The organism is Klebsiella sp. GB_Kp047 (genome assembly GCF_040065235.1).
Lineage (GTDB): Bacteria > Pseudomonadota > Gammaproteobacteria > Enterobacterales > Enterobacteriaceae > Klebsiella > Klebsiella quasipneumoniae.
The window spans coordinates 617,916-672,671 of sequence record NZ_JBEAJG010000041.1; the positions used below are offsets into that span (position 1 = coordinate 617,916).

The 54,756-nt window shown below is 52.1% G+C and carries 67 protein-coding genes and 3 pseudogenes (2 of these 70 running past the window's edge); 12 read left to right on the forward strand and 58 right to left on the reverse strand.

Annotated elements, in window-relative coordinates; all coding sequences use genetic code 11:
- A protein-coding gene (locus ABLV76_RS23540; protein ID WP_348878509.1) for a M20 aminoacylase family protein crosses the window boundary here: on the reverse strand, positions 1 to 105 show its 5' portion. Its footprint begins 1,065 nt before the window's first position; the window shows 105 of its 1,170 coding nt (coding positions 1–105); its start codon is at positions 103 to 105; the stop codon falls past the left edge of the window.
- Positions 106 to 276: 171 nt separating this feature from the next.
- On the opposite strand from ABLV76_RS23540, the gene ABLV76_RS23545 reads away from it, so the two are divergent.
- Positions 277 to 2,598 (forward strand): helix-turn-helix domain-containing protein, encoded by a 2,322-nt coding sequence (locus ABLV76_RS23545; RefSeq protein WP_348878510.1) that lies wholly within the window; start codon positions 277 to 279, stop codon positions 2,596 to 2,598.
- Here the strand turns inward: ABLV76_RS23545 and ABLV76_RS23550 are convergent.
- Entirely contained in the window at positions 2,565 to 3,407 is an 843-nt protein-coding gene (locus ABLV76_RS23550; RefSeq protein WP_025999299.1) for a helix-turn-helix transcriptional regulator, read from the reverse strand. The genes ABLV76_RS23545 and ABLV76_RS23550 overlap by 34 nt on opposite strands.
- 107 nt (positions 3,408 to 3,514) lie before the next feature.
- Here ABLV76_RS23550 and ABLV76_RS23555 point away from each other — a divergent pair, with 107 nt between their 5' ends.
- From ABLV76_RS23555 to ABLV76_RS23570, 4 genes are all read left to right on the forward strand, one after another.
- A complete protein-coding gene (locus ABLV76_RS23555; RefSeq protein ID WP_074404055.1) occupies positions 3,515 to 4,423 on the forward strand; it encodes an SDR family oxidoreductase in 909 nt (302 codons plus the stop codon).
- 334 nt (positions 4,424 to 4,757) lie between these two features.
- Positions 4,758 to 6,401, forward strand: a complete 1,644-nt coding sequence (sapA, locus tag ABLV76_RS23560; protein WP_032455881.1) for an ABC transporter substrate-binding protein SapA — start codon at positions 4,758 to 4,760, stop codon at positions 6,399 to 6,401.
- A complete protein-coding gene (gene sapB, locus ABLV76_RS23565) occupies positions 6,398 to 7,363 on the forward strand; it encodes a putrescine export ABC transporter permease SapB (RefSeq protein ID WP_017900865.1) in 966 nt (321 codons plus the stop codon). Before sapA ends, sapB begins: the two co-directional genes overlap by 4 nt.
- Positions 7,364 to 7,567: 204 nt before the next feature.
- Positions 7,568 to 8,245 carry an SOS response-associated peptidase gene (locus ABLV76_RS23570; protein ID WP_048254504.1) on the forward strand — a complete coding sequence of 226 codons (678 nt, stop codon included), beginning with the start codon at positions 7,568 to 7,570 and terminating at the stop codon, positions 8,243 to 8,245.
- Positions 8,246 to 8,326: 81 nt separating this feature from the next.
- On the opposite strand, the gene ABLV76_RS23575 is transcribed toward ABLV76_RS23570, so the two are convergent.
- The 32 genes and pseudogenes from ABLV76_RS23575 to ABLV76_RS23730 all read right to left on the reverse strand — a co-directional run bounded on the left by ABLV76_RS23575 (position 8,327) and on the right by ABLV76_RS23730 (position 36,212).
- A complete protein-coding gene (locus ABLV76_RS23575; protein ID WP_107357727.1) occupies positions 8,327 to 8,701 on the reverse strand; it encodes a hypothetical protein in 375 nt (124 codons plus the stop codon).
- 70 nt (positions 8,702 to 8,771) lie between these two features.
- Positions 8,772 to 9,350, reverse strand: coding sequence for a hypothetical protein (locus ABLV76_RS23580; RefSeq protein WP_059476445.1), 579 nt, complete (start codon positions 9,348 to 9,350; stop codon positions 8,772 to 8,774).
- 149 nt (positions 9,351 to 9,499) lie between these two features.
- Positions 9,500 to 10,765 (reverse strand): Y-family DNA polymerase, encoded by a 1,266-nt coding sequence (locus ABLV76_RS23585; protein ID WP_244356377.1) that lies wholly within the window; start codon positions 10,763 to 10,765, stop codon positions 9,500 to 9,502.
- A 1-nt stretch (position 10,766) separates the two neighbouring features.
- Positions 10,767 to 11,186: a translesion error-prone DNA polymerase V autoproteolytic subunit gene (locus ABLV76_RS23590; protein WP_004179627.1), complete on the reverse strand. Its 420-nt coding sequence runs from the start codon at positions 11,184 to 11,186 to the stop codon at positions 10,767 to 10,769.
- Positions 11,187 to 11,721: 535 nt separating this feature from the next.
- Positions 11,722 to 12,144, reverse strand: coding sequence for a hypothetical protein (locus ABLV76_RS23595; protein WP_001333465.1), 423 nt, complete (start codon positions 12,142 to 12,144; stop codon positions 11,722 to 11,724).
- 77 nt (positions 12,145 to 12,221) lie between these two features.
- Positions 12,222 to 12,470, reverse strand: a pseudogene (locus ABLV76_RS23600) (recombinase family protein); the annotation flags it as partial.
- Between the two features lie 179 nt (positions 12,471 to 12,649).
- Positions 12,650 to 13,366, reverse strand: coding sequence for a hypothetical protein (locus ABLV76_RS23605; protein WP_142305673.1), 717 nt, complete (start codon positions 13,364 to 13,366; stop codon positions 12,650 to 12,652).
- Positions 13,367 to 15,199: 1,833 nt separating this feature from the next.
- Positions 15,200 to 15,544: pseudogene (locus ABLV76_RS23610) on the reverse strand (hypothetical protein); the annotation flags it as partial.
- A gap of 77 nt (positions 15,545 to 15,621) precedes the next feature.
- Positions 15,622 to 18,690 (reverse strand): host specificity factor TipJ family phage tail protein, encoded by a 3,069-nt coding sequence (locus ABLV76_RS23615; RefSeq protein ID WP_186932432.1) that lies wholly within the window; start codon positions 18,688 to 18,690, stop codon positions 15,622 to 15,624.
- The gene (locus ABLV76_RS23620) at positions 18,687 to 19,067 is read right to left on the reverse strand and encodes a hypothetical protein (RefSeq protein ID WP_004104210.1); all 381 of its coding nucleotides are present in this window, start codon (positions 19,065 to 19,067) and stop codon (positions 18,687 to 18,689) included. The genes ABLV76_RS23615 and ABLV76_RS23620 overlap by 4 nt, the downstream gene beginning before the upstream one ends.
- A gap of 9 nt (positions 19,068 to 19,076) precedes the next feature.
- Complete coding sequence (locus ABLV76_RS23625; protein ID WP_060568111.1) at positions 19,077 to 19,559, reverse strand: DUF1833 family protein; 483 nt, start codon at positions 19,557 to 19,559, stop codon at positions 19,077 to 19,079.
- Positions 19,546 to 20,019, reverse strand: a complete 474-nt coding sequence (locus ABLV76_RS23630; RefSeq protein WP_042938302.1) for a hypothetical protein — start codon at positions 20,017 to 20,019, stop codon at positions 19,546 to 19,548. Before ABLV76_RS23630 ends, ABLV76_RS23625 begins: the two co-directional genes overlap by 14 nt.
- 314 nt (positions 20,020 to 20,333) lie before the next feature.
- Positions 20,334 to 20,669, reverse strand: coding sequence for a hypothetical protein (locus ABLV76_RS23635; protein ID WP_060568112.1), 336 nt, complete (start codon positions 20,667 to 20,669; stop codon positions 20,334 to 20,336).
- An 83-nt stretch (positions 20,670 to 20,752) separates the two neighbouring features.
- Complete coding sequence (locus tag ABLV76_RS23640) at positions 20,753 to 23,650, reverse strand: phage tail length tape measure family protein (protein ID WP_109964031.1); 2,898 nt, start codon at positions 23,648 to 23,650, stop codon at positions 20,753 to 20,755.
- A 73-nt stretch (positions 23,651 to 23,723) separates the two neighbouring features.
- On the reverse strand, positions 23,724 to 24,155 hold the full coding sequence (locus ABLV76_RS23645) for a zinc ribbon domain-containing protein (protein ID WP_348878511.1): 432 nt from the start codon (positions 24,153 to 24,155) through the stop codon (positions 23,724 to 23,726).
- Between the two features lie 45 nt (positions 24,156 to 24,200).
- Positions 24,201 to 24,884: a hypothetical protein gene (locus tag ABLV76_RS23650; RefSeq protein ID WP_004190632.1), complete on the reverse strand. Its 684-nt coding sequence runs from the start codon at positions 24,882 to 24,884 to the stop codon at positions 24,201 to 24,203.
- Between the two features lie 66 nt (positions 24,885 to 24,950).
- Complete coding sequence (locus ABLV76_RS23655) at positions 24,951 to 25,118, reverse strand: hypothetical protein (protein ID WP_086611071.1); 168 nt, start codon at positions 25,116 to 25,118, stop codon at positions 24,951 to 24,953.
- Positions 25,119 to 25,285: 167 nt separating this feature from the next.
- Positions 25,286 to 25,768 (reverse strand): hypothetical protein, encoded by a 483-nt coding sequence (locus ABLV76_RS23660; protein ID WP_008807841.1) that lies wholly within the window; start codon positions 25,766 to 25,768, stop codon positions 25,286 to 25,288.
- 52 nt (positions 25,769 to 25,820) lie between these two features.
- A complete protein-coding gene (locus ABLV76_RS23665) occupies positions 25,821 to 26,993 on the reverse strand; it encodes a phage tail tube protein (RefSeq protein ID WP_032436918.1) in 1,173 nt (390 codons plus the stop codon).
- A gap of 23 nt (positions 26,994 to 27,016) precedes the next feature.
- Complete coding sequence (locus tag ABLV76_RS23670) at positions 27,017 to 27,409, reverse strand: phage tail terminator-like protein (protein ID WP_004146196.1); 393 nt, start codon at positions 27,407 to 27,409, stop codon at positions 27,017 to 27,019.
- Positions 27,406 to 27,957 carry a hypothetical protein gene (locus ABLV76_RS23675; RefSeq protein WP_008807839.1) on the reverse strand — a complete coding sequence of 184 codons (552 nt, stop codon included), beginning with the start codon at positions 27,955 to 27,957 and terminating at the stop codon, positions 27,406 to 27,408. Before ABLV76_RS23675 ends, ABLV76_RS23670 begins: the two co-directional genes overlap by 4 nt.
- A gap of 1 nt (position 27,958) precedes the next feature.
- Complete coding sequence (locus ABLV76_RS23680; protein ID WP_201505789.1) at positions 27,959 to 28,342, reverse strand: glutamate 5-kinase; 384 nt, start codon at positions 28,340 to 28,342, stop codon at positions 27,959 to 27,961.
- Positions 28,314 to 28,610 (reverse strand): hypothetical protein, encoded by a 297-nt coding sequence (locus ABLV76_RS23685; protein ID WP_074189189.1) that lies wholly within the window; start codon positions 28,608 to 28,610, stop codon positions 28,314 to 28,316. Before ABLV76_RS23685 ends, ABLV76_RS23680 begins: the two co-directional genes overlap by 29 nt.
- Before the next feature lie 9 nt (positions 28,611 to 28,619).
- On the reverse strand, positions 28,620 to 28,874 hold the full coding sequence (locus ABLV76_RS23690) for a hypothetical protein (RefSeq protein ID WP_004190649.1): 255 nt from the start codon (positions 28,872 to 28,874) through the stop codon (positions 28,620 to 28,622).
- A gap of 1 nt (position 28,875) precedes the next feature.
- The gene (locus ABLV76_RS23695) at positions 28,876 to 29,271 is read right to left on the reverse strand and encodes a hypothetical protein (protein WP_064173560.1); all 396 of its coding nucleotides are present in this window, start codon (positions 29,269 to 29,271) and stop codon (positions 28,876 to 28,878) included.
- Positions 29,272 to 29,311: 40 nt separating this feature from the next.
- Positions 29,312 to 29,584 (reverse strand): Ig-like domain-containing protein, encoded by a 273-nt coding sequence (locus ABLV76_RS23700; protein ID WP_124724672.1) that lies wholly within the window; start codon positions 29,582 to 29,584, stop codon positions 29,312 to 29,314.
- Between the two features lie 8 nt (positions 29,585 to 29,592).
- Positions 29,593 to 30,546: a major capsid protein gene (locus tag ABLV76_RS23705; RefSeq protein ID WP_022631475.1), complete on the reverse strand. Its 954-nt coding sequence runs from the start codon at positions 30,544 to 30,546 to the stop codon at positions 29,593 to 29,595.
- A 10-nt stretch (positions 30,547 to 30,556) separates the two neighbouring features.
- Positions 30,557 to 31,342: a hypothetical protein gene (locus ABLV76_RS23710; protein WP_211787631.1), complete on the reverse strand. Its 786-nt coding sequence runs from the start codon at positions 31,340 to 31,342 to the stop codon at positions 30,557 to 30,559.
- An 84-nt stretch (positions 31,343 to 31,426) separates the two neighbouring features.
- The gene (locus ABLV76_RS23715) at positions 31,427 to 32,539 is read right to left on the reverse strand and encodes a phage minor head protein (protein ID WP_348878512.1); all 1,113 of its coding nucleotides are present in this window, start codon (positions 32,537 to 32,539) and stop codon (positions 31,427 to 31,429) included.
- Positions 32,523 to 33,923 carry a DUF4055 domain-containing protein gene (locus tag ABLV76_RS23720; protein WP_117056442.1) on the reverse strand — a complete coding sequence of 467 codons (1,401 nt, stop codon included), beginning with the start codon at positions 33,921 to 33,923 and terminating at the stop codon, positions 32,523 to 32,525. The genes ABLV76_RS23715 and ABLV76_RS23720 overlap by 17 nt, the downstream gene beginning before the upstream one ends.
- The gene (locus ABLV76_RS23725; protein WP_211787632.1) at positions 33,923 to 35,230 is read right to left on the reverse strand and encodes a terminase family protein; all 1,308 of its coding nucleotides are present in this window, start codon (positions 35,228 to 35,230) and stop codon (positions 33,923 to 33,925) included. The genes ABLV76_RS23720 and ABLV76_RS23725 overlap by 1 nt, the downstream gene beginning before the upstream one ends.
- Positions 35,208 to 36,212, reverse strand: a complete 1,005-nt coding sequence (locus ABLV76_RS23730) for a terminase small subunit (RefSeq protein WP_211787633.1) — start codon at positions 36,210 to 36,212, stop codon at positions 35,208 to 35,210. Before ABLV76_RS23730 ends, ABLV76_RS23725 begins: the two co-directional genes overlap by 23 nt.
- Before the next feature lie 129 nt (positions 36,213 to 36,341).
- On the opposite strand from ABLV76_RS23730, the gene ABLV76_RS23735 reads away from it, so the two are divergent.
- The gene (locus tag ABLV76_RS23735) at positions 36,342 to 36,617 is read left to right on the forward strand and encodes a hypothetical protein (protein ID WP_131275234.1); all 276 of its coding nucleotides are present in this window, start codon (positions 36,342 to 36,344) and stop codon (positions 36,615 to 36,617) included.
- Between the two features lie 34 nt (positions 36,618 to 36,651).
- On the opposite strand, the gene ABLV76_RS23740 is transcribed toward ABLV76_RS23735, so the two are convergent.
- Complete coding sequence (locus ABLV76_RS23740; RefSeq protein ID WP_063106143.1) at positions 36,652 to 36,933, reverse strand: hypothetical protein; 282 nt, start codon at positions 36,931 to 36,933, stop codon at positions 36,652 to 36,654.
- 85 nt (positions 36,934 to 37,018) lie between these two features.
- Between ABLV76_RS23740 and ABLV76_RS23745 the strand changes: the two genes are divergently transcribed.
- Complete coding sequence (locus tag ABLV76_RS23745; protein ID WP_023304957.1) at positions 37,019 to 37,201, forward strand: hypothetical protein; 183 nt, start codon at positions 37,019 to 37,021, stop codon at positions 37,199 to 37,201.
- Between the two features lie 21 nt (positions 37,202 to 37,222).
- Here the strand turns inward: ABLV76_RS23745 and ABLV76_RS23750 are convergent, their stop codons facing one another.
- The 23 genes from ABLV76_RS23750 to ABLV76_RS23860 form a co-directional block, all read right to left on the reverse strand.
- Positions 37,223 to 37,399, reverse strand: coding sequence for a hypothetical protein (locus tag ABLV76_RS23750; RefSeq protein ID WP_165488783.1), 177 nt, complete (start codon positions 37,397 to 37,399; stop codon positions 37,223 to 37,225).
- 7 nt (positions 37,400 to 37,406) lie between these two features.
- On the reverse strand, positions 37,407 to 38,033 hold the full coding sequence (locus ABLV76_RS23755) for a glycoside hydrolase family 19 protein (RefSeq protein ID WP_063106142.1): 627 nt from the start codon (positions 38,031 to 38,033) through the stop codon (positions 37,407 to 37,409).
- On the reverse strand, positions 38,033 to 38,314 hold the full coding sequence (locus tag ABLV76_RS23760; protein ID WP_012967892.1) for a phage holin family protein: 282 nt from the start codon (positions 38,312 to 38,314) through the stop codon (positions 38,033 to 38,035). Before ABLV76_RS23760 ends, ABLV76_RS23755 begins: the two co-directional genes overlap by 1 nt.
- Positions 38,301 to 38,696, reverse strand: coding sequence for a phage holin family protein (locus tag ABLV76_RS23765; RefSeq protein ID WP_142906623.1), 396 nt, complete (start codon positions 38,694 to 38,696; stop codon positions 38,301 to 38,303). The genes ABLV76_RS23760 and ABLV76_RS23765 overlap by 14 nt, the downstream gene beginning before the upstream one ends.
- Positions 38,697 to 39,382: 686 nt before the next feature.
- A complete protein-coding gene (locus tag ABLV76_RS23770) occupies positions 39,383 to 40,204 on the reverse strand; it encodes an antitermination protein (protein ID WP_023282413.1) in 822 nt (273 codons plus the stop codon).
- The gene (locus ABLV76_RS23775; protein ID WP_020804601.1) at positions 40,201 to 40,323 is read right to left on the reverse strand and encodes a hypothetical protein; all 123 of its coding nucleotides are present in this window, start codon (positions 40,321 to 40,323) and stop codon (positions 40,201 to 40,203) included. Before ABLV76_RS23775 ends, ABLV76_RS23770 begins: the two co-directional genes overlap by 4 nt.
- Positions 40,320 to 40,676: a RusA family crossover junction endodeoxyribonuclease gene (locus tag ABLV76_RS23780; RefSeq protein ID WP_023282412.1), complete on the reverse strand. Its 357-nt coding sequence runs from the start codon at positions 40,674 to 40,676 to the stop codon at positions 40,320 to 40,322. The genes ABLV76_RS23775 and ABLV76_RS23780 overlap by 4 nt, the downstream gene beginning before the upstream one ends.
- On the reverse strand, positions 40,673 to 40,969 hold the full coding sequence (locus tag ABLV76_RS23785) for a DUF1364 domain-containing protein (protein ID WP_020804598.1): 297 nt from the start codon (positions 40,967 to 40,969) through the stop codon (positions 40,673 to 40,675). Before ABLV76_RS23785 ends, ABLV76_RS23780 begins: the two co-directional genes overlap by 4 nt.
- A 2-nt stretch (positions 40,970 to 40,971) precedes the next feature.
- Positions 40,972 to 41,178 carry a hypothetical protein gene (locus ABLV76_RS23790; protein WP_032416515.1) on the reverse strand — a complete coding sequence of 69 codons (207 nt, stop codon included), beginning with the start codon at positions 41,176 to 41,178 and terminating at the stop codon, positions 40,972 to 40,974.
- Complete coding sequence (locus tag ABLV76_RS23795) at positions 41,178 to 41,777, reverse strand: DUF1367 family protein (protein ID WP_348878513.1); 600 nt, start codon at positions 41,775 to 41,777, stop codon at positions 41,178 to 41,180. Before ABLV76_RS23795 ends, ABLV76_RS23790 begins: the two co-directional genes overlap by 1 nt.
- Positions 41,778 to 42,956: 1,179 nt before the next feature.
- Entirely contained in the window at positions 42,957 to 43,334 is a 378-nt protein-coding gene (locus tag ABLV76_RS23800) for a hypothetical protein (RefSeq protein ID WP_123811360.1), read from the reverse strand.
- 294 nt (positions 43,335 to 43,628) lie between these two features.
- Positions 43,629 to 44,369, reverse strand: a complete 741-nt coding sequence (locus tag ABLV76_RS23805; protein ID WP_004216513.1) for an HIRAN domain-containing protein — start codon at positions 44,367 to 44,369, stop codon at positions 43,629 to 43,631.
- Entirely contained in the window at positions 44,366 to 45,280 is a 915-nt protein-coding gene (locus tag ABLV76_RS23810; protein ID WP_004216515.1) for a hypothetical protein, read from the reverse strand. Before ABLV76_RS23810 ends, ABLV76_RS23805 begins: the two co-directional genes overlap by 4 nt.
- Before the next feature lie 132 nt (positions 45,281 to 45,412).
- Positions 45,413 to 45,586, reverse strand: coding sequence for a hypothetical protein (locus ABLV76_RS23815; protein ID WP_004216516.1), 174 nt, complete (start codon positions 45,584 to 45,586; stop codon positions 45,413 to 45,415).
- Entirely contained in the window at positions 45,583 to 45,837 is a 255-nt protein-coding gene (locus tag ABLV76_RS23820) for a hypothetical protein (protein WP_004216517.1), read from the reverse strand. Before ABLV76_RS23820 ends, ABLV76_RS23815 begins: the two co-directional genes overlap by 4 nt.
- Positions 45,830 to 46,033, reverse strand: a complete 204-nt coding sequence (locus ABLV76_RS23825) for a hypothetical protein (RefSeq protein WP_020804603.1) — start codon at positions 46,031 to 46,033, stop codon at positions 45,830 to 45,832. The genes ABLV76_RS23820 and ABLV76_RS23825 overlap by 8 nt, the downstream gene beginning before the upstream one ends.
- Positions 46,030 to 46,815 (reverse strand): ParB/RepB/Spo0J family partition protein, encoded by a 786-nt coding sequence (locus ABLV76_RS23830; RefSeq protein WP_023325160.1) that lies wholly within the window; start codon positions 46,813 to 46,815, stop codon positions 46,030 to 46,032. The genes ABLV76_RS23825 and ABLV76_RS23830 overlap by 4 nt, the downstream gene beginning before the upstream one ends.
- Positions 46,808 to 47,143, reverse strand: coding sequence for a DUF977 family protein (locus ABLV76_RS23835; RefSeq protein ID WP_023325159.1), 336 nt, complete (start codon positions 47,141 to 47,143; stop codon positions 46,808 to 46,810). Before ABLV76_RS23835 ends, ABLV76_RS23830 begins: the two co-directional genes overlap by 8 nt.
- Complete coding sequence (locus tag ABLV76_RS23840; RefSeq protein ID WP_004215885.1) at positions 47,136 to 47,879, reverse strand: replication protein P; 744 nt, start codon at positions 47,877 to 47,879, stop codon at positions 47,136 to 47,138. Before ABLV76_RS23840 ends, ABLV76_RS23835 begins: the two co-directional genes overlap by 8 nt.
- Positions 47,876 to 48,796 carry a replication protein gene (locus ABLV76_RS23845; RefSeq protein WP_004215886.1) on the reverse strand — a complete coding sequence of 307 codons (921 nt, stop codon included), beginning with the start codon at positions 48,794 to 48,796 and terminating at the stop codon, positions 47,876 to 47,878. The genes ABLV76_RS23840 and ABLV76_RS23845 overlap by 4 nt, the downstream gene beginning before the upstream one ends.
- A 77-nt stretch (positions 48,797 to 48,873) precedes the next feature.
- On the reverse strand, positions 48,874 to 49,134 hold the full coding sequence (locus ABLV76_RS23850; protein ID WP_048230994.1) for a hypothetical protein: 261 nt from the start codon (positions 49,132 to 49,134) through the stop codon (positions 48,874 to 48,876).
- A gap of 10 nt (positions 49,135 to 49,144) precedes the next feature.
- A complete protein-coding gene (locus ABLV76_RS23855; RefSeq protein ID WP_023325158.1) occupies positions 49,145 to 49,681 on the reverse strand; it encodes a toxin YdaT domain-containing protein in 537 nt (178 codons plus the stop codon).
- Between the two features lie 2 nt (positions 49,682 to 49,683).
- On the reverse strand, positions 49,684 to 49,914 hold the full coding sequence (locus ABLV76_RS23860) for a helix-turn-helix domain-containing protein (RefSeq protein ID WP_023341332.1): 231 nt from the start codon (positions 49,912 to 49,914) through the stop codon (positions 49,684 to 49,686).
- Between the two features lie 111 nt (positions 49,915 to 50,025).
- Here ABLV76_RS23860 and ABLV76_RS23865 point away from each other — a divergent pair, with 111 nt between their 5' ends.
- The 5 genes and pseudogenes from ABLV76_RS23865 to ABLV76_RS23885 form a co-directional block, all read left to right on the forward strand.
- Positions 50,026 to 50,439, forward strand: coding sequence for a helix-turn-helix domain-containing protein (locus ABLV76_RS23865; protein ID WP_032433985.1), 414 nt, complete (start codon positions 50,026 to 50,028; stop codon positions 50,437 to 50,439).
- A 392-nt stretch (positions 50,440 to 50,831) separates the two neighbouring features.
- Entirely contained in the window at positions 50,832 to 51,023 is a 192-nt protein-coding gene (locus ABLV76_RS23870) for a YebW family protein (protein WP_004892542.1), read from the forward strand.
- A gap of 9 nt (positions 51,024 to 51,032) precedes the next feature.
- On the forward strand, positions 51,033 to 51,188 hold the full coding sequence (locus tag ABLV76_RS23875) for a YdaE family protein (RefSeq protein WP_023282477.1): 156 nt from the start codon (positions 51,033 to 51,035) through the stop codon (positions 51,186 to 51,188).
- Between the two features lie 137 nt (positions 51,189 to 51,325).
- A complete protein-coding gene (locus ABLV76_RS23880; protein ID WP_096913329.1) occupies positions 51,326 to 54,424 on the forward strand; it encodes a RecE family exodeoxyribonuclease in 3,099 nt (1,032 codons plus the stop codon).
- Positions 54,387 to 54,756: pseudogene (locus tag ABLV76_RS23885) on the forward strand (RecT family recombinase) (it continues 790 nt past the right edge of the window). The gene ABLV76_RS23880 and the pseudogene ABLV76_RS23885 overlap by 38 nt, the downstream one beginning before the upstream one ends.

A 54,756-nucleotide genomic window follows, 5' to 3' on the forward strand; every position in this document is an offset into this window, starting at 1 on the left:
CTGATGCTCTTCAAAGCCGATCTCCGGCTGCTGGTGGAACCGGCGACGTAAGGCAATAAATTGCGCCTCGTTGACCTGCAAGGCTTCAAGCAACTGATGTGTCATTTTTTTTATTCCTGTGTTGTGTTTGCACGACACTTTCGAGTTTATGCGGGTGAAACAGCTTTCAGGCGCGGTTTTTTGTTTTATATTGACGAGAAATCAATGAGTGTTTTTCATACATATCGGTTATGACAAAAAACAACCGGTTGCTTTTTGTCGACAGAGGAGAGCCATGTGGAGCAGCATTCAGGCGACTTTAGCGTCACCGTGCGCGATGTGCGTCAGCTGAGCCAGCCGGAAAGCGATCTGCTGACGCTGCTGTGGGTGCTGGAGGGGAGCGTAAATCTAACGGAGGCGGAAGGTGCGCCGCAGCAGCTTGCCGTCGACGGGCTGGCGATCGTTAACCGCAACCGTCGCTGGAGCCTGCGCAGCGCCGGGGGCAACGCGGTGATGATCCTGACCCTCGCCGCCAGCTGGCTGGCCCGCCTCGACACCACTTTTTTTGCCGTCGACTACCAGATATCGCCGCGCACCCGGGATGCCGATGACGGCCTGCGCCGCCTGATGCGCCAGCTGCTGGTGAGCGGTCTGGTCAATCATCCCGGCCATTACCGGCTGGAGGCCAACCGCTGGTTGAGCGAGATAGCGCTGCTGCTGGCCACGCGCTTCAGCCAGCCCATCGTCTCCACGCCGCGGCGCGATTCAGAAAAATGGAGCCGGAGGATAGCCAGCGTGGTGGCGCGGATCGACGCCAACTATCAGCGCCGTCTCTCTTTACAGGAGGTGGCGGCCGCAGAGTTTGTCTCCGAGGCCTGGCTGTCACGCCTGTTTCACAAGGAGGTTGGGGTCAGTTTTGTTCAGTACCTCACCGCGCTGCGCCTGCGCCACGCCGCCGACCAGCTGTTAACCACCCGCAAACCCGTTCAGCAAATTGCCCGCGAACAGGGGTTCGCCAGCACGCGAATGATGAGCGATCTGTTTAAGCGCCACCATGGCGTGACGCCGCGCCAGTATCGCGAGCAGTCCCCCCGGGAGCCTGGCCGACCGCGCCCGCCGCAGGGAGATCGCTGGCAGCCGGTGGCCGTGGACCGGCTCTACGCCCGCCTTAATGAGCCCGAACCACCCGACAGGGAGAGCCAGCCGCTGCTGATCAATCCGCCGCAAACCCGGGAGATCAACCTGCACCAGCGACCGGCGCGCGCCGCAGTGCTGCGCCATACCCGGATGGTGGTGACCGTGCGCGAGCTGGACGATCTGCTGCGGGAGGACGTGCGCCGCGAGCTGGAGCAGTTGCACCGCGTCCTGCCTGTGTATGCCATCGATATCAACGACGCCTTTCTCAGCAGCCGCCTGTTCGGCACCGGCTGGGACGATCCGCAGATGGCTGGCTACGCCTGCTGGTACAACCTGCAGCAGATCTTCAGCTGGCTGGCGGTGATGGGCTGGCAGGTGATCCTGCATACCGGGGTCACCACTCGCAGCGACCTGCTGCAGCGCTTCCTGCAACTCGCTGCCAACCATTTTCCGCCGGCGACGCTCAGCAGTTGGCGCTTTGTCTGGCACTGGTCGCCGCAGGCGAGCGAAGCGGCCCGCCAGGCCGCCTGGCGGCAGCAGCGCGAGGTTCTTCACCGTCTTCTGCCGCAGCCGCAGCTGGGGATCTGGCACCGCTTTGCCGCCAGCGCGCCCGGGGACGATTCCCTGTTCCACTCGCCGCTGCTGGCGGAATCCGATTTTCTCGCCTGCCAGGCGGATGCCAACGAACAGCTCGATCTGGCCCAGGCGGACAGCAGCAGTCTGGCCTCCTGCGAGCACTATCCGGCGCATAAGCTGCGGCAAATCCACAGCGCCCTGCGTCAACGGCAGCTCAACCTGCCGCTATGGCTGCTCTCGTGGAATACGCTGACCGGCGATACGCGGGATACTAACGGGCGCTTTTTTCGCGGCGCGCTGTTGATGGATAATCTGCTGGGGGTCGCTGACCAGGTCTGGCTGGCGGGCTTCTGGTTAAATTCCGGCCTTCAGGGCGAAGCCCGCGCCAACGGCAAGCTGGATACCTCCAGCCTGGCGCTGCACTATCTGCACGGGCTGCCGCGCCCGGTTTACTGGGTGCTGTGGCTCTGGCGACGTCTGCGCGGCGAGATCCTGTTCCACGACAAAAACCTGCTGCTGCTTCATCATCAGGGGCACTACCAGCTGCTGCTGCGCAATACGGTGGTCTACAACCCCTGGCTCTCCAGCGAAGCGGCTTTTATTCAACGCTTCAGCCAGCCGTACAGTGTGCGGCTGCAGGGGCTCAAGGGCCGCTGGCGCGTCAAACAGCACCTGTTCGATCAGCACCACGGCGCGCTGTTCCCGCTGGTGGACGCCTTTCGCAGCCGCAGCGGCCCCGACGCCGAAGATTATCAGTGGCTGATGCATCAGGCTCGTCCGGCGCTCAGCGTGGAGGAGGCCCGGCTCGATGGCCACTGGCTGCGGGTCGACTCGCTGGAGAGCAACGCCCTGGCGCTGTACGAATTTACCCCTCAGCTCTCCCCCGGCGAGGATCCTGACGCCTGAAGCAAACCGTGAATTTTGCGCTGGCTCTCCGTCGTCGCCGGATTGAAAACCAGCAGCGACAGATCGGGACGGCCTTCCACGGCAAAAGAGGTGAACTCCAGATCGAGCGGGCCCATCTGCGGGTGGTTAATGCGCTTATAGCCTTCGCCGTGGCCGGCGACGTCATGACTTTGCCAGAAACGGGCGAACTCGACGCTTTGCTGGCTGAGCTCCGCGATCAGCTGGTCAGTTTCTTTCGTGGCGCCCATCCGCGTGACGTCGGCGCGGAAGGCGTTAACGATAAGCTGCCCCACCGTCTGCCAGTCCTCCAGGGTGCAGCGGGCCTCAGGCCGGGTAAACAGGCGGCGCAGCACGTTGCGCTCCGCCAGCGGCAGCTGGCCGTAGTCGGTCAGCACCCTCGCCGCCGCCGTGTTCCAGGCGATCACGTCCCAGCTGGCGGAACGGATAATCGCCGGAATGGTGAAGGCGTCCAGCACCCGCTGCAACCGCGGCGTCATATCATCTGTGACCGTCAAACGGGTCTGCGGCGGATGGCCAAAGGCAAGAATAAACAGATGTTCGCGCTCCGGGGTGGTCAGCCGCAGACCGCGGGCGATCCGCTCCAGCACCTCGCGGGAAGGCGCCCCGCCGCGGCCCTGTTCAAGCCAGGTATACCAGGTCGGGCTGATGCTGGCCAGCTGGGCGACCTCTTCACGACGCAGGCCCGGCGTGCGCCGGCGTCCCGCCGGGAAGCCAAACGTCGCCGGGTCGAGACGCTGACGCCTGGCGCGGAGAAAATCACCTAAAGCATGATTGTCAAAAGTGTTCATCATCTGCCTGTGAGTCTGCCTGTTAGAATTTATACCCCGATAATGTCTCTACTTTTATAGTATGACATCGTGGGTAGGATACGCCTGTAAACCCGTTCAGGAGGTTCATGATGCGTATATTTCTTACCGGCGCGAGCGGATTTATCGGCTCGCGTATTCTTCCGGCGCTGCAGGCGTCGGGTCATCAGGTTATCGGCCTCGCGCGCAGCGACGCTACGGCGCAGGCCCTGGAAGCGGCAGGCGTCGAGGTGCATCGCGGCACGCTGGATGCCCCCGATTCGCTGCTGGCGGGCGTCGAGCGCGCCGACGCGGTGATCCATACCGCTTTCGACCACGACTTCAGCCGCTTTGCCGCCAACTGCGAGAAAGACCGCCAGGCGATCCTGACCATGGGCCAGGCGCTGCGCGGCAGCGAGCGGCCGCTGGTCATCACCTCCGGCACGCTGATGGGCGACGACGGGAGCGGCGCCCCGGCCCGCGAGTCGTGCTTTAACGCAGCGCACCCCAGCCCGCGCACCGCTTCAGAGCTCGCCGGCCAGCAGCTGCTGGAGGCGGGAGTGGACGTCCGGGTGGTTCGCCTGCCGCAGGTGCATGACACCGTGCGCCAGGGGCTGCTGACCTGCTATATCGAGCGCGCGGTCGCCAGCGGCGCGGTGGCCTTGCGCGGCGAGGGGAACAACCGCTGGTCCGCCGCCCATGTCGATGACGTCGCGCGCCTGTACGTCAGCGCCCTGCTGCAGGGCGCTGCGGGCGAACGCTACCATGCGGTGGCTGAAGAGGGGATCGCGTTACGAGAGATCGCCGCAGTCATCGCCCGGGGTTTAAATCTGCCGCTGACCCAGTTGGATGAGACGCAGGCCGACGCCTGGTTCGGCTGGTTTGCCCCCTTTACCACCCTTGAGCTGCGCGCCAGCTCGGCATGGACCCGCGAGCGATTGCAGTGGCAGCCGGTCGGCCCCGGGCTGCTGGAGGACCTGCGGAATATGGATTACCAAAAAGTGACGTTGTCACAATAAGCAAAGACGTTCCGCTCCTTTATTACACCCGACGGGTAGGGTTAGCCGCCCGTCGGACCATCTGCTTTCTCCCCGCTATACTGAATTTATCCTCGGCGTTAGCGTCGCTTCCACCGTCCGGTCAACCGCGGCCAAACAGAGCTGACTGGCGATATCGGCGATAAAAAGTTACCATGTTTCATTATACAGACTCGGTTCCGCGACTATTTTAATCAATTGACTGAATACTATACGCCCCCGGTAACCGCATTATCCCTCAGGCTTGTTGAAGGCGGTGGTGAATGTCTATGAATCTTAATAAGATAGAGTTCAACTCTATAATCAAACAGAAAATATGCGCCTGAAATTGTCATCTCTCCTGGCAGCGGTTTCCCTGCTGTGTGGGCAGGCTTTTGCCGCCCCTGCGCTCCCCGACCGCGCCGATATTCGCGACAGCGGTTTCGTCTATTGCGTCAGCGGCCAGGTGAATACCTTTAATCCGCAGAAAGTGAGCAGCGGACTGATCGTCGATACGCTGGCTGCGCAGATCTACGATCGCCTGCTTGACGTCGACCCTTATACCTATCGGCTGGTCCCCGAGCTGGCGGAGAGCTGGGAAGTCCTTGATAACGGCGCCACCTACCGTTTTCACCTGCGCCGCCACGTCCCGTTTCAACGCACGGCATGGTTCTCCCCGACGCGGGATTTCAACGCCGATGACGTGATCTTTACCTTTGGCCGCATCTTTAACCGCGATCATCCTTGGCACAACGTCAACGGCAGCAGCTTCCCCTACTTCGACAGCCTGCAGTTTGCCGACAGCGTGGAAAGCGTCCGCAAGCTCGATAATCAGACCGTGGAATTTCGCCTCAAGCGGCCGGACGCCTCATTCCTCTGGCATCTTGCCACCCACTATGCGTCGATTACCTCCGCCGAATATGCCGCCCGCTTAACGCAGGACGATCGTCAGGAACAGCTCGATCGCCAGCCGGTGGGCACCGGCCCGTTCCAGTTGTCCGAGTACCGCTCCGGACAGTATGTTCGCCTTCAGCGCCACCCCGGGTACTGGCGCGGCAAACCGTTGATGCCGCAGGTGGTGGTCGACCTCGGCTCCGGCGGTACCGGCCGCCTGTCAAAACTGCTGACCGGCGAATGCGACGTGCTGGCCTGGCCGGCCGCCAGCCAGTTGACGATCCTGCGTGACGACCCGCGCCTGCGCCTGACGCTGCGTCCGGGGATGAACATTGCCTGGCTGGCCTTCAACACTGCCAAGCCACCGCTGGACAACCCGGAGGTACGCCACGCGCTGGCGCTGGCCATCAACAACCAGCGCCTGATGCAGTCCATCTACTACGGCACCGCGGAGACGGCGGCGTCGATGCTGCCGCGCGCCTCCTGGGCCTACGATAACGACGCTAAGATTACCGAATATAATCCCCAGGAGGCTCGTGCTCGTCTGAAGGCGCTGGGGCTGGAAAATCTCACCCTCAAGCTGTGGGTTCCCACCAGCTCGCAGGCGTGGAACCCCAGCCCGTTGAAAACAGCCGAGCTGATCCAGGCGGATATGGCGCAGATTGGCGTCAAAGTAATCATCATGCCGGTGGAGGGGCGCTTCCAGGAGGCGCGGCTGATGGACATGAACCATGACCTGACGCTCTCCGGCTGGGCGACGGACAGTAACGATCCGGACAGTTTTTTCCGGCCGCTGCTGAGCTGCGCGGCGATCGCCTCGCAAACCAACTTTGCCCACTGGTGTAACCGGGAATTTGATGACGTGCTGCAAAAAGCGCTGCTCTCGCAACAGCTCTCCTCGCGGATGGACGCTTACAAAGAGGCCCAGCGCATCCTCGCCCGTGAACTGCCGGTCCTGCCGCTGGCCTCGTCGCTGCGGTTGCAGGCCTATCGCTATGATATGAAAGGTCTGGTGCTTAGCCCCTTCGGTAACGCTTCCTTCGCTGGCGTATCGCGGGAGAAAACCGAAGAGGTGAAAAAACCATGATTATTTTTACCCTGCGCCGTCTGCTGCTGCTGTTGGTCACCCTCTTTTTTCTGACCTTTGTCGGCTTCAGCCTGAGCTACTTCACCCCCCATGCCCCGCTGCAGGGCGCGACCCTGTGGAATGCGTGGCTGTTCTGGTTTGAAGGGGTACTACACTGGGATTTTGGCGTCTCCAGCATCAACGGCCAGCTGATTTCCGAGCAGTTGCGCGAGGTGTTCCCGGCGACCATGGAGCTGTGCATCCTCGCCTTCGGCTTTGCCCTGCTGATTGGCATTCCGGTGGGGATGATCGCCGGTGTGATGCGCAACAAATGGCCCGATACCCTGATCAGCGCCGTTGCGCTGGTCGGTTTTTCGATCCCGGTCTTCTGGCTCGCGCTGCTCCTGACCCTCTTCTTCTCCCTGACCCTCGGCTGGCTTCCGGTCTCCGGCCGCTTCGACCTGCTGTATGAGGTGAAAAACGTCACCGGTTTCGCGCTGATCGACGCCTGGCTTTCGGACTCGCCGTGGCGCCATGAGATGATCGTCAGCGCCGCCCGGCATATGGTGCTGCCGGTGCTGACCCTGGCGGTAGCCCCCACTACCGAAGTGATCCGCCTGATGCGCATTAGCACCAGCGAGGTCTATGACACCAACTACGTCAAGGCGGCCGCCACCCGCGGCGTGTCGCGACGCAAAATTCTACTGCGCCACGTGCTGCACAACGCCCTGCCGCCGGTGATCCCGCGCCTCGGCCTGCAGTTTTCCACCATGCTCACCCTGGCGATGATCACCGAGATGGTGTTCAGCTGGCCCGGACTGGGCCGCTGGCTGATCAACGCCATTCGTCAGCAGGACTACGCGGCGATCTCCGCCGGAGTAATGGTGATTGGCGCGCTGGTGATTATTGTCAACGTGATTTCCGATATTCTCGGTGCCATGGCTAACCCACTGAAACATAAGGAATGGTATGCCCTACGATAGCACCTACAAAATAAATATTTTTGTCCATTAAAAACAATGAGTTAAATTTTTAAATTGTGCGATTTTCCTGATTTTAATACACAATTTTGTACACATTGTTTTTGACGTCATCTCCGACAGTCATCAGTTAGATGGCTGTCGGAGTTCCCTTCCTACGTTTCCTCCACACCTTCTATACTTTCAGTCTGAAGACTGGAGGTAACCATGTGCGGACGCTTTGCTCAATCCCAAACCCGTGAAGAATATCTGGCATACCTAGCGGATGAAGCCGAGCGCGACATTGCATACGACCCTGAGCCGATTGGGCGTTACAACGTGGCGCCGGGGACTAAAGTTTTGCTCCTGAGCGAACGAGACGAACAGCTGCACCTCGATCCGGTTCACTGGGGTTACGCACCCGGGTGGTGGGATAAACCACCGCTGATTAATGCTCGAGTAGAAACCGCGGCGACAAGCAGAATGTTCAAGCCTCTATGGCAACACGGGAGAGCAATTTGTTTTGCCGATGGCTGGTTTGAGTGGAAGCGAGAAGGCGATAAGAAACAGCCTTACTTCATCCACCGAAAAGACGGTAAGCCCCTTTTTATGGCGGCGATCGGCAGCGTCCCTTTCGAACGCGGAGATGAAGCTGAGGGATTTTTGATAGTGACTGCAGCTGCCGACCAGGGTCTGGTCGATATTCATGATCGCCGGCCACTCGTCCTGGTGCCGGAAGCAGCACGCGAATGGATGAGGCAGAATATCGGAGGGAAAGAGGCAGAGGAGATCGTTGCCGACGGTTCAGTGTCAGCAAACCATTTCACTTGGCACCCTGTATCCCGCGCAGTGGGAAACGTTAAGAATCAGGGGGCTGAATTGATTGTGGCTGTCAAAAGCCTATAGCTTTATAAAACCCGCAATGCGGCAGATGCAGACGTTGTTTACATTGCGCAGCACTTATTGATGGGGACCATGTCAACCGATTCAGGCTTTTACTCTGCCTTTCACTCCCGCCATCAAACTATGCTTTCCTTCTAAATCTACATCAGATGTCCATGCAGTGTAATTGCGACTCCTGCGGCCAGAAGCAACAATTTTACGCTTAATTTCTCTTGGGGACATGTTCTTCGCTTGACCTGCAAGAACATAGTCTCTGGATGCTTTCTCTATCGTTTTCAGTAAACTATCTGTGAGGATTTGTCCGTTGTTACGACATCTGCGAGTATTAAATCGTACAGCAAAATTCAGCACGTCCTGATAATCAGAGCGGACAATTTCTGTTTTGAGCATCTGCTGCACGCGTTTGTGGGCAGTTGTCGATTTCCCCTGTTTCACTATTGCTTGCTTAGCTGGCCTCATATCCCCCCTCCTAATATTGTACTAATAATTATTTTATCATAACAGTTCATAAAACACTCAATGCAAACTATCAGAGCAGCTTTGTCAAGAGCTTAGCGCGGGGCGAATTGTTCCGCTTCACTCGAGCTTTGTCTGCGGCGTTCAGGGAATAGCCAAAAGATGCATATCTTTCAATGAGCTTCTTATCCGGCCGACTTATATTGACCTGTCTGATACCATATGCATCAGCGAAACTCTCTGAAATGATGAGCGCAATCGGCATGACAAAACCTTTCAAAGGATGGTTATGTGGATTTCCTTCGAGGTAACGAAGGGTTATACAAAGTCGATTTTTAGAACGTCTACCAAGCATCAACCCACAAAGAAAATCGCGGCATCGAATACTCACATCAATGCGTTTGGTCTGATTACGTCTTTCTTGGTTCCAGTTGAAGTCAATGTACTGCCGTTTTTCTGGCAGACGCCAACTCCTACTAGCCTCATCTGAGTCTTCATAATAGATATGACCCAATTTAATTTCATCAACCGGCAATTGGCTACTAAACTTCGCAGCAATGGAAATCATGGCATCCGCAATTGCCTCAGAATAGATTAGCTCATGGGTTAGCTCTTCATTGGCAGGAAGTATACCTGCTTGTACCGACTCCATATCAACTCCCTTTTAAAATGGTTACTAGCACCAGTAAAATAAACATTTATTGATGTTTAAAACAAACACGGATGTCTACTCTTCGCTCTAAGCGGACTCTTTCAGTAGGATGATATTAGAACACATTCGTAAGGTTAAGGAACTAACAGTCATCTGACCTGGAGTAAATCGCGGTACCTAGTCGTGTACCGCGGAGAAAGCATTTCACGCTTCATCTGCCATGCGGTCTGGATTCCCTGCCCTGCAAAATACAGAGTTCCTCTTCCGCCTTTCGCATTGAGATGGTCGAGAACTTCCATCAGTTTCTCGCTATTCTTCCGTGGTGCGTTGTCGTCGAAGAGGTTGAACTGCGCTACGCCCTGGCTGTAGAAATCCCCAAGCATAACGCCTGCTTTCTGATAGCGATGCCCGTCTCGCCAGATTGCATCGAGGCATTTCGTCGCCGCGGTAATTATGTCCCTGCTGTCCTGGGTTGGCGATAGCAGCTTTACCGATGCACTGTTCCCATAGTACGGCTCGTTCAGCGCAAAGGGGCTGGTTTTGACAAATGCGGAGATAAATCTGCAATACTGGTGCTCACCACGGAGTTTCTCCGCTGCACGTGAGGCGTAGCTGCATATTGCCTGCCTCATCTCATGGTATTCCGTGATACGACCGCCGAACGAACGGCTGCAAACGATTTCCTGCTTTACCGGTGCGAACTCCTCCAGCCCTAGGCATGGTTCGCCACGCAGCTCCCGCACGGTTCGCTCCAGAACAACATTAAAATGCTTCCGGATAAAACGAATATCGGTATCCGCCAGTTGAAGAACCGTTTTAATGCCCATTGCCTCCAGTTTTTTACTGATGCGGCGCCCGACACCCCAGACCTCATCCACAGGAAGCAAAGCCATCAACTTCCTCTGCCTTTCAAGATTAGACAGATCCACCACTCCTCCGGTCTGTCGCTGCCACTGTTTCGCAGCGTGATTGGCCAGCTTTGCCAGGGTTTTAGTCTGGGCTATGCCGACGCCGACCGTGAGGTGCGTCCTGCGCAGAACCGTCTCGCGAATTTCCCTGCCAAAATCGGTAAGATCGCGACAGTTACGAACACCAGTAAGATCGCAAAATGCCTCATCAATACTGTAAATTTCGCAGCGTGGAGAGAGTTCCTCCAGCGTTGTCATCACTCGGTTGGACATATCGGCATAAAGCTCATAGTTGCTGCTAAACGCGATAATACCGTGCCGGCGAAATATGTCTTTTTGCTTGAAATAAGGCTCACCCATTTTGACGAAGGGCTTCGCCTCTTGCGAACGGGCGATCACGCAGCCGTCGTTGTTTGACAGGACGACCACCGGCCGCCCTTTCAGGTCAGGACGAAATACGGTCTCGCACGATGCGTAAAATGAGTTCACATCGCAAAGTGCAAACATCTCAGCCAGCCGATTTGATGATGTAAGTTACAACCCCGAACACATCGAGAGTATCCTCGCTACCCACGACTATCGGCGAATATGCAGGGTTCATTGGGTTAAGTTGAACCCTCGGATGCAGTTGCAGCTTCTTAACGGTAAATTCCCCATCCACAGCAGCAATAACGATATCGCCATGAACTGCTGTCCTTGAGCTATCCACAACCAGAAGATCCCCTTCCCCTATGCCGGCGTCTTTCATGCTGTCGCCAGCGGCTTTGACAAAATACGTCGCACTGGGGTGGTTAACGAGCAACTCGTTCAGATCGATGCGTTGCTCAACATAATCCTGCGCTGGACTAGGAAAGCCGCACTGCACAAGGTCGCTGTACAACGGGAGCAGCATGATCTGGCGTAACTCAACGGGCGTGTAGAACTGCATGATAGACTCGCTCACATTTATACTGTTTTTATATACAGTAGTTTTAGCGGGGCGACATATCAATATAGATTTTAGCTATCAATTTACACCATTGACGTAACACATTGATGTAACGAGTAAGGTTAGTCTGAAAGTGTTTTCAGGCCTTAGCTGTTTGATGGTTTTGCGAACAATGCGAGGTTAAAATTTTTCAGCTATGGCAATGCCTTCACCTGCGATCTCTTGCATACGGTTCGCAGGTGAGCAAACTTAACCGGCTGGAAAATATTTATAAATCGTCTTCACCCCCTCCTATTACATCGGCTACCGACCCAATGTTTTAACTGCTCAGACCAGAAATATCTGGAAGCTTTAGGCATCTTCTTGGAAGATAGATGAGCGCAAAGACGCACACAGCAATGATGTTATGTAGTATTTTCCCCTTGAGTGTGCCTGCTCAAGGGGATTTTTTATCGCCGTATTGTACTGGCAAAAATTTGTAAATCGTCTTCACTCCCACGCCTGTCGCATCGGCCACACGCTACTGGACAGGCGCTTAGTCCGGTATGTTTCTCGCGCTACTACTGCTTACGTTAACGTCTGGTAATGATCTAGCGGCGCGACGTAAAGCGGCGTTGAAAGCAATTATAGTGACCGGCCGGCGATGGTACTTCACACGGTTAGAATGACTCTGAAATAAATAAACATCTTCTGGATAGCGTTCTCTTCTACGAGCAATCATCGCCTCCACTGGAGGGGTTGATTTAACACGTAGCTCCTTCAGGTGACCCTGTTTTCGTATCAGTATCAAGTCACCATCAATATCATCATATCGAATACTCAGCAGCCTTCCAGCGCTTAAACCCGTGTGAAAAATTAACGCCCACAAGTCAGCCCATGTATCTGAGATGGAAACAAGATTGCTGTTAATAGTTAAAAATTGCTCAAAACTTATTGTTTTCTTACCGTTCACGAACAAACCAAACTGTTTTCAAAGCTGAATGAATTGATTAAGCCAAACGTAACATATCAGGAAAAGTAGTGAAATCTTTGTCTTCAAGTCGCCAGGAGGTACTTGTAGATTGTTTTCACGTCTACACCTATCACATCTGCGATCTGTTGCCGGGTAGCGCCGTTCTCCAGCATTCGGCGGCACCGCTCCACCACTTCTTCAGTCATGACCCGGCGGCGACCGCCTACTCTCCCCTGCTCCCTCGCAGCGGCTAAACCGGCACGGGTACGCTCAACGATCAGCTCGCGCTCCATTTCCGCCAGGGCGCTCATGACGTGGAAGAAAAAGCGGCCCCCTGACACTGGCGGCGACTGCCGCGAATAATGTTAATTACGGAGAAATTCTCATCTTTGATGCAATGAAGTCAGCATCTGATATTGCTGCGATTAAAGCTTACTACAGAGCGCAATACGGTAATTAATATTCTGGTAGCGGCTGTCAGTATTATGACAGCCGTCTTACTACATTAACGTTAACCTATTGCGATAATCCCCCCAAGACGACTGACCAGTGCGTTACGCATCTGTAATTTCTGCTCACTCGTTAAAAGCGCTCCAGACCAGATGCCTGATGCGGCAATTTCAATATCGGCATTCCCTGACGTGTCCGCAGATTCGTACGTTCTGGCAATGCGGATGGTTTTATCTGGGACTGCGCGAGTAGTTAAACCTACACCGGGCCCGGCAATGAGACCACCTTCCTTGCAAGCAAAAATTTGTGTTTTATACAGAGCGAAATCCGCAAATACGACATAAAATTTTCCGTCGTAAATTTCTGCGTTGACGAGATCCTGAACGAATCCACTACTGGCTCCGGCAATTGAACTAATACGATTAGTTGTTGAATCAAAAATTAACGTGTCCCCGATTGGCGACCCAGAGCCGGTGTATGTCCCAATCCCCTTTGATTTACCTGTCCCCGCTTTTGATGGCTTACATAGCAACATCAGCGTTTTTGTCACGCTATCAGATACGCCAGTGTCATACCCTCCCCCCATTGAATTACCGATAAACGAATTAGCATTAATTATCGGTGTATTAATGACGGACGGCGTGGAACCAAGTACCGGTGTAGGCCCACCTGAACCGTACAGAGTTATTGTTGCAATTGACGGCAGCGGGTAAATACTCCCGATCACATTACGTGAATCCCAGACTGCACCAGCAATATTAAATCCCAATCCTGCCATGACACCCTCTCAAATCTCAATTTCAAACATTGTGCAATAATTATCCATTCGGCGATTTAATCCGTTTGGGTCGAAAATAATCGTATCCCCCTGGGAGTCCCTGAGGCAGCCGCGAGGACCATGAGTACGATCTGGCTTTTGACCATGGGTCCCGCCAATAAACGCATAACGTAGTTTTGCACCATCTGTAACATCCGATGCCGCCACAACAGAAACAGTGTCAAATCTGACTGAGACAGATGTTATCGCAATCTCAGCGCCATCACTGTCAACTATGCTGAAGCCGAAGTTTCCCGGATCGGACACAAACGACGTATCTAAAACCAGTTTTCCCACTGGGTTGAATTTGATGTTTATTACCCGACCCTGCCGAATATGAGATATCGGCCAGAGCGGTTCAAATGGAATGCCGTCAAATATTGTTCTCTTAATTGCAATACCCATATACGCCCCGAATTCTTTGTATCCTGGTCCTGTCAGGTGCGCATCATCGTAATAATCGAAAATATACATCGGGCATACCATTACTGTGTCATCTCTGGTTTTCGCAAGTTCGAGTAATGCCATCGGGATAGTTGGGTATGCATTGTTCGGTGCCCTGTTAATCCATGAACTAAATTGATAGGTAAACCACGGCAATTCCCTTTTTTCACCCATGACTTCAGATGCATACTCATTAATTTTAGAAACCATCCTGTCATAATAATCAATATATGCATCTTTAGTTGTCCCGTTACTTTGATCTGTTTCTCCCTGAATCCACATAACAGCCTCGGGAGAGTATGTTTTCCCTGATGACTGAGACAACGCCAGCCCGTAAGATATGTCGTTGCGCACTCTTGGCATATAAATGCCAGCCGTATTGCTTAACTGCCCTATTGTTTTCCCGCCCTGCCCAGGGGCGGAACCAAGAATTGCCATGTCACTGAGAGAAAACCCATGATTTTCCTGAACCGTCAGGTCATATATCATTTTGATACAGCCTGCGACTGGCGTCTCAAAACCAGTGCCATTTCCTGTGTCCTGTATTGTCTCAGTGTAAGGCAGAAAACTCGCGTGTGTGATTGCAGGGTCTTCTCCGCCATCCTGAGCGCGTACACCGCCATTAAACTTCACTGCGTTATACAGTTCATCAATTGTTTGGACTGGAGTGCCATTTACCCCAGTTGACAACGACTGGCCAAAACTAAGTATGTGGATTATGTCAGACAAGAACTTAAATTTCAGGGTTTTACTTTCACCATTATTAAAAACTGACGGCGATTTTATTTCCCCAGTAATAATTGACGTTGACGTTACATCGCCGAGTGATGTATCTCCCGATACAGACAGTGAATTCAGTTCTGTATTCCCAGCAGCAAGAGTGCCATCGTCTTTTATTGCAAAACATAATTGCTGATAGATATCTGCCAGAGACAACTTGAAGCCCTGCGCCCCACCGAGCGAAAAATAGCTCCCATCTGGTAAATTAAGGTTCACGCCAGCAGTCAAATTCTGAATTGTCGCGCCACCGGCCAGAAGGCGCCCCGTGGAATCGATAGCGACACAAATATTGTAAAGCGCATCGTGAAATTCAACTGCAAAAGCACTGTCCATAGTTGGTTGATCGCCTGCCGCAGATATAAGGGTTGATACAATCGTATTGAGTCTCGCAATAGATGATGTAATCTGATTCGTTTCAACAGCTCCGGCAGCGAGAGTCCCATCGTCTTTTATTGCGACACTGAAATTACCAGTATCATCATTAAACGTTAAAGAAAATCCAGCAGGCGCATATTTTGAAAATAGCGAGTTAATTATTTGAACAATCGAAGTTAGATTGTCAATATCACCCTGTGACGGCATTCGACGCCCGGTAGGTTGCAGTGTCCCGGCGTTGTTAATGACCTCGATCGCGAGCGCGCTGTTATCAGGGCTACGGTAATACGTGGTGCTCCCTACGGGGATATTCGCGATATCCGCCTGGGCAGCCGCCAGCGTCGCGTACTGCTTACTGAGCGGGATCAGGTTCTGCCTGACCTCATCGTTTTTCGCCATCATCTGGCGCCACGAATAGAGTGGATCGCCACCACGGTCGGGAACATCAGCGGCTGGCCCATTGACCAGCTTATCCAGGCGCTCGGCGTTATCGAGCAACACAGCGGGAGACGTGCTCCCCAGCTCCGGGTTAAAGGCCATGTTTTTTTGCTCCAAAAAGAGGCTTTGCCCAAACGAGGGTTTGAGCGAAAGAAAAGTTGAAAGGGATTTTTTTGGTATTAAGCGACGTCGCCGGGGTATGTGGCGTCGTCGTACTGGTAGAACGATTCGAGGTATTCTTTAGCGGTGACCTGACAGGTTCCGTCTGACTGCGGAGCGATCTCCTCTACAATGGCGTCGTAGACATGGCGCGTTGAGCCGCAGAACACCAGGCGGATCGGCTCAATGGTTGCCGACGACAGGTCAACCTTCATCGGATCATCAAACTCGCTCAGGTGCGGGACTGACAACTGAAAATCGCCCACCCTGCTCGCCACCATCAGCCCGGATGCAGAGCCATCCTGATAGCGGATCAGCGCTCGGGGATTTTCGAAAGACCAGTCCAGCGGCTCCGTAACGGTGAACGTTGTCACGCCACCAGCCGTTGTCATCGCCTCCACCAGACAGGAAATCGTGTTGTTACCCGGAATATCATCCGTGAGCACAATGCGATCGCCCGTGTTGTAGCACAGCGCGTCCAGCTCGGTAGTGGTCTGGAACGTCACCCGCTGCTGCAGGTATTTCATCAGGCGACGCATGCCGATCTGGTAGGCGTGATCCTGATTCAGTACCCCATCAAGTTTGTAATTCTCGACTTTCACCGGCGTGGGATTATCAGGCGTCCGGCATTTAACGGTCTCCTCTGCCCAGGTGACGCCGTTGATGTACGTCACGTCGACACCATCAAAATCATCGTCGGACGGTACGGTAAATCCGCTCTGCAGCTCCTCCACCATCTCATGCGGAGTGATCACGCCAGTCCATGGCTTAATCCCCTCACGGTTGACCGTCGCCAAGCCATCACTCAGCAGAAAACGTGACTTCCCGGCATTGGCTATCTTCTGCAGCATTTCCAGCGCTGAGATACTGTCGCCCGTGGCGAAATCGAAATTTTCGCCCCGTGGCGTCCAGTACGCGGATTCCAGCGCGTTGATGGTGTCGGCATCCATCTCCAGGCCCAGTGAGTTCCCTACATGCAGCAGCGCTCCCGAAATGGTTCTGGCCGTTCCTGAGTCGTAGGCCCGCGTGGCTACAACGTTTACGCGACGGTCTGACTGCGCCGCCAGCTTCCCGCCCGTCTCAACGGTCACCGCCATCAGCGACACGCCGGGATAGGATGAAGGGCGCGTCAGGAGTCGCCCGCGCAGCGCCTGCCAGTACATACTGTCTCGCGCGTTGTTTGAGCCCTGCTCATTGCGCCGACGGCAGCGAACCTCTACCAGCCCTGGTGAGCTGAGGGTGATCCGCTCAGTGAAACCTAACCCGTTGACGTTTTTCAGCGCATACTCGCCCTGGTGACTCACCCACCCCGAACCGGAACCGTAGACGCGATACTGAATCTCCCACTCAACGTGGCGAATCCGTTTTTTGCCCTTACTGTCAAAGCCGCAAATACCGTTCGGGAAAGAGAAATTCACCTCGAACATATCCACGGTCTCATTTTCAGGGCAAACCAGGAACGGCCCCAGCCAGCTCAGCGTGTCGTTAAGGCCAGAAGCCTCATAGTCGATCATCGTCCGGGCGGTGAATCCCGGCCATGACTCATCAACTGCACCATTAACCAGGCGCGCCACCGTCGCCGTCGTGCCGTCAGCTGACACAATCCGGTACTCATTCCCGCGGTGAGCAAGTGAAAGCCGTTGCACCCCCTCCGGCATGCCGGAGAATGCGGTGCCCGTGGCAGAGTTATAGGCGAGTGTCACATTCGCCGTTACCGCCGGGCTGCCGCCGGTTGATGCCGTGCCGGAGGTGTAAACCGGGGCATCACCGAAAACAGCTGCGGGCAGTGAAGAGGACGTGATCGCCCCACCCGCGAACGGACTGGCCGACTCGGTTATCAGTACGGTGCCGCCGTTGTCCTGTGCAACCAGGCCGGATCCGGTGAGTCCCTCGGTGATGGCCGCCAGCAGTCCCGACATCGAGACATAGTTAGCCACCAGCGACACCGGGTAGGTAACCCCCTGCCAGGTGATCGTGAACGTGCTGGAGCTGGTCGAAAAATCGTAGGTGGTCGGGGCCGCACTGGCCTGGACTTTTGCCGCACTCCCCCCGGTGCCGGGTACTGCAGCCTGGCCGGGGGTATATGACGCGATAAACAGATCGTAATCGACAGAGTTAAACCCCAGCGTCACCGGCATTCCAACCACCGGCGCGATCTCCGTCAGCAGCGGGCTTGCGATAACGCTGTATCCAGCCGCCGTGGTGATCTGGTAGTTCGCCGGGGCTTTCAGTTCGACCACGGCGCCAGCGACCCAACTGGGCGGCAGTGCGTTATCGTTCTCGTCATTATCGTCATCATCATCCGTATCCAGCCCGGTAAACGTTACGCTCGAACCGGATACGGTCATGCTGTCTGCGATAATATCGTCGGCATCCGGCGACGTCTGGGCCATATCCAGCCCGGTACTGGATGATGTCCCGCCGACCTCCGTACTGTTGACCCAGTTTTCGCTGCGCTCATCACCGGAAACGTCCGCGCCTGGCGGGTAATGGGTGCTGCTGAATCCCGGTAGCGTTGAAGCTGGCGTACTGCCAACCCGGATATCGCCATTGGTATAAATCAGTTCACCGACACCGAGACACAGCAGCATCTGGACGCGCATTTTCGTAGGATCGGCGGCATCAAACCGGGTAACGGGCTGTACGACATAATCCGGATAAATACGCACGCGCCCAAAAACTTCACGAATCGCATCACCCAGTTTCGCGCTGTTTGCTTTAGCGGGGTTCAGGTCGAGGCTCCGACCTGTGGATGACGTATAGCCACCGGCATCAATGTTACTCATCATGAACAATGAATAAGCCGCAGATGCGACGGCAATGCCCACTCCTATCCAGGCAATTGTCGCGGCCTCAAGCCCGAAAGGCACCGGATAAAGCCTGACATCACTATCAGGGCGAATCACACACTTAGCCCACTCGCCTGGCGGAATTAACAGCCCCTCAACCTCAACGGTCAGCGGTGGGACATCCCGATCCTCGTAGCCTTCAACATTTGCCACCAGCCAGCTGCGAATACTGGTTACACCATGCTCATGCGTTTCGAGTGGTTCACCGGGAAGCCGGGACGGGTAAAAACGAATGGTCATTGCCAGAACTCCACTTTGACAAATCGGCGCTTAAACCGCGGCAACGGCAGAAAGGTGACGTTCGTTCCCGGATTGCATTCCGCCACGTGCAGCAGGCCACCGATACTGACCACGATCCCTACGTGGGTGACGGTCGACCCGGAATAGCAGGCCACCCCAGCCCCTTCGCAGGGTTCGCAGCGCTCAAGGGTAAGCATCATCCGGCGCGCTTCCCGGTCGAGGCCGCCGTCGTCTTTGGTTACCCCGGCAAAATCGGGCCAGACGGGTAAATTCAGATCGCGGCGTATCTCGTTCACAATGCCGAAGCAGTCAAGTAGCGGGTAGGCTCTACCGCCCTTCTGCCATTTAACAGAACGGTATTTATCAGGGTTGAACATTGGGATTCCTTAGCTGATATAACGCAGTCCGGGGAATACAGGTAGCGTGTAGCGGTAACGTGGCCAGGCTGTATCAAGGATATTCATATAACCCGCGGTAATCTGCGCCTCTGTCGCCGTCCAGTAACCAGACTTGATTTTCAGCGTATACGGCACTTCCGCAGGGGCCGCTAAATCCGTGGAGATATAACGCCGGTACGTCAGCAATGCAGACAGACGGTTAGCCAGCGCATTGCGGATCGCCGTGGACACAACACCATCGATATTGCACAGGGCAAATTTGAGGTCCTGCGTGCCGTCCGCATTGCGCGCCGGCAGAGCAATGTCTATCGCACAGGCGGTAAACGTTACGGTATCGCCGTTCTCCGTCGTTGCCGTAATACCCTCGTAGCCCTGGCACAGATAATGGACGTCAGAACCAATGGTGATCTGCAGCGTCTCAATGATCACCTCCGGCCCGCTGCTGGCGTAGAGGCGTTTAATCTGCGTCATGCTTCGGCCACTCCTTATTCAGCGCAATATCCAGCAGTGAGCTGCCGACGATCCATTCCGGGTAATTACCCCATGGGGCAGGAGCAAGGGGGCGTTCCCATAATTCAAGCGTCGCCGTGTACTTCCAGTAAATCGGGGCCACCAGCACCGGTCCCTGATAAATATCTGTGAAGCGGCATTTGTAAAACTTAATGCCTGCCGGCGTCTGCAGCTTCATCATGAACCATGCAGCCCCGTCAGATAACGCATCACGGAACCAGGACTCAAACGCCAGTCCCTGCGCATCGGTTTCCATAAACCAGGTGATGCTGGCCTGCGTCGGCGTGGACGTATAAGCTCGCCTTTGCCGCGCGCGGCCGGTGATTAACTGGGTACGTTTTAACGGGCTTACAGGCTGGAATCCGTATCCTTCCTGTAATGGCATAGGGAGGCTGTCATGTGGGTAGTTGATATCAGTCATGCAGTCTCCCGGTAAAGTATCTCGAATAAAATTTCACCATTAACCTCAGGAGGATATTCATTTCAGAATAAAGCACGATGGAATCGAAGAAATCTCTGATTTTTTGGTTCAGATTAACGAAGATAAAAATCTTATTAAATCGACACAAACACACAAGGCGATATATTTATCAACTCATCTTAAGAGCTAAAAGAAATCAGAAAAAACAGCATTATCAATATATTAATTTTATTAACTTTAATGTGAGCTTACATTGTTTCGGCACAGCCCCATATCAAAATAAAAAAGGGCGATGTGCCGACAGGAAATATACGTCAATGTGACTGCTTGTTTAAAAGCAACTCCTGAAGAAGAAGCGCAATAGAAACAAAGATCAAAACCCCACAAAAAACAATTTTTGCAAAATCATAGTTAAAAACGGTTGTAAGCGTATCATTATTATATAAGTGATTATGCCTATAGGAATAAGTTGTGTAAATCTCATCACATATTTCAAGAATTCCACCAACTATCAAAACAAACCAAAGAAATGAAAACTTCACTCGAACCTCCTTACGTTTACGTCTCCTATTGAAGATAAGCCCGCCAATAAAAAGAGGAATCATAAAAGCTATAAAGTCTTTAAATGTAAATGTTAACAACGCTTCCATTAATAAGATCCTTGTGTTTTCTTGCACCTACTCAGATTGTTAGACTTACCTACCTAATCAAGTCTCAGCTAATGCAGTTTAGCTTACCTAGGACCGTGTCGTGTATAGTTTCCTTTTAGAGCGTTGCCAAAAGCCCCTTGTGGCATGGTAACCTCCTTTGTGAGTTCACCTTTTAACTGCCTGGAAAGCTGTCGATTATTCTGATTGAGTGTAGCGCTCAACTGCTCCGGAGTAATACCCTGGAGATGAAACTCCTGATTAATCGGCGCGTGTACAGTTGTTTGCCTACGGTTATCGCTGTTAACGTTCTGAACACCAGTACCAAACCCTGTACGCCCCAGAGTTGCATCAAGCGGTTGGCCATTTCGAAGTGCCTCAAGCTGAGACACGCCGATCCGGTTCGTTGATGCCTGGTCGAAGACGTACTCTCCTTTGTGAACAATACCCGCTGGCTGATACTTACCACCGGGGCCGGTGTAACCGCCGGAGGCGAAGCCAACGCCTGAAACAGCCTGAATATTTGAGACGATACTGGCGGTCTGCGCAGCGATTGAGGCCATAGCGATGATGTTGGCCGGATAAGGCGCGCTTACTGCACCGCTTGCTATAGCCTGCTGGATTTTCACCATCGAGTCCGCGATAGCGAATGCCTTGCTCGCAGCAAAAGCGACCTTGTAGATTGCCGATTGCTCACCAAACCCCGTTCGCATGATGTCGGCGGTACTGTCAAACAAGGACTGCGTGGCCGCAGATATGATGGTGTTTTTCTGAGCCTCTATGACCTGATTTGCATCCGCCGCACGTTGACGAATAGAGGTCATTCTGGCCTCACCCTCGGCAGTTATTTCACCGGCCTTCGCATAAGCTTCCTCCTGAGCTGCCAGCCAGCGCTGGAGCTCTTGCTGAGCCTGGTCATATTCGTTGATTTGCCCCTGCATCCCCTCAAAAGTTCCAGAGAGTCGCCCTCCTGTGGGTGTAAGGTTTCCTACAACATTACGAACCGTCGAGGGCAGTTGCATATCGGTGTTTTGATAAATATCTGCCCGTGTTTTTTCATATTCACCGGGTTTTAGTTGCCCGGTTGCTTTGGCTTTCTCCAGCAGTTCAAGACGGGTTTTAAGCAGATCGTTGGTCCGCTCATCCTTCGTCTTTACCTGTTCCTGCATTTTCCGGTAATCATCCAGGGTTTTTACGGAGTTTTGCAGTGCCTCCTGCTGCTTATACGCCTGGAGGATTTCATCTGAACGGGAAAGGATCGATTTCTGGTCAGCTGTGAGCTGCGTTTTAGACTTGAGGTCAGCAATTTGCTGTTCGAACTTTACCCGCGCCTGGGTTGCGCTGTTAAGCTTGTCACTGGCGTCAAGCTGGGACTGCATGGCAGCGGTCTGCTGGTTTATCTGATCAAGCAACCTGGTTGCTGCGTCCTCGGTATATGCTTTACCCTTTGGCGTCTTGGGTGGTTTCGGATCTTTGTACATCTCGTTAATGCGAGAAACATTTTTTGCATATTGCTCTGCAGTAATTGCACCAGCCTTCAGGAATTCGCTTTGCTGCTTAATAGCTTTATTGCGCTTATCCGCATTGCTCAGATATTGCTGGTTAACGCGATCTGCTTCCTGCTGCGTTTTAATTCTTTGCTGTTCGGCTTCCTTAGCCTTCGCCTGTCCTTTGGTTACATCCCCCTGAAGATTGGCAACTGATTCGAGCAAATCTCTCTGTTTTATCATCTCCGGGAGGTTGGTAAACCTCGCGCTAAAACTGTTCCAGAACCCACCATCTTTTTGCCCTTTTTGGGCTTCAGCAATATTTTCGTTTAAGGTGGCAAGTTTATCCGTTAGTGTTTGTTCACGCCCAATATTGAGCATCGCATCCCAGGCGCCTTTGGCCGTTTTACCCAGCGAGTCCCATGCACTTTCAAGAAGACCAAGATTCTGATGAATATCATTCGCACGCTGCTGCATGGCATTGGCGTAAGCATCAGTAGCCACCCGTGCAGCATCCTGCTGATTACCTTCATCCTGTAGCGCTTTAATCTGGTTGTAGGTTGCCAGTGTCAGAAAGTGGTACTGGTCGTTAAGTTTGGTAATGGCCGCAACCGGGTCAGCAGTAATGTCGTTGAAATCACCAACCAGCTTATCGGTAGCAATGCCCGTCGCCTCGCTGGTCTTAACAATGGCGGTTGTCACGCGCTCCAATGAGTCGCCAGCTACTTTACCGGATAACACCAACTGATTCAGCGTTGAAGCTGCTGCACCGGTTGTGGAGTTAGCTGCGACCGATACACGGGCCGCCATATCTGCCAGTTGACCGGAAGTTTTGCCTACCAGATTACCAGTGAGAACGAGAGACTTATAAAATTCGTCCTGCTCCTGAGTGCCTTTGTAATAGGCCAGACCAAGAAATCCGACCGCCGCAGCTGCAAGAGTTAAAGGGTTAACCAACCCCATAACATAGGTGCCCACACCCTTAATTGCCGGACCAATACCCCCGAACATATCTTTCAACTGCCCGCCCTGCTGCATCAGCACCATAAACGGTGACTGACCGGTGGATAAGCCGACAACAATATCTGTCATCTGAGCCGGGATCATGCGCATGGCATAGGCAGTCTGGGCGGCAGATTGGCCGGCTTTACCAAGGTCGTCGCGAAATCCTGTTAGCCTGTTTCGTGTTTCCTCGATTTTCTTTGAATAAAGATCGAATGTATCGGTATCTACCATCCCCTTAGATTTGAATTTCGCAAGATCCTGCTGTTGTTTATCCAGTTTGTTCAGGGCTGCGTTTACCGGGTCGATACGATCTAAGAGTTCAGAAAGGGACTGTTTTTCTTCATCAGTGGCCTTTGTCACTTTCCCTGCACTGGTGGCAGCACGTTCACCTGCCTGCGTCATTTTTACAAGTGCAGTTGCGAGATTGTCAGCCCGCTTTTCTGCCCCAGAGCTGTCAATAATAATGGCCAGGCGGGAGGTTTGTTCTGTCACGTGCTTTTCTCCGGGCAATAAAAAACCCCGCCAAAGCGAGGTTGGAACTTTTTGAAACTGTCGGGTCTTTACTTCATTGGCGGTAAAACATTATTGCTACGATAATCACCGCAAAGGTAGTAATTGCAATTCCAGCGATTAACTTTACATTAACATCAGCCAGCCTATCACTAGCTCCAGTATTGTCAGTGTTAGCTATTATCTTCGAAGGAGTTACATCACTCCCGCAATGCTTGCACTTCACCGCTTCAGCGCTTATTAATTCTGCGCAGTATGGACATTTGACTGAGTTTGCGGATGGTTTGAACTTCTCACCGACCAAAGCGATGATGACTCCTGCAATCGTTACGAACCCGCCAAATATCATGTAATTTTGTCGTGAAGATATTAAACCAAGGTTATTAACTCTGTAGCCATCATCTGTTGCTACTGTTACATCCATAAATAGAGCAAAAACAGCGAAGATCACGCCTATTAAGATGGCAAGATAACCAAGAATCCTCATACTCCCACCTCATGAAAAAACAGCCCAAATAATGGGCCGGAGTTATTAATTTGTATTAAAATTCCTAGTCAACTTAAAGGTTATTGACTGATTATTTGCATCCATGATATCCAGCACAGCCCCTTTATAACGTATCGTTTTGGACTCAGAAAGGTCGTACTCTACCTCATTAGAAAAAGCGGCCCGAGCCATACCTCCTTGAAATTCTCTATAACCAATATTAATTTTGTTGCCGACCTTCCCATTGTAGATAAGAGTTTGCTGGAAGGAAGATTGTTGCTCGGTCTGGAATTTTACTTTCGTAAATGGCTTGCCTGTATCACACTTGGTTCCACCATAAATCGTGACAATACAAATTTCGCCGTTCTTCATGAGCTGTATGCTTTGTGTGGGATCATTAACCATGAAGCGGTTAGGAACAACTGCACCTGATGTTCTTTCTACATTAGAGTAAAACTCTGATTTTGAATCCTCTCCAATTTTTACGTAGTCTCCTGCCGGGATCGTATAGACACCGATTGAGCCTATAACCACAGCCTGATTGAAATGAATTGCATCAATGCTAGCATCAATTCCCTGCCTAACCATATCCTCGCCAACGTAGGTTGTTGTTACTGTATTTAGCGGCGGAATACTGATTTGCTTTGTTTGAGGCACATAGTTACGAGCCGGCGTTGTACACCCTGTTAAAAGCACTGCCCCCAGAGCCACTATCAATAATTTCTTCATTTTATGTTTCCCGTGATTACAATCAGAAACATCCTAACATATAGAGGCAGCTAAACAATGATTAGGTTATTTTACTATCGCCCGCCTTTTTTGCTCTTCGGCCCACTCAGCCCTCCAGGCATCATCGAGAGCCAGTATCGCTGCGTCAAACTCAATGCGGTCGATCAGGATGGTGCGCGATGCCAGGTAAAGCTCAATATCATTCAGGGATAGAGGGAGCGGCACTCCGGCCATGCCGGCATACTTCCTGCCGCGCGATATCATGGCGTAAGCGTTGAGGATCTCCCCAGTGACTGCATCGATTTCAGGCTCCGGAATGGGCGGGAGATTTAGTTTCTCCCTGCGCCACTTTGCTTTCTCGCCCTGCTCGCCGGCGAATTCCTTTAGCCACTTTTGGGCCTCTATGGCTTTTTTACGGTTTCCTGAGTCTGCTGCTCCTTACCCTGAGCAATATTCGCCGCCTCAGCCAGAATAAGCCAGTACAGAGAGGGGTTTTGCTTCAGTAACGCAACACCACGCTCCGGTGTATACGCTACCGCCGTCTCCGTACCATCCACCAGCTCCCCCACGCCTTCCCAGTCTTTCAGAAGAAAGCGCGCGCAATTGTCGATGAGAAGATCATCAACCGAGTCAATCTCGCCCACACTGGCGAGATCGAAAGCATCCGTACCGACCTGGTAGCTCGCGTCCATTTTGTCGATATGGCGCCGCACCAGCGCATTGCGTGAGCGGTATTGTGGATTCTCGCTACTGGCCACCAGCAGACGGAGTTTAAATAGCGCCTCGTCTTCCGGCGTGAATTTCTTTTTACTTCCTGCTGGCTTTTTGTAAGGGAAAAACCAGCGTTCTCCGTTCAAATCAATTTGAGAAGAAATAATCAGCATAAAGACTCCAAAAAAGCCCGATCCGCGATGACTGCAGAACGGGCCAGGTAAATTAAGGCGCGGTAACGGTGATTTCAGACGTTGCGGTATAGGTGCGGGCCTTACCGGTGATGATTGCAGTACCAGCAGCATTTCTGGTGACTGTTGCTGTTTTCTGCCCGGTAGAAACCACGCTGGCGATAGTCGGATCCGATGACGTCCACTGGACGGTATCAGTTGAATCAGCTGGCGTAAGCGTGGCGGTTAACGTCACCGTGGATCCCACGGCCCCAGTTGAAGTGGCTGGCGCAACACTGATTGCCGTCGCCGGCACTTTAGGCACGCGCGTAATCGTCGGCGGAGTATTGGCCGCGGTGATATCCAGCTGAACCTGAACAATGTCAGTGCTCCCCGCATCCGGCCAGTCGCCGGAGATCTGCACTTCCGGGAAATCGAAGGTATAGGCGCCTTCAGCATTCTCCAGCGTGAAGCTAAACGGCACCGTTTCGCCGGTGAACGTTTTTTTGTAAACCTCCCAGGCAGCCTTTGACCATGACAGCGTGATTTGACCTGACGGGGTAAAGGTTGTCGGAATGTTTGCGCCGGCGAATGCCGAACCGGTACCGATGCAGCGCTGAGTCTGCATATTGTTGTTGAACTGGATGTTGAAGGTGTCGACGCAGAAACCTGTCCCGCCATCAACACCATTTAGCCGGATGTTCGTGACCTCTTTGAAGGAGTAACGCAGCGCCCCCGCTAAATCCACCGGCGCGGTGAAATAGCTGGTATCGTCCCCCTTCGTCTCCCAGTCCAGCCCTGCAAACGTAATGGTTGCAGTGATATCACCATCGGCCGGGATTTCCATCTGGAAGGTGCCAACCTGGCAACCGCGGGCAATCTGGGCGATCCCCACATCACTGGCAAAAGTCGCCACGGAGAACGTAATGCGACCATTACCCATCGTTAGCACGTTATTTAGCCATTCGGAACCGAAGCAGCTGGAAAGAAAATCATCATGCTGGTTCCAGCGAAACCGCGTGCCGACATCGCCGCCGACATCCACTGTGCCGCGTGAAACACCTTGCGCCATGCGGTCACCAGCGATTTCGTCATTGTCGTTGGTGTTCTGCGTTGGTTTCAGACCAAATGAAGAACGACGCAGCAGGTTCCACGCCCCTGCTGTAGGCGTGATTCCTGGCGTTGTCTCGCGAATAAACGCGGCTACTACTTTTGCACCTGAGCTCACAGGAGCCTCCTGTTTTTTGTGCGCTACAGAGCGCGATAAGGAATTTGAAGATTGAGCTGTAACCAGCCATCGGTCTCACCCGCCGGCACAGCAGAAACAGCGAAATAACTCAGCTTTCCGTCATCCTTAAACTCGAATAGCTCCGTTAGCTGATCGGCCGTTCGGGAGATAAGCAACGTCCCGGAACCGACCGGAACAAAAAGCTGAATGATGAGTAAGCCCGTCCTGTGGACTACCGGCCCGTCCCCGATCTCGGTTGCGCCAGCCTGCCCAGCAATGTTGGTTAGTCGGGCCCAGATATCGCGGTTACTGGGGTCAAATACCGGGCCATTGGGATAATCCACCGCATCAGAGGCAATAGCGGTCTGTGCCGCCATTCGGGAAATGACAGCGTTTCTGATTTCTGTGAAGGTCATTTGTAGGCCTGAATCACACCATTAAACGAGACGGCATAGACGCCTGTCGGCGCTTGCGTTGAGTGTCCATTCTCCAGAGGCACGGAGTAAGGCAGGTTCGACTGGATGTAAATCACCGAGTAGGCTGGCGCCTGGTCAATGATATTTTTGCCATTAAGAAACGTCATTGTCCCGCGCGGATCCGGTTCGGTCGGGACGGAATGATTAGGTTCGCCGATGCTGACGAAATGCGATGCCCTGAAGGTTCCTGCGCGATACTCAGCCGGCCGCCTGATATCCATGCTGTCATTAACACGGACTTTCTTTCTGAGACGGCCTGTCTTTGTCAGGTTGGCAGGATCGGCATAAAGAGATTCGTTCCATTCCCCAACAGCTTTGTTGTACTGAACCGCGGTCGCGTTAATGGCCCACAGCTCCGGGTTTCCTACCGGCGACCGCTGAACGATTTCATTCAGCAGCTGAATGGCGATTGTCCGCTGGCGTAGTTTGACATCTTCTGCCACCAGCCCGGCGAATGCCGCCGGGTCAATGTTCCAGCCCTTAGCCATATCACGCCCTCCGCAGTTGAATGGAGTACGCAGCGCCAGCAGAGTCGGCAGAAGCGGTGATGACCTCGTAGCACTGAAGCTCACCCGTAACCGGATCCGGTGCGGTGATGATATGCCCGACGGCCGGCTTATCAGTCACCTCGTTAACCAGTGCGGTTAGCTTCACATCACCATGCAGAATGTTAACGCCATCGATACGGCGCAGCTTATAGCGCGCCAGCACTCCACGCCCCGAGTAAGTCACCTGCGTTTCAGTGCCGGTTTCCGTCACCGGGTCCCAGGCACCCCGAACGGTATATGACCCAGTGAAATCCTTAACGGCATCCCGCAGGTCGGTATCGAAGGCTGCGGCGACTTCAGTTTGGAGTTCGTCGCGGATACCCACGGTCTACCTCCTCTATGCCTTTTTCACCAAAACGCTGAAGCGGTATATTGTTAGAAACATATCCGCCAGTAAAAAGGACCAGGACGTTACCACGCAGTTTTCTGGTATAAATTTCGCCATTGCGCTTAACCCGCAGCGGGAGCGGAGCAAACTCTACAACACCCTTTGCCTGGTTTGCGTAAACGACATGTCTGATCGGGTTTCCATTCACAAACACATCGCGGGGACCGAGCCCGTCGCCGGCATAATGCACATATGGATTTTGCATGTTACCCCCTTACCGCCGCTCAATATGAGCATGGATAAAGTCGGTTTTAAGCGACTCCATAGCGCCAACCATCACATAGGGGCGTCCACCGTTATGCCAGCAATCAATCGCGTTACCCTCATCATCAAGCAGTATCACTGCGACACTGTGGCAGCCGCCGTTTTCGGCTCTCTCCAGAGCCTGTTTCAGCAGGCGAATAACCTGGTCGTTATCGAGGTTGTGATGGCTGGGCTTTTGAAATGGGACCACCTTCAAATCGGACATATCACGCCCTCACAAAGAACGTCTGGAAAGGGTTAATCATCCACGGTTTGAGCATATCCAGCGCCAGCTGCAAATCAGGATCGAGTAATTCAGTGCTGGTGGTTGAAAGCTCGGCAAAAGTGCGGGTAACCTTCACATCGTCGGCCTCAACGCTTTTGCTCGTCACCACGCCGGAATCTGTTTTTTGCTGATACAGATTGCCTGCAGCGGCTACGGAAGCGATAAACGCTCCGGCTTGCTTAACTTCTTCAGGAATATGCTCCGGGTCGATATCCTGAAGGTTAAGCGCCGTCATCCAGGTGTTTGCCTGGAGCACGGCTTTACCCTTTTTGTCGGCGGCAGCCCAGGTATCCCCCAGCAACTCGTCAACGTCCTGGATTGTTATATAAACGGTCATCGGATCCTCACCAAAAGAAACGGGGCTTTCGCCCCGTCGGTTAACCACCCGCAGGAGCAGTGAACGCAATCGCTTCAGTTGTTTTCACCACACCGTCAACGGTAGCCGTCACCGTGAAGGAGCCGGCCGTAGCAGAGGTGAGTTTCACCGTCGAGCCACCAGCAGACCCTGTCTGTGACGTCGAAGCACTTAACGTGCCGCCAGTAGACGTCCACGCCACAGCTGCCCCGGAGACTCCGGCACCATTTTTGGTGTACTTGAGCGAAACGGTCACCGCGTCGGTACTGTCAGCAGTTGCGGAAGTTTTATCCACTGACAGGGTTACTCCCCCGCAGGGGCTTCCAGCTTAATCAGTACACCTGCAGTGGATTTGTTACTGGTGAAATGTTTCTTCCAGTTCGCGCCGGTGCCGATTTTGGTCAGGTCTGGGTTAGCGCCCTTCGTCTCATCCCAGCTGTAACCCAGCAGTTCAACGTTAACCGTGCCCTCTGCGCGATAGCCAATAGCAAGGTTTTCCTGGTTGTTGATATCGTAGGAACGGAAGCCCGGAGCCTGTGATTCCGTTACGGATACCGCGCCGGCCACCAGCCCCAGAATCGCATCAACTGGCATGGTGTCAGTTACCAGCACCGGTTTACCCAACGTGCCTGGCTGTCCGCCATAAACCACCACGCCAGCTTCTTCGTAAATTTTGTTGTCGATAGCCTGATCAACAATGTCGAAATAGGTCGTGGAATGCATAACGAACAGCGCAACACGGTTAAATTTATCGCCGTATTTACGCAGGCCACGGGTCAGCGTTTTCTTACCATCAGTGGCAATATCCGCGGATACCGTCATGTCAGCATTTGCGCCAATGGCTGCAACAAGACCCTGTAGGGCATACTTGATATAACCTTCAAGCGTTGCATCAGCGACGTCGACGCCGATCACCTCGGAGAATTCGCTAACGTCGCGACCCCGACGTTTAAACGCCTCCTCCGTGGTTTCATACGGGCCGTATTTCCACGGCGCCTTGACGCTGACAGATTCGCCGGCACCGATTTTTTTACCCGTTACCGGGTCGGTGGAGTTAACGTTTCGCGATTCGATAGAACCACCAACTTTATAGAAGGTGCGCTTGCGAAAATCACCCTCGATCAGTTCGTTGTCGAGAATGATTGCGCCGTTTGAAGCGGCGTTGAAGACTTCCAGATTATCCTGGCGACGCTCAAGAAACGCAGTCTGCGCGAGGTCGTCATAGATAATCAGGTCACTGTTTACGGTCGTAGGCATTGATTAGTCCTTACTTAGGCAATTTGAGATAGGCCTGCTGGCCATGTTTGCGAATGTAGTCCGCTTTGTCGCTTGAGCTCATTTCTGAACGTTTCAGACTACCGCCACCGCCACCGGGTTTATGACCACCAGCCCCGGAGCCTTCGGCGCGCGGGAACAGGTGCGGGGCCGTCTCTTTCAGAGATTCAGCCCACTCAACCGGAGTGAGCGGAGTTTTGCCGTCTTTACCGAACAGAACATCGCCATTTGCATCAACTGCTACGGCCTCGCCTTCGTCGTTGAGCTGGAATGTGCCTTTAGCACGAAGAATCAGATCGTCGGATGCTTCTGGCAGCGCGCCAGCCTTAAGCGCTGCGCTGCGAATAGCATCCCCCAGGACGCGATCACGGAATTTGCTGGAGAACGCTTCCGCCTTTTCAGCGCGTTCATTAGCGGCTTTGATTTGCTTATCAACATCAGCACGTAGCCGCTCAGTGCGTTTATCCAGTACCTCGTCAATTTTCCCGGCGGCAATCAGTTGCGCCTCTTCATCATCAGAGAAACGCTGGAGAATGGTTTTCACCGCGTCAGGATCGATACCTTCAAAACGCTTAAGCGACTCAGTGGACTCTTTGAGCTTACCGAGTAACTCACTATTTTTATTTTTCAGGCCTGAAACCTGAGCACTGACCTGCTCATCGATCAGCTTTTGGATTTCCGGCGTAATCTCGGGCGCACCACTACCGTAGCCACCGCCATCACCACCTTCACCACCAGCTGCCGAATAATATTTAATGAGCATGTTACGAATAAGCATGTTGTCCCCTTGGGATAGTTACTGTGGGCCTGGCCCAATAAAAAAGGCCGCCCGAAGGCAGCCTGATTGAATAAGATTTGTTGGTTAAAGCCTGGCGTTTCTGAATGCCTGCTCATCCTTTGAGCGTAACTGGTCCAGCGTCAACCACTCGCCCCTGTCGTTGTAGAACTCATCGGGAGACATGCCGCCATCACGAATCAGCCTGGCGCGCGTTTCTCCGACAATCTCAGCTTGTCGCGTGAACGACTGCCGGGAGAACCAGTCCTGGTAATTCGTGTCAGCCGGAAACTGTCCATCCATGCTGGCGCGCGAGCTATCCTTGATTTCGCCGACTTTAATACCCAATTCCTCGGACGATTTCAGGATGTAAGTTTCGGTGCTCCGACAGCAAAAGTGGATTTTCCCTGGTCCCTGCAAATAAGGCACCTTGTGCCCTATCGGTTTGTTATCCAGCGTGTACTTGAGTCGGTCGCGGATCCGACAATCCTTTGATGTCCGGTTATCCAAAGTAGATAACCACTGCTTACCCTTCAGAATGTCGTCGTTCGCCGCCGCAAAGCTTTGTCTGGCTGTCGATGCAAGATGCCCTACTGCCGTTTTTGCAATACTGGCTGCATTGGCCCGGCTCATCTGCAGCGCGCCGTCCTGGTAACCACGATTAGCATGGCCACGTACCTTTTTTGCGATCTGTTCATGCGTATCGCCCAGCAGGAATCCCTGCCGTACCGTATTGGATATGCGCGCCATCCGATCGGCTTCGAGGTTGCTGGCCCATTCGCTTAGCAACCGCCCCTGAAATGGACGCCCCATCGCCGCGGCATAAACCGCATCCGGGGAGATGCCAACCAGTGGATGAAGAGCCAGAACATCGTCGGGAATGGCAAACTGGAAGAGGCTCATCTGAAAACTGGCCTCATGTTTCGCCAGCCCCTGCAGCTCGGTAGAGAGGGCTGCATACATCGACTGTATGGCATCCTTGTTTACGGCCCTGACACTGACCAGTAACGCTTCCAGACGCGAAACGGTAAAGCTCTCGGGATCCAGCGTATCGATAGCCACCAGCAGCCTGGCGGTAAGTTCGGCGTCGCTGTCATTCAGGACTTTTATCATCCTGTTGGCAACGCCGGTACTGTAACGACTCACCCATATAGCGTGGGCTACGGATTCATCCTGCAGTTTGTCATTCGCCGTTGCCATTATTGCCACCAATCAGGTTAGGCGCGCCGTTACGAATAGCGTCAATGACAGTTTCAGGGTCATCAGCGGGATCTATCAGGTCAAGCCTCTGCAACGCTCTGACCATATCCGTGTCGCGGATTGCACCGGACTGCCAGGCATTGACGATTGCCGTTACCATGCCGGATTCAGCGACTTTGGCGATAAACTCCTGATTGATGCTGTAACGGGTTTCCTCGCCTTTTATGCCGAGATACCTGGCGCACCAGCCTAGCGCCAGCGTATAGGCCTCCGAGACATTGGAAACGCAAATACCGAGCACCGATGTGGATGCGGTTTGCTCGCCGCTGGATTGCGTGGCGGTTTTAACCGCGCCGTTCTGCTCGATAAGCCGGGCGCCAAGCTGAACAGAATAATCACGCTTACTGTCCATCGCCTCTTTAGCCAGGGTGTTTGGTTGCGCCTGAGCATACGTAAAACTTCCCTCCTTCGGCAGCAGGAAAGGAGCACGAGAACCGACACGAATTCCCTTATCCTGCAGCCAGTCACGCCATGCAGTATCAAGTCCGGAAATCACCGGCTGCACCTGACCGCAGAAAAATACGCTGTCTTCGTAATCCGCAGAATTTCGATAATGGCCAAGGTTAATTTCAACGAGGGCGGCTAAAGGCGACTCATCGATGGTGGGATCGTTATTCTGCGCACCAACAAAGGTAAAGGGAATTTCATCCCAGAATTCCTCACCTTTTGGCTTCGGCTGATACTCGGAAGTGACGGAAAAAGAGCCTGCGTCAGCTGACTTTCGCCATACCCGGCAGACAAACTTTCCGTTCTCCAGAGCCAGTTCGCGATACTGGATTTCATCCTCGTACGCAAAACCATCTTCCTTTTCCATGCATTCGCGTAAAACCACCAGCACCAGTTGATCACGTCCATTGATGCGTTTGGTACGCCAGTTAATGATGCTTTCCGCCTGATAACGAAGGATGATCGCCTCGTCGGTCTCAGCTGCATAATCCGTATAAAGCCCCTCGCGCGCGGCCTCCAGAATATTTTCTGTAACCTGCTGGGACTGCTGATAAATGCTAGCACCAGCACCATCGGCGTTATCACGAAGATAATTCAGTTTATCCGGCGCGGTCATGGTCGGGTCTTTTCTGAATGCCAGCCCCAGTAAACCCACCTTTGTATTGCCCGTTATCGCGTAGAAAACGGCGCGCTGAATGTAATCAGCATTGCGCTTTTTATTGCGTGCAGACTTATCGGACGGATCCAGAAAAGGGAGGTATTCATTCCCGGCGGCCTTTACAGCATCAGCCCCTTTGCACACGTCACGAATTTTTTTCCACACGGGCATTGCCGCCCTGACCTCAGGGCGAACATAAGTAATATCGTTATTGGCCATCAGAATGTCGTGTCCAGTGAAATAGAGAATGCAGGTCGAACGATTGGGAATTGCTTCACAATGAAGTAACCGGCGCCATCGTTGGGGTGATCGTTATCGCTCTTTTTATCCGGTTCGCCGTTTTTATCCCACACCTGTTGTTCCAGGCAGTCGGCATAGACCGGGCAACGGGCCACATTCACCTTGTACCGGCGATCGCCATTACCATTGCAGAACATGGCGTTCATGGAGTTGATGCGGTCCTTTACCGGCGGGTTAGCATCATCAACGATGACGTTAAATCCGGCCTGTCGGAGCTGCTCAATATCTGTTTTGCTGGCGTTGTTTGACTTCCTGGAATCACCAGAGGCATCCGGGTAAATATAAATCTCGCGGACCTTGCGGTAGTCACCGTCGGCATACAGCCAGAAACGTTCCTTGATGATGCGTATCATGTCGGGCGTATCGTAAGCGTTGATAATCTCTGTTACCGCGTGTGGTAAGCCGAGCCGCAATACATGGACGATCCCGGCCATCTTCCCGACGTTGAAATCCATCCCGATATACAGCGCTTCACCTGGCTGCTCTTCCTCACTGGAATTATTCAGCACTCTGTCGAACTGATGATAAATTGTGCCGCTGGTCAGGTTAGTAAACTGGCCGTTCAGATATGCCTTGATCAATTCCGGCGGGTAACTCGCCAGGAGCGAAGGAATATAGTCATCCGGCAGGTTCTTTTCGTTGTCGAATGTCGAAGCCTGTACCAGACCATACATCGACCTCAGTTCAGGCTTTTCCCTCACAGCCTTAACAAACTGGTTATAGACGAACTTAAATCCTTCAGGTGTGGTGGTCACGTCAATGCCATTACGCAGACCATCAACCTTATAACGCATACGCGCGATTATTTTTCGCCACGCCTGACGCGCCTTATCCGCTTTCAGAACGTCGAGTTCATCCACCAGCGCATTGCCGATTTTAAAGCCTACTATCGTGTCGGGCTTTTCCATCGACCGACAAATTGTCGTGCCGCGGTACTGGCGCCCATTGTAGAAATGGACCTCTTTGTTGCTTTCAACGATTTTGACTTTCAGTCCCCAGTCGTGAGCAACTTCTTCCACCGTGGGGTAGAAAATATCGCGGATCTGAGGATAAGTCGGGGCAAAGTAGCCCTGGTTTATTTTGGGGAACTCCCAGAACCCTTTGCATATTCCACCGCAGCCAACCCATGTCTTGCCAGAACCGAAGCCGGCGACGTAGGCCTTAAACTTGTACTGCATCGCAAGGAATTTGGCCTGAGGGATGTTAAGCGTCGGTGCTATCGCCATCCTCTTCCCTCACTCGCGCATCGACTACGTTGATATTGATCGCAACTGGCGTTGGTTCGTCATCTTCCGGGTCAGCGGCCAGCTCTTTACGGAGCTTGTCGATCTCCAGCTGCCGGCGCTCGATTTCAATCTGCTGTAGACGCTGGGCGAACTCACTGTCAGCCAGGCCGAGACGTTTCATCACCGCCTCGTACATGCGCTCACGGCTGATGGCGGTTATCTCAACGCCATTCTTACCAAGCTTCACACCGGAATAGGCAAGCGCAGCATCCGGCGCCAGCTTGCGCGTATCGGCGAAGAAAGGCTGGCCGATGCCATCACCATTACAGCGAGGACATTTCGGGTTAGGCGAGCTGGTATGGTCGTAACCGTAGCCGCCTCTGTCGTTTGGCTCTTTCCCTTTCTTCGCTAAAGCCTCAGCCAGCTTCTCTTCGAACTCAACCGCATCGCGCCATTGATACTGGTGACCGAAGCCCCAGCAGTAACGGCAGCTCCCGCGGCGATACTGTGATAGCTGGTTGGCGTCGAAGGTGGCCAGGCGCCACATCTGCTCAAGCACTTCATCGGCGCTGCCGAGCGTGCGCACAATGGATGCTTTCTGCTGCTGCGCAATGGCCTGCGCAACTGAAGTTTTCTGAAGCAGCTGATAGCCAATTTGTTCAGCAGTCTTCTTGCTATACCCAGCGCGAATGGCGGCCTGCGTGGCGTTGTTGTCCTTCAGGTATTCTGCGACAAATAAACGTTGCTGATCGGTGAGGCCACTATCATCCACCAGCTCTTCTGCGCAGTTTTCCTTTTGCGCAGTGCGCAATTTCTTCTGCGCAGGTTTTTGCGCAATTTGCGCAGAAGGCTTTTTGATGTATCGACGGGCGGTAGCGTAGTTCAGTCCCTGCGCTTCACACCAATCCTTCGGTGATACGCCGGTTGCGGCATGTTCGGACAGGAACCGTTGCTGAAGCTCGCCCCAGTCCGGTTTTGCCATAACTTTCTTCCACTCTTCATCGTTGTGTGCTAAGGATTTATCGATAGGTGGCGATGACAGTATAGGAATTACTTGTTATCGCTAATCTTGGCCATTTTAAATATTGGAAAGAATTCTTTAGGGGTTCATGTGAAAAATTACCAAGAACAAATTGATTCAGTAGCCGGCTGGGCTGCTAGCGGAAAAAAATGGGGCCGCATACCTAACATAGATGGAGGTTATAATCCGGGCAGTAGCGGGGAAAACGTAGTTAAAGGCTTTCTTCCTGGAGACAGGGATAGTGGTGAATTGATAGTAATTTACCAGTGTCACTTACCGTCCCAGGAGAGCTATGCAGTCAGTAATTTCCAGTTTAGCCAGCTTAAATTTTCAGATTGGGAAAAATATATGACCCCGATTAAATAATACCAAAGCCCCAGATTGGGGCTTCTTTAATGCCTCAGCAGTCGTCGTCGGGACGAGCTACTGCCCGACAGGCCCACATGCAGGCCTCCTGCATTTTGGTGCGGGCGATAGCCAGACAGCGGCCAGCCTCATGCGCTTCATCAGAATGATTTGCTGTCATCGCCAACTCATCAGCAACCCATGCCTTCTGCTTCTCAAGCAGCGCGTTAAATTCACGAGCAGCCTTCTTAAGCTCATTCATGTCACTGATTTCTTTCGGACCCAACGTGCGGTAGCCTTTTACAGTGGTACCGTCCTGCGGTTTAGCTTCATTCATTTCGTAGCCCTTTCGGTTGTACCTGGTTTGCTTTTACTAGCTCTTGGGTGGATATTGTTGGGAGGGAAAGCATGGAGATAACCAAATGAAACAGATACTTTTTACATGGTTTGCTTTTACAAATACCTATGCCTGCATCACCGCCAGCATTAACGTGAACAACTCGCTAATGCTTGACTCAGCTGTGCCGTGGATTGTTGGGGTTTCTCTTGGAGTAATCACCAATTACTTATTGGCTAAAAAACTGAAGGAAAGCGGGTTTCTGTAGGCCTTCTGGTTTCTGGCCAGGTTACTTCTTAACGCTGTCCGGCATCACCGCACCAACAACGCCAGCCAGCGCTACGCCGCCAGCGATGAAGGTTTCCTGAATGCCCGGAGGCATCTGATAGCCGAAGACACCGGCAATGACCAGGATGATGCCGCGCCAGGTTGACGGCTCTTTCAGTCGATTAATGAGATAGTTCATATTTCCCTCAAACAAGAATACTTTTTGCCAGGAGATGGCGGGCTTTACGGTCATCAATGCCGTTCTGTCCGCCGTTGATAATCTGAGTGACGCGTGTAAGGTCACCGGGATAACGCAAACAGCCGCGTGAGGTATAGAACCAGGCAGCACTGCGCGCCGCATACTCATCCTGTGCCAGCAATTCAGGCTGTTTAACCAGATCAATCTTCAAAGCATTCCCGCATTCGCGGTAATTGTTCAGGCCGGTGGTCTGGATGAGCCCGCGTCCGCGGTAAAACCAGCCGTCTGTTGCCCCGTTATTCCCCATGCGTTTGCTGTACACCAGATTGGCGATCGCTCGTTGCCTCTCCAGTGGCAACGATGGTTCACCCTGCCGGCGGCCGAGCGAATTAGCCTGACCCTGCGTCAGCCGCCCGGCGCGGACAAAACGATTCAAGCCGGCCACGCTATAATTGAAGCTCTCAACAAGCTGGGTAAATCCCGTGCTTTCATGCCCTACCTGGGCAATGAACATTGCCTGGTCGATAGCGGAAGTGATGCCAAACTCTTTCATCGCGGCTGTAATATGCGGAAACCAGCGCGCAGCTAACCCGGCGCTGATACCAGCCGCCTTCTGGAATTGTGTTTGATTCATTAGTGCCTCAGTGTATCGACCAGACGCGCCACGTTACCCCGAGCCCACAGCACGGCGGCGCATATCATCACGTTTGCCATTACCACCAGCCAGTGGGACTGTACGTAAAGACCGAAGATAAACTGGAAAGGAATACTCGCGTAAATCAATACCAGTAAGTAAGCAATGATGGAGATACCAGGGCGATGCCTAGCACCGCGACGTTGATAAAACATCAAAGCGCAGACAATAACGGCACATATCACCGCATTGGCGAGCGCTGCCGGGTCATTTATTACCATTCGAACCTCCTCCCCTTAATCGGGAAAGTAATCCGAACAGGCTGCTCAAGTCCTGGCTGTTAATGAAAGTCAGGACCTTGATGGTTACAGCAGATGCCACCACCGCACCGAGCGCATCAAGCGGACGATCCGTATAGCCTGTCCATGCAGTAAATTTTGAGCCTAATAACCCTGCAGCCAGAACACCGACAATAAACGACGTCATGAAGTAAGCTATTTGCCTTCCACGTGTCAGGTTTGCGGTCGTAGCCACGTAAAACACTGCGCCGCCAAAAGCCCCAAATACCACGCCAAAATCGGTATGGGTGATAACGCCATATATGACGGAACCAATTAAACCGCCACCAAAAATCAGGCCGGTACCAGTTAAAGGATCTGACATTAAGCCCCCTCTTATTGCTGTGAGTCCTCTCAGAATTGAGGGGAAAAAGAAAAGGCCACGCAATAGCGCAGCCCTTAAATGTTTTTGCTTAGTTGAAGTGCCTTATTCATGGCGAAAAAAAGCCCGCTCAGAGGAACGGGCAGAAAGTAGGCATTCTAGGTAGTAACAAACGAAAACGCACCTAATAGTCCGAGCTACCGATTTACCAGGAGAGCGCTCGCTTTTTCCGTTACTGCCTTTTAAACATAGCTGGAGAAGCCTAAACGGCAACCCACAACCTAATGTCTTAGTAGTATTGCATGGCGCCGGGTGCCTCCCGGTGAGCATGTCCCAGCCGACATGGCCCGCGCTGCATTTACAGATCACTGTAAGTGACTGGTCGCCCCACCGCACAGGGGGATTCACCACACGAATAGATTAACAAGATGTTATTTTTCTGGTCAATAAGATGTAAGCAAATGATGACATGCAGTTTTCTTATTGCTGAGTAACTTCAATCTGGTTCAGGGCTCTCGCGCATGGGCGTTAATGTGTCGTGCAGCACATCTCAACCCAAGAGCCCTGACCGGATTGCAGATACGAAAAAGCCCCGGCATTTGCCGAGGCTTTAAATTTTTTCTTCAACGGTGAACATACAATGCCCATCGTTAGAACAAATTAACACGAATTCGGGAAAAGTAAATATCTCACCGCGTTATTTGTTTGAGTTGCGCCTCTGCCCACGCCTCCTCTATATCGAATTTAGTGATCAATACATCGAAGAACGGTTTAACCGATTTCTTCCAGGTATCCAAAGTGATGGCGTCCGTTATCTGGCAAATGGCCCTATGCACAGCAGTGGAGAGGATTCGCTCATACCCGCGACCGCCACAGCGTTTACAGTTACCCATCACAGGCACTCCCTGCTTCTCCGTCTCATCCTGGTTCACTACCTTCCCCCGACCGTGGCAGTCGTTACAGGCGGCGCTAACAGTCCCTTTTCCCTTGCACTTTTGGCAAAGCACCCGGACCTGCTCCCGGACCGACTTCACCTCCTCCCAGTATGATGGATAGATCCCCTTTGTAACTTTGACCCACTTCGGCGGTTTGCCGTCCGGATACGTTACTTTGTTGGTGAACGCCACTGTGTCGATGAATCCAGACCCGTTGCAGCAGTCGCATGTTTTTTTACTGGAAGCACTGCGGGAGTAATCCTCAAAGGCGTACTCTGCGAGGATCCGTATAACCCGGGGTTTTACGCTTGGCGAGAGCTTTCGCAACGCAGCAACCTTATCGCATTTTGTCAGCGCGTACTCAGCCAATAGTCCTATAGCCCGATCCCGGTCATTGTTGCTTATGCCCATCTTGCCCAGGAAAGCGCTATACCCCATAGCGGCACGTTCCTGGGTCATGCCCATTGCTGCCATGATGTCGGTGCCGGTCAGTGAATCTGAGGCGGTAGCACGCGGAGAATCGCTAATCAGCGTGGATTTTGCGAAGTGGTATTTCACTGTGTTTTCAAGATTCACGCTGCGGCCCTCTTTGGCTGTTTTGGTTTGGTCTGGTTCAGGTTGTGCTTTGCTACTGGCGGCATACTGGCGCGCTTAACGCTCTCGGTTTGGTACTGCATGAAGTGATCGAGGGTCATAGAGATTCCCCAATGATGATCTGCCCTTTCTCGCCCCATATTTTGGTGATGCGGCAATCCCAGACGTGTGAATCATCCTCATAGAGGGCGTCCATTAGGGCTTTCAGCATATTGTCGCAGTCGGGCTTTGACTGATGTGGACGTCCTGCGTATTGCGCTCTCTTTTTCTGACTCCAGCTTTGCGGCATAGGCATGACGAACGTGACGTGAGCGCCGGAGTCTGGCAGGTGAATTTTGCGCAGACGAGCTTCATCACAGAACGCCCGGTAACGTATTACTTCCGGACGCTGCTTCCACTTATCAGCTCTGGTCATCCTGGGTTTGCCGATGGGCGTGATATCGTAGATTTTCATGATTTGATGAGTCCCTCTTTCCGCCAGATTTCCAGGGTGCGCATTACCCCCTCTGCGTGCATCAGGCGCAATTCGTCGTAGGTGAAATCGGTGGTTTTGGTTCTGCCGTCAATTACGTCATGGCACCCGTTGCAGGCGATCGCCGCCTGAGTATCGTCAGGCTTGCATCCTGTGCCGCACGTACCCGCCAGGCGGTAATGCGCCAGCACGCTGGTTTCCGGGTTGCCGTTGCAGTGCCCGGGGATCCGCACGGTACATTCGCGGCCACGCGCCTCTTTGCGTAGGTTCGCCATACTCACCCCCACATCCTGTTACGCCAGCGAGAGTCTGGCCGCGGCGGGTTTTTGTCCTCCACCAGCTGCGCGCTGACGGTCCATGTCATAAAGTCAGGGTTTAAGCTTCGTTCGACCTTTACGCCCCGCTGACGATATCTCGCTACCAATTCTTCGGCCTGCTGGGTTGTGCATTCGAGATGGTGAAACCATGAGTATTTCATCAGCATCACCCCGCGAAGCTTAAAAGCTGGTTGGCGGCGTTTTCAGCTTCCTGCAGGCTGTTGAAAGAACGAGAGAGGATCCACCGCCAGAGAACATCGAGCGATGCTTTGTACAGTTCCTGGAACTCGCATTCGTCCATGCTTGCGAAAGAAATGCTGCTAGGGTGTTTTTTCAGCGTGCCGTCCGGCAGCTGTATGGCGTCATAGTGGCCGGCCTCAACGATGACCCACGCCCGGTAAGCATCGAAGGATTTGCAAATACTGATTGAACCGGATCGCTTCTCGGCTATTCGGTCGAGATATTGCCCGGCGGCATCAAGTAACGCCGATTCACTCCCGCCATATGCAGCAAGGTATTTGGCATAACCTGTGATAAGCCTGCGCTCGTTAGACGAAATCGCCCCGCCGGTTGGCTCCCAGTAATCGAAGCCCAGGTTTAATAGTGCAAAAAATTTACGGTGAAACGCCGGATTGCGGACAAGCTTATAATCGGCTTCCAGAACGGATCCGAGCTTGCATTTTGATTGCAGAAAATCACTGGTCTCCGGCGTCGCGGGGATCAGGATACCTTGAGACTGTTTTATTAAGTGAAGCTGCGCCATCACGTTCTCCGGTGGCGCATTACTGTCAGGTGGCTGGTTGTTCAGACCAGCACTGCAAGTATGATGTAGCTAGCTGTTAAGAGTCAATTTTAGAATTCATTTCCTGAATTATTTCTACCAGGGTTGCTCTTGACCAATGATGCTCATCATGTGTTAATTTTCTCGTAGAGACCTCACCTTTCAGATTAGAAAAAATATACCGCTCATTAGCTTCTAATCGAAATGAACACACTACAGTGCCGCTTCCATCTGTTATAGTGGCCAAAAAAACTCTTTTACTAATTGGTTCAACACCTCTAATTACCCTTTTCTTCGAACGACATTTGCTTACAACATAGAACAATTCACGCCTTTTAACACGTTTAACCACATCACCTCCATATATTGATTAACTGTTACCGAGTTAAACCCATAAATCTCCTAAAAATCACAAGCCTGACCCAATGAAATCATTCAAACAAACACAAACGCCCCAAGGAAATGAAACGACATCGATACAAGCATTACACAACCTAATTAATATCACAACACATAAATACATCAAGAAATATTTCAAAAAAAATTAAAACACAACAAACACAACAACATACCTTAAAGTGACATGTGTTTTAAATAAACACAAATAGCCGCGCAACATCTATGGTGACAAATGAGCATCGAATTACACAAGCAATAAAACAAATTGTTTTGTCAGATAAGAAAACAACCTAAAAAGTTGTTTGATGACAACCCGAGAACATTTGACGTTGTTAATCATGGTAAACGAACCTATTAGGTTGCTTAAAATAAAAACACAGCCTTGATACCAACTTTTATAGCTACACAAAAGTGTTTTGCAGCCTCCCCCTCCCAAAAGTTACTTTTTCCCTTCGCCGGTAAAAGTGTTTTACCAACTGCCAAAAAGTAACTTTTCTTAGGGCAACAGGTAGAGCTCATCACACTACTGCAAAAGTAACTTTACCCAGCAATCGCCAATACCAAATAACAAGAAAGAAGTCAACAGCCATTTTTTGGAGAGATAGGAGGTTATTCTGAAACAACAGAAACAAAAATCCCGCCAAAGCGGGTTTTATCATGCTGCAATACTTTTTTCAGGCAAATCTCCGGCAGATTGGCCCTTACCACCACTTTAGCATGAAGCGGAGTTACCCCATGGGGGAGATTAGACGTTAAACGCCCTTTTCAAGGTTTTACCAGACTAAATTTTATTGTATCCCGATATACTCCTGGATGGCCTGGCACAAACTTACACTTTTTAATAGCAACCTCAGTTACCCTGAAGAAAACCTCATCGCCCGTTATGTCTATTGAGTACACATCGCCTTTATCATTAACCCACGCCGCATAATCGACACTCCCTTCAGTTCTCAATGCCTGAGCCTTGACTGGCATCGCTGGCGTAGGACAACCTATACGCACAGGCGCTATTTCTTCTTTATTATCAACAGCAAATGCCACATTTGATATAAGAACAGCGCAAACCAGAAGTGATGTTTTTTTTAGAAACAATACCATCTTTTGTTTTCCTTGTATCCCTAGGCTACTAAGACGCTTTTTCATGCGACACATGATGGGGTGGACCTACTTCTACATCCCCTCTGGTATAGAGGGAATTATAGTTTAAGTCGCTGCTGCCGTCTGACACATCTGTGGCAAATTAGCACTTATAAGTGCCTCAGTGAATGGCAGCGCACCGCGTACCACTGTCTTGGTCCGCAAAGAGTTAATGCCGCTGCAGATGAGAATGCAGGAATTGAACATATAGCAGGGTGAAGAGGTGATCCGTTTTGCGCCTATTCACCAGATATTGAAGTGGAATGACAAAAAGCCACCGGATATGGTGGCTTTCTCTGTTTACTCAATACTTTCAAACTCATCCTGAAGAATAAGCGAAGCTTGACAAGCTGAATTTAAAGTCCCAGACAACTTGCATAGCAAGCGATAATTATGTGGTGCATCATCACTAATCTTTTCAACAGATAACGTTACTGATTTAGGATCATTCAGTAGCATTTTCTTGATGTCGTTACTCAGATATCTTGGACAATATCCAACAATTTCAGCAGGCTTATCCGCACGAACAATGACAGCATCACCGTCAAATTCATTCTGAGGATCCAAGCAAAGGCGTAAATTTTCACCTGGTTGTAATCCCGTTACTCGCTCATTCGCCATCGAGTTCAGATAGCTCAAGCCATGTAGAAAGAAAAAGTGTTCAAACCTTCCGTTTTCATCAGCTTCGATTTTCTTGAAGATTTGCAGTTGGTCTGTACTTCTCAGTCCACCGGATCGAGCCAAAATGTCAATCGCATTCACGCTATCATCTTCAAACCCAAGCCACTTAATGAAACGTGGATACTCTGGTCGCCTAGGCGACAGAAGGCGGTTTTTGAAAAGAGGAAACAACTCTTCAGAAACATACGTTTCACGGACATCATTCATGCCACTAAAGAATGTAAATTTTGAGGACTTAAGCGCACCCTTTGTGTACTTAAAAACATACCCCGAGTTGCGTTCTTGCAAATTACCGACAACATGCCAGTTTCTGGTATCGGGCTCCTGCCATGCGACGTAAACGGAGTTTGAGTTAGTCATTCTAATAACCTTCTACGATTTTCCATTACCATGAGTGTTGCAAACTCACGCGCGATATCGGAGATACACGATGAGGGCACATTGTTAAACACTTCTCGAATGGAATCTTCTGTTAAAGCGCTCAGCTTACCCAGCCAGTGGTTGCGAGCGGCAGTTCTACCTTCAACAGCGAGCTGAAAGGCTTCAACTGTAAGTAAGGGCTTTCTATCTGTTTTTGCTTTGAAAAGCTCTGAGCGAGCTTTGCTTACAAAGCACGGGATTTGACGATTTTTATCTCTGGTCGTAAGTCTTTCATCGCGTTCATCATCTAACATCTCCCTTCCTAAACTGGCAGCATGGTCATACGTTGGACACAAAAACTGCTCACCAGTTTCATTGTTGAGCATAATCGCCCAATTTTCATGGTGGCGGTCTTGGTTACTAACTAGTGCATCAAGCATTAAGTAACCACAGAACACATCTGCAGCGTTTAACCCGTTTAAATCATAGGGGCTCGGCGGTGGCTGGATCGATGCCTTATCCAGACATCCTAAAACTCTTGTAACCGTGTGTTCTCGAACCCTTACAGGCTTTTCACCTGCCTGCAAAGGTTGAGGATAGTCAGCCGTGGAACTGTGTAAAACCTCATTCCCCATAACCATTCGAAAGCCAAATGGGATAAGATTCTGACTAACAACACCAAATCTATCATTACACGTAGCCAAATCATAGTTTGCATGCGGAATGTGCAGTATGTGACAAAGCTCTGCCGCACATTTTTCAGACCAGTGCTCACCAGTTCCAACCCTAGAATACTTGAACAGCTGTAAATTATCAGTGTCATTTGCGTAATAGAACCAAAACTTTTCTTTAGTCCCTAACTGTTCCAGATCGTTAGCAACCGGGCTAAGCGTTACCAGTTGGTAGGTCATATAGCTTCCCTGATTGGGTGGAGGGTATTTTTAGTGAACCCATTTTAACCATACAACACAGGAAACCCTAGATGTTGGGTAACAATAGAATAATACTGTATGCATGTCCAGCAAAATACTACCATACAACACTTACCCGTAGCGCACTCGTATCCCCGTCACGCCTGCCCGTTTTGTGTCGTGTTTTTCATGCTCCTGCACGAGATATGAGAAAGCCCGCCAGAACTGGCGGGCCGGATACATTTCACCCTCAGTCCAGTATCCCTCGGTATCTTTGATACATAGAATTTGCAGTGAGTTGCTCATTTGTCTGTCCCTTCTAACGCCGCTGCTATCTCTTCGAAAAAGCCATCTCGGGTATGGCTGGTCATTGCTGGTAAAAATACGGACATCAGCCTGTTTGTGTTGCAGTTCTCATCGTCTGCGAACAGAGCGATTTTTTTATCCAAGCGCACCTTCGCTTCCTGCAACTGCTCGTTTTTCTTGTTAGTGCGCTGGATATAGTCGGCAATGATTTCTATAGCCTTGTTTGTGTATTTTTCGACGTGTTCAGTCATGTGAACCACCTATCGCCTCAATCGTTTCCAATAACAACCGGCGGCGCGTATTTTCTGCAAAGTGACGGCGCCCGGTTTCTTTGTGGTAAAACTCGTTTTTGCCGACGACCCACATCCGCTCTGTCTGGTGCAGTTTTTTTACCTTCGGACCGTCTTTGGTGATCACGGTGCCGGTATGGGTTTTTACGATTGTCATACGGCCTCCCCAAGCACCCAACGGAGTGCGCTCGCATACTCACCCTCGGCAGATTCCAGGGCTTTTGTGATTTCTTTGCGGGTTTTCAGGCGAGGCTTTGCATCACCGAGGACCTGACGTTGCCGACGGGCTTTTTCGTGGCCTTTGGTACCAGCTGTCGCCAGCTCGATTTCTGCCACTTTTTCCCGCTGCTCTTCAGGTGGGAGCACACCAAGCTGTCGCGCCTGGGTAATGGTGACTGTACCAGCCTCCACCGCTTCCCTGACGGCCTGAGTAGCATCGAGGAGGGAGAGCGTTGCTCGAACGGTCTGAACGCTGCAGCCAAACAACACCGCAATATCGTCCTCATCGAGCCCACGGTCGAGCGCGTCTGACATTTTTTTAGCCCGGCCAAGCGGCGTATCAGGTCGGCGAATTTCGTTTTCGCTGACCATGTATTTAGCCATCTGGTTTGCTGATCCGCGCTTAACGACCCCAGGAACAAGCAGTGGGTCTTTGCCTTCTTTCAGACGGAGTTTATTTGCCTCAAGGGTATGTTTAACGCGCTGACGGCCAACAACTACGCAGGTGAGCCCCGTTTCAGGGTCTTTCCAGACGATGATTGGCTCCAGTACCCCCAGCTCCGCAATGTTCAGTACCATCCCTTCCTCGATCGGCAGGTGTACACGCTCATCGTAAAGTGGGTGGGTCTTATCGGTGACCAGGTGCAGGTTTTCAGGCTCGAAATTGAGCACGTTTGTTTTGCCGCTGGCACCGTATACATCGATTGAATTCTTAGCCATGAATAGCCTCCTGAACATCTAAAACTCGCTGAAAAACAGGGCTGCCAAGCAGGCTGTAATTCATCCCAACAGCAACTTTCGGCACAAGGCCAAAACGCTTCATGTCAAAGTCGTTGACGGCCCGCTGATCGCGGAACAGCCCCAAACGACCATGCCGGACAACCTCGCCGGTCGCTTCTGCTTCGGAAAAATACCGCTGGACAGTAGCGCGGCTCAGCCCCATTTTTTTCATTGCCTCGGTGGTCGTGAGGCGCCCCTGATGCCTGGTGATCCGAATCACTGCGCGGACGTACTCTCTGCGCTCAACTGCTGACAATGCTCTAGCCATGATTCCGCCCTCTGCCTAAACCGAATTTCGCGCGGATTTCCGCAATTTTGTTTAAGCCCTGCTCGTTACTCAGCGGACGTCCGCCAAGCTTTGGGATCTGTTTAACCGGATCGGGAATCACTTCCCCGGCATTCAAGCGACGAACCATACGCAGCAGCTCATCCTGCGCCTTACGTCGCAACTCAGTGTCGCTGAGGCCGTTTGCGCGCATGTCTGCGTACAAGCCAGTAACCATCCAGTAGCAGGCTTTGTGTTTAAGCGTTAACGGTTCGATTTTGTGCTCAGGCCATGGGTACGACTCAGCGTCTGGATACTGGCCGCGAGTCCGGCAATACTGGTAAACCATTTCAACCAGCTCACTCGCATCTGGCAGGCCTACAGTTACCGCCTCCTCAGAACGACACCAGGCGACGAACTGTCCCGGTGATGGCATGAATGGTTTTTCCTGTTTGCGCGCAACCCGCATTCCTGCGTTAATCTGCTCAACCGTGGTGATCCCGTTCTCTTTGAACGCCAACAACCACTGGCGACGCATCTCGTTGAGGTCTTCCACTGATTTGTTGGCCAGCACCGGGAAGACGGCAAGCAGCTGGCGGAACAGCTCGTTGAAGATCTCTGCAGTCTTGGCCGCCTGGCGCTTTACTGCCTGCTCGTCCTGCATTTCCGGAAGCCCGGCAGCCACTCGCTGGAAGTTTTCACGGTCGAAGTTGTGCATGCTTTCTGCGATAGATTTCATTCGAGTACCCCGTCGATCCAGTCTGTGTTGTCCAGCGCACTGGCGCCTGATGAGTTTCTTGATGGACCATGGCTGCGCAGGCGTTTAGTTGTGAGCTGATCCCATTTCTTACGTAGTTTTGAGGGGCAAAGGATGTTTTCCTGCCAGAAACCGTCCTCATTTGCCCACTTGAACAGTTCGCAGATCTCATAGTGAGTGCGCTTGTCCTGCAGACGCATCAGGCGGATGGTGTTCGCCCATTCAACCCAGTTCGGCTCAGAGAGGGAGGCATTCACGGTCAGGGCTTTATCGAAAATCCATCGCGCGGCTTTGAGGTCGTCAGCTGTTCCCCAGGATTTACCCGCAGGGGTATAAATCCCATCGGCCGCTTCTGGATGACGAGAGAGAAACTTCAAGGTTTCCTCGTTTCGGGATTCTTTAGAATTCCGAGACGAAGAAGATCTTTTACTATTGTTCTTGTTCTTGTATTGGGTGTCTCCCGTTTCCGGGAAAGGTTTTCCCGTTTTCGGTAACACTTTTCCCGATTCCGGGAAGAGTTTTCCCGTTTTCGGCTTGTCTAAAATCCACTCAGATAGCTCAGTATTTATACCGACAATTTTCATCACTCCCTGCTTATGAGCGAAGATAATTTTCCGCTCCGCGAGAGATTTGATTGTGTCGGAAATATGCGACTCTCCGAGGTCTGTCAGCTCAGCAATCACCGTGTTTGTTACTCGGTCCTGCTTCTTGTTCCATCCATAGGTAAGCCAGATAACAGCCTCAAGACACTGCCACTCACGACCTGACATCCGCAGACGCGGCTTGAGCTTCTGTATCTCGTTTGCGATCTTGGTATACCCGTTAGCCAGGTCGGCCATTTGACCTCCCGAACGCTCGGTTTTAATCGGAAAATTGATAACTTCAGCGGTATTTGACATACTCACTCCGTGAACTAAGAGCCCTTTTTTCACACCCCGAAGACTGGCTGTGTTGGCGCACAACAGTCTTCACCCTTTCAGAACAACCCAGCCTGATCGCCGCCCTTTCGCACTTTCCGCTTTGCTTCCCGGCGTTCAGCTGCGCTGGTCTGCTTCTCAGCCCATAACTTTGCGTATCGCATAACATCGTCAAACATTCCCCCTTTGCGGCTTGCCTGTGACATCCGCTTGTACATATCGACCGCCTGGTATGCCCCCCCCTGAGCCACTGCTTGCGTGAAGCCCTGGCGAAGAAGTTCCTCGCGGACATTCTTTTCAATAAATTCGATGTGATTCATGGAACCTCGCTTACATCACGCCGAGCATTGAGCTCACGATCGTCATCAGCGCTCCTGTCTGCTCAGGCATTAGCCTGAAAAGCGACGCAATCCCCTCGCTCACTTCCTTCAGTTTCTGGTGCTCTGGCGCGTTCAGCATCACCGCCTGCTTTGCTTCAGCGCATTCCTTCATGGCCGAAGACAGGCGCGACAAAATATCGTCCTGAGGCATCAGACGATGTCGGAACTCCAGCGGAAGAACGGCCATGATTGCCGGGGTAAGAAGGCGAACGTACTCGCGATAGCGCTCAGATTCGGCCGGGTTGTCCAGGTAGCGAAAAAGCTTCTGTCGGGCACGGCTGATATCATCAGGGAACGCGATCTCCTCGCCGCCCTGCTGGCGCCACTCATCGATGATATGTGCCGACACAACATCCTGGCCCTCAGCTGCAGCCCAGGCGCGAACAGCAGAGCGAATAGCGTCGTGATCTGACTCTCTCAGCTGATTTCGCTTTATCAGAGCGCCGGTGTTGAATCCGGTATTTTGTTGAAAGGGAAGTGTTTGCATGTTCAGCCTTCCTGTTTCGGCAGGCCATCAGTTGGGTTTGGGTACGCCTCAGGATCAATTTCATGAGGCGTTACTTCCCAGTTAAGAAAACGGCATAGCGGGACGATGCGTTTTTGAGGCACTCCATTCTCGTAAATCCACTTACCAACAGCCTGACCGCTGATGCCAAAGTGCTTTCCGATACAGGCACGAGATGCTGCCTTACTGATTTTTTGTTGCGTCTCTTTGTTCATGTGCTCTCCTTGGTTTGATGGAGAGAAGCATACATGACGAAAGTTTATGTTTCAACAAACGAAAGAAATTGTTTTAGTGCTGAGTGAAACCTTAGGTTGTAAAATGCACTTATGAATGAGATCACTTACCCAGTTTTTGCCAAAAGAATTCAACAAGTCATGACTGAAAATGGCTGGAATAAATCCGATCTAGCCAAGAGGGTCATGCTCTCGCACACTGCTGTGCAAAATTGGGCTAAAGGGAAAAGTGTTGCGAGTGGTGAGAGGTTAAAGCGCCTTGCTGCAGCAACAGGAAAACCAGAGCACTGGTTCTTTCTTCCCTCAGATGAAACTGATGATGAGCCTGATCAGACGTTATCATCAAATCGTGACCTGGACGAAAAGGAGCTAATGATACTCTCGCTCTTTAACCAACTTCCTGAGTCCGAGAAGTTGCGTCTTATCCTTCACACCAAAGGTGTCCTGCACGATATCGAATTGCTTAAGAACGACGTTTACGACCTCATAAACAATCAAAAAAAATAGAAAACGTAACCCCGTCCAACCAATGGCACCTTTGCGGTGCCATTTTTTTTGCTCGAAAACGAAATAAATACTTTCATATTCACTTTACAACCGAAACTTTATGTTGCATCATTTATCACATCGACAACAAACGCATTGTTGTCAGGTGGTAAACGTTCCGCTGGCCGGCGACAAGGCAGAGGTTGAAATGAGTAAACAAGGCATCAGAGCCATGGTCATTTCGGCAGTAATTGGACTCTTCATCTGGATCGCGCTTATCAGCGCACTGAGGGAGTTATTTCTATGATTGATTTCGCACGCAAACCCGCTCGTCAGCAGGCTGTTCGTTTAAATCCGCTGTCAGCTTTCATCCGCCGGGTGTGCTACATGCTCGCGCAAAAAGGAGACCCTTCATGAGCACGATGTTTGCCTTGGTTCTCACCGTCAGCATGCTGACGGGCGGTAATCAGGATGTCCTGCTCGGCGTTTACGACACTGAGAATGACTGCAAGGCAGCTGCAGAAGACCAACACGTGAAAGCTGAATGTTATCCGCTGAAAGGTGTACTGGATGAGCATCCGGCCGGGTTTACGGTGCAAATGTAGGGGGGAGGAATGCAGAAGAAATGCGGTTACTGCCGTAAAGCAATCGAGGGAAAACCAGTGGTAAGCACCCTGTTGTATCTCCAGGGGAACCAGCTCGCACGGAAAGAAAAAGAGTATTGCTCAGAACGTTGCGCCTCTCACGACCAGATGGCTCACGAGGGCTAACGTAAACCCGCCGAAGCGGGCTGTACGTCCGGTGCCACCGACCAAAGTTACACCGGAAATTACCAAAACCAATGACCACCCTGAATGGGCGCTACCAATGGCCCGGGGGATTCTACATCCAAAATAGAGGCTATCACATGGAATATTTTTATCTGATAAAAGCGACTCAAAAATCGGGTAAAGCTGATGCCGTAATCTGGCGCACTAATAAATCAGAAGCTCGCGCCCTTCTGCAGCTGGACGTCGATCTGGAAGACGCAGGGATCGAAACAGGCCGCGGCAAAGACTATCAAAAACCAATTCGCACCGATTTCCCGGTATTCAACGACCTGCCGGCGGAGGGTGTTCTCGATTACTCATGGTGCGAACGCTACCAGCTCGGCGACGATGGCCGTACCTGGACTCTTAAGCCAGGACAGGCGTCTGCTGATGTTCATCACGGCGATGATGACGGAGTATCCGCTGAGCCCGTTAGTGGGATGCTGGCTGATGCCAATACTACTGGCGATGCGGCACAAGGTGAGACCGTGGAAACTTTCGGCAGCGATGAATACCAGGACGATTCAAGCGCGCTTTTTAACGTGGCAGAACTCCCCTTTCGCGCTCAGCTGCTGGCGCAGTATATGGCCGAAGAGAGTCACGTTTATCATATCAGCATGCCTCACCGGCAGGAGCTGTCAGTTCTGGAAATGGACACTGATAACGCAGCCGTCCAGGATCTGATTCTGGCCGCCGAGAATATCCCTGAAATCAAAAAATACGATATGCCGACGCTCTGGAAATTCACCAGCGCCAATAAAAAAGTCTTCCCGGAAGGGAAACGGCATGAGCTCGGCAAACGTATTCAGTTTGCAAAGCTGTGGTTCGCCACGAACGCGATCGACCGCGGCATTCTCACCAGGGAATGGGCTGCCGGTAACTGCATTTCTTCGATTTTGAAAACTGATGCAGGAACTAATGCTGGCGGCGGTAATAAAACCGATCGCAACCCTGACTACACCCATACCCTTGATACGCTCGATGTAGAAATAGCCCTGGCCACAATGCCAATGGATTTCGATATCTACAATTTCCCGGCATCAATTCACCGCCGGGCCAAAGAGATCGTTCAGAAGAAAGAAAGTCCGTTCAAGGAATGGTCGGCAGCGCTGCGCAAGGTTGCAGGCATCCTGGATTATTCCCGCGCCGCGATTTTTGCCCTTATTCGTGGCGCCACCAGCGACATTCATCATTTCCCGGTAAGTCTGCAGACCTATATCAATGCGAACCTGACCGAGCATAAGCATGACGCCCCTTCTGCTGAGACTCTTGAAAAAGCTGGTCATGTTTCATCTGCCGCCGTCACTCTGGACGCTGTGAAAAAGGCTATCGATGGAGATGAAGGTGTGCCTGACCTGGAAACTCTCCCAACTGACTTTCAGGTAATTGGCACCGAACTGGTGAAAGAAGCTCAAAAGAAACGCCCTGACGCTAATCAGGTTCTGGCCGCCGAACGTGGCGAATATGTCGAAGGCATCAGTGACCCCACGGATCCGAAGTGGATAACCGAAGACCTGACCAAACCCAAACAGCCTGAAGTTTCAAACATGGGCAATGGTGTTTTTTCGATTGATGGTCTGATGGATAGCCAGCCAGCACCAGCACTTTCTATCGTGGACCAGGCGCGCCAGCGCGCTGCAGAAGAAAAATTACATCCAGCTAATTCCGGGGAAACCACCAGCGATGTGCAGATGGAAACGGCTCAGCCGGTCGAAGACGAAAATGATAATGCGGTATCAGCAGGCGAAGGCGCTGATGAGCCTCCTGCGCAAACAATTGCCGTGAACATGAGCAAAATACTGGCTGAACGCTGCCCGGATCTTACCGCCGAAGTGCTGAAAAGCCAGGTTTCAGAGAGTGCTCATAGCGATGAAGAGGAAGAGGCTGAACAAGCAGCGCCAGCATGGCCGGAGTATTTCGAGCCTGGTCGATATGAAGGCGTGCCAAATGAGGTCTACCACGCCGCTAACGGCATCAGCTCCACGATGGTTAAAGATGCCCGGGTATCGCTGATGTATTTCGAGGCGCGCCACGTATCCAAAACCATCCAGAAGGTGCGCTCTCCTGTTCTGGATATGGGCAATCTGGTGCATGCACTGGCGCTGCAGCCTGATCAGCTGGAAAAAGAATTCAGTATCGAGCCGGAAATCCCGGAAGGTGCCTTCACCACGACGGCGACGATCCGCGCATTTATCGACGAATACAACAACGGGCTTCCGGTTTTACTCAGCGCAGATGACATCAAAAGATTCCTGGAGGAATACAACGCGAACCTGCCCGCCCAGGTTCCCTTGGGTACATCAGTTGAAGAAACCGGCCAGGGTTATATGTCTTTACCTGCTGAGTTCCAGCGCATTGAAGACGGTCAGAAGCAAACCGCCACCGCAATGAAGGCCTGCATCAAAGAATACAACGCCACCCTGCCCGCCCAGGTGAAAACCAGCGGTGGCCGCGATGCCTTACTGGAACAGCTGGCGCTTATTAATCCTGACATGGTTACTCAGGAAGCACAGAAGGCGCAGCCCCTGAAAGTCTCTGGCACAAAGGCCGATCTGATTCAGGCCGTGAAATCGGTAAAACCGGATGCCGTGTTTGCCGACGAGCTGCTGGATGCATGGCGCGAGAACCCGGAAGGAAAAGTGCTGGTTACCCGCCAGCAGCTGGCTACGGCACTGGCCATTCAGAAAGCACTGTTGAATCACCCGACCGCTGGCAAGTTGTTGACGCACCCGAGCCGTGCCGTCGAGGTGAGCTATTTCGGCATTGATGAGGAAACCGGGCTGGAAGTTCGCGTGCGCCCTGACCTTGAGATAGACATGGGCGGCCTGCGCATTGGTGCGGACCTGAAAACCATCAGTATGTGGAACATTAAGCAGGAAGGCCTGCGCGCGAAGCTGCACCGGGAAATCATCGAGCGCGATTACCACCTGAGCGCGGCTATGTACTGCGAAACCGCAGCCCTTGACCAGTTCTTCTGGATATTCGTCAACAAAGACGAGAACTACCACTGGATCGCCATCATCGAGGCATCCGAAGAAATGCTGGAACTCGGCATGCTGGAATATCGCAAAGCAATGCGTGCCATCGCGAACGGTTTCGACACTGGCGAATGGCCGGCGCCGATTACCGAAGACTACACCGAAGAACTTAACGATTTTGATATGCGCCGTCTCGAAGCGCTGCGCGTACAGGCATAAGGGGGAACAGTCATGGAAAACACTAACATTGTTACAGCCGAACAGCAGGCACCAAACACCATTTCAGCTAGCAACGCGATCTTTAACGTTCAGGCTCTCGGTCAGTTAACTGCTTTCGCAAACCTTATGGCTGATTCACAAGTGACAGTGCCAGCTCACCTTGCAGGTAAGCCAGCCGATTGCATGGCCATCGTTATGCAGGCTATGCAGTGGGGCATGAATCCCTATGCAGTCGCGCAAAAAACGCATCTGGTAAACGGCGTGCTCGGATATGAAGCCCAGCTCGTCAACGCGGTAATCGCCAGTTCCAGCGCTATTAACGGTCGATTTCA

Bases quoted from the DNA above. Each gene is read 5' to 3' on its own strand.
- ABLV76_RS23865 (WP_032433985.1), top strand. From the start codon at position 50,026: ATGAATGAGATCACTTACCCAGTTTTTGCCAAAAGAATTCAACAAGTC.
- ABLV76_RS23750 (WP_165488783.1), bottom strand. From the start codon at position 37,399: ATGAACTATCTCATTAATCGACTGAAAGAGCCGTCAACCTGGCGCGGC.
- ABLV76_RS23745 (WP_023304957.1), top strand. From the start codon at position 37,019: ATGAAACAGATACTTTTTACATGGTTTGCTTTTACAAATACCTATGCC.
- ABLV76_RS23830 (WP_023325160.1), bottom strand. From the start codon at position 46,815: ATGGCTAAGAATTCAATCGATGTATACGGTGCCAGCGGCAAAACAAAC.
- ABLV76_RS23670 (WP_004146196.1), bottom strand. From the start codon at position 27,409: ATGACCTTCACAGAAATCAGAAACGCTGTCATTTCCCGAATGGCGGCA.
- ABLV76_RS23575 (WP_107357727.1), bottom strand. From the start codon at position 8,701: ATGAGGCCAGCTAAGCAAGCAATAGTGAAACAGGGGAAATCGACAACT.
- ABLV76_RS23715 (WP_348878512.1), bottom strand. From the start codon at position 32,539: ATGGCAACGGCGAATGACAAACTGCAGGATGAATCCGTAGCCCACGCT.
- ABLV76_RS23620 (WP_004104210.1), bottom strand. From the start codon at position 19,067: ATGTTCAACCCTGATAAATACCGTTCTGTTAAATGGCAGAAGGGCGGT.
- ABLV76_RS23695 (WP_064173560.1), bottom strand. From the start codon at position 29,271: ATGACCGTTTATATAACAATCCAGGACGTTGACGAGTTGCTGGGGGAT.
- ABLV76_RS23555 (WP_074404055.1), top strand. From the start codon at position 3,515: ATGATGCGTATATTTCTTACCGGCGCGAGCGGATTTATCGGCTCGCGT.
- ABLV76_RS23815 (WP_004216516.1), bottom strand. From the start codon at position 45,586: ATGAGCAACTCACTGCAAATTCTATGTATCAAAGATACCGAGGGATAC.
- ABLV76_RS23550 (WP_025999299.1), bottom strand. From the start codon at position 3,407: ATGAACACTTTTGACAATCATGCTTTAGGTGATTTTCTCCGCGCCAGG.
- ABLV76_RS23870 (WP_004892542.1), top strand. From the start codon at position 50,832: ATGAGCACGATGTTTGCCTTGGTTCTCACCGTCAGCATGCTGACGGGC.
- ABLV76_RS23585 (WP_244356377.1), bottom strand. From the start codon at position 10,765: ATGTTTGCACTTTGCGATGTGAACTCATTTTACGCATCGTGCGAGACC.
- ABLV76_RS23880 (WP_096913329.1), top strand. From the start codon at position 51,326: ATGGAATATTTTTATCTGATAAAAGCGACTCAAAAATCGGGTAAAGCT.
- ABLV76_RS23655 (WP_086611071.1), bottom strand. From the start codon at position 25,118: ATGGCCGGAGTGCCGCTCCCTCTATCCCTGAATGATATTGAGCTTTAC.
- ABLV76_RS23760 (WP_012967892.1), bottom strand. From the start codon at position 38,314: ATGGTAATAAATGACCCGGCAGCGCTCGCCAATGCGGTGATATGTGCC.
- ABLV76_RS23635 (WP_060568112.1), bottom strand. From the start codon at position 20,669: ATGGAAGCGTTGTTAACATTTACATTTAAAGACTTTATAGCTTTTATG.
- ABLV76_RS23840 (WP_004215885.1), bottom strand. From the start codon at position 47,879: ATGAAATCTATCGCAGAAAGCATGCACAACTTCGACCGTGAAAACTTC.
- ABLV76_RS23860 (WP_023341332.1), bottom strand. From the start codon at position 49,914: ATGAACAAAGAGACGCAACAAAAAATCAGTAAGGCAGCATCTCGTGCC.
- ABLV76_RS23740 (WP_063106143.1), bottom strand. From the start codon at position 36,933: ATGAATGAAGCTAAACCGCAGGACGGTACCACTGTAAAAGGCTACCGC.
- ABLV76_RS23780 (WP_023282412.1), bottom strand. From the start codon at position 40,676: ATGAAAATCTACGATATCACGCCCATCGGCAAACCCAGGATGACCAGA.
- ABLV76_RS23755 (WP_063106142.1), bottom strand. From the start codon at position 38,033: ATGAATCAAACACAATTCCAGAAGGCGGCTGGTATCAGCGCCGGGTTA.
- sapB (WP_017900865.1), top strand. From the start codon at position 6,398: ATGATTATTTTTACCCTGCGCCGTCTGCTGCTGCTGTTGGTCACCCTC.
- ABLV76_RS23605 (WP_142305673.1), bottom strand. From the start codon at position 13,366: ATGGCAGGATTGGGATTTAATATTGCTGGTGCAGTCTGGGATTCACGT.
- ABLV76_RS23790 (WP_032416515.1), bottom strand. From the start codon at position 41,178: ATGCTGATGAAATACTCATGGTTTCACCATCTCGAATGCACAACCCAG.
- ABLV76_RS23590 (WP_004179627.1), bottom strand. From the start codon at position 11,186: ATGCAGTTCTACACGCCCGTTGAGTTACGCCAGATCATGCTGCTCCCG.
- ABLV76_RS23810 (WP_004216515.1), bottom strand. From the start codon at position 45,280: ATGACCTACCAACTGGTAACGCTTAGCCCGGTTGCTAACGATCTGGAA.
- ABLV76_RS23775 (WP_020804601.1), bottom strand. From the start codon at position 40,323: ATGACCCTCGATCACTTCATGCAGTACCAAACCGAGAGCGTTAAGCGC.
- ABLV76_RS23690 (WP_004190649.1), bottom strand. From the start codon at position 28,874: ATGTCCGATTTGAAGGTGGTCCCATTTCAAAAGCCCAGCCATCACAAC.
- ABLV76_RS23650 (WP_004190632.1), bottom strand. From the start codon at position 24,884: ATGAAGAAATTATTGATAGTGGCTCTGGGGGCAGTGCTTTTAACAGGG.
- ABLV76_RS23625 (WP_060568111.1), bottom strand. From the start codon at position 19,559: ATGACGCAGATTAAACGCCTCTACGCCAGCAGCGGGCCGGAGGTGATC.
- ABLV76_RS23725 (WP_211787632.1), bottom strand. From the start codon at position 35,230: ATGGCGATAGCACCGACGCTTAACATCCCTCAGGCCAAATTCCTTGCG.
- ABLV76_RS23765 (WP_142906623.1), bottom strand. From the start codon at position 38,696: ATGTCAGATCCTTTAACTGGTACCGGCCTGATTTTTGGTGGCGGTTTA.
- ABLV76_RS23720 (WP_117056442.1), bottom strand. From the start codon at position 33,923: ATGGCCAATAACGATATTACTTATGTTCGCCCTGAGGTCAGGGCGGCA.
- ABLV76_RS23825 (WP_020804603.1), bottom strand. From the start codon at position 46,033: ATGACAATCGTAAAAACCCATACCGGCACCGTGATCACCAAAGACGGT.
- ABLV76_RS23835 (WP_023325159.1), bottom strand. From the start codon at position 47,143: ATGGCTAGAGCATTGTCAGCAGTTGAGCGCAGAGAGTACGTCCGCGCA.
- ABLV76_RS23630 (WP_042938302.1), bottom strand. From the start codon at position 20,019: ATGACTGATATCAACTACCCACATGACAGCCTCCCTATGCCATTACAG.
- ABLV76_RS23850 (WP_048230994.1), bottom strand. From the start codon at position 49,134: ATGAATCACATCGAATTTATTGAAAAGAATGTCCGCGAGGAACTTCTT.
- ABLV76_RS23710 (WP_211787631.1), bottom strand. From the start codon at position 31,342: ATGCTTATTCGTAACATGCTCATTAAATATTATTCGGCAGCTGGTGGT.
- ABLV76_RS23705 (WP_022631475.1), bottom strand. From the start codon at position 30,546: ATGCCTACGACCGTAAACAGTGACCTGATTATCTATGACGACCTCGCG.
- ABLV76_RS23855 (WP_023325158.1), bottom strand. From the start codon at position 49,681: ATGCAAACACTTCCCTTTCAACAAAATACCGGATTCAACACCGGCGCT.
- ABLV76_RS23660 (WP_008807841.1), bottom strand. From the start codon at position 25,768: ATGCTGATTATTTCTTCTCAAATTGATTTGAACGGAGAACGCTGGTTT.
- ABLV76_RS23685 (WP_074189189.1), bottom strand. From the start codon at position 28,610: ATGCAAAATCCATATGTGCATTATGCCGGCGACGGGCTCGGTCCCCGC.
- ABLV76_RS23675 (WP_008807839.1), bottom strand. From the start codon at position 27,957: ATGGCTAAGGGCTGGAACATTGACCCGGCGGCATTCGCCGGGCTGGTG.
- ABLV76_RS23805 (WP_004216513.1), bottom strand. From the start codon at position 44,369: ATGACTAACTCAAACTCCGTTTACGTCGCATGGCAGGAGCCCGATACC.
- ABLV76_RS23800 (WP_123811360.1), bottom strand. From the start codon at position 43,334: ATGAAAAAGCGTCTTAGTAGCCTAGGGATACAAGGAAAACAAAAGATG.
- sapA (WP_032455881.1), top strand. From the start codon at position 4,758: ATGCGCCTGAAATTGTCATCTCTCCTGGCAGCGGTTTCCCTGCTGTGT.
- ABLV76_RS23785 (WP_020804598.1), bottom strand. From the start codon at position 40,969: ATGGCGAACCTACGCAAAGAGGCGCGTGGCCGCGAATGTACCGTGCGG.
- ABLV76_RS23615 (WP_186932432.1), bottom strand. From the start codon at position 18,690: ATGACCATTCGTTTTTACCCGTCCCGGCTTCCCGGTGAACCACTCGAA.
- ABLV76_RS23845 (WP_004215886.1), bottom strand. From the start codon at position 48,796: ATGTCAAATACCGCTGAAGTTATCAATTTTCCGATTAAAACCGAGCGT.
- ABLV76_RS23645 (WP_348878511.1), bottom strand. From the start codon at position 24,155: ATGAGGATTCTTGGTTATCTTGCCATCTTAATAGGCGTGATCTTCGCT.
- ABLV76_RS23820 (WP_004216517.1), bottom strand. From the start codon at position 45,837: ATGACTGAACACGTCGAAAAATACACAAACAAGGCTATAGAAATCATT.
- ABLV76_RS23730 (WP_211787633.1), bottom strand. From the start codon at position 36,212: ATGGCAAAACCGGACTGGGGCGAGCTTCAGCAACGGTTCCTGTCCGAA.
- ABLV76_RS23580 (WP_059476445.1), bottom strand. From the start codon at position 9,350: ATGGAGTCGGTACAAGCAGGTATACTTCCTGCCAATGAAGAGCTAACC.
- ABLV76_RS23875 (WP_023282477.1), top strand. From the start codon at position 51,033: ATGCAGAAGAAATGCGGTTACTGCCGTAAAGCAATCGAGGGAAAACCA.
- ABLV76_RS23570 (WP_048254504.1), top strand. From the start codon at position 7,568: ATGTGCGGACGCTTTGCTCAATCCCAAACCCGTGAAGAATATCTGGCA.